The sequence below is a fragment of the Stenotrophomonas maltophilia genome (assembly GCF_001676385.1).
In the GTDB taxonomy this organism is placed as follows: domain Bacteria; phylum Pseudomonadota; class Gammaproteobacteria; order Xanthomonadales; family Xanthomonadaceae; genus Stenotrophomonas; species Stenotrophomonas maltophilia_J.
Map to the genome: position 1 here is coordinate 1 of NZ_LYVJ01000006.1, position 57,671 is coordinate 57,671.

48 protein-coding genes and 1 tRNA gene (1 of these 49 running past the window's edge) are annotated in these 57,671 nt (G+C 67.3%); 15 read left to right on the forward strand and 34 right to left on the reverse strand.

Annotated features, from left to right (window positions below; all coding sequences use genetic code 11):
- Positions 1 to 70 precede the first annotated feature (70 nt).
- The 3 genes from A9K58_RS08815 (at position 71) to mtnC (ending at position 2,061) form a co-directional block, all read left to right on the forward strand.
- On the forward strand, positions 71 to 712 hold the full coding sequence (locus A9K58_RS08815) for a methylthioribulose 1-phosphate dehydratase (RefSeq protein WP_065199028.1): 642 nt from the start codon (positions 71 to 73) through the stop codon (positions 710 to 712).
- Between the two features lie 92 nt (positions 713 to 804).
- Positions 805 to 1,362 carry a 1,2-dihydroxy-3-keto-5-methylthiopentene dioxygenase gene (locus A9K58_RS08820; protein WP_065199029.1) on the forward strand — a complete coding sequence of 186 codons (558 nt, stop codon included), beginning with the start codon at positions 805 to 807 and terminating at the stop codon, positions 1,360 to 1,362.
- A 3-nt stretch (positions 1,363 to 1,365) separates the two neighbouring features.
- Positions 1,366 to 2,061, forward strand: a complete 696-nt coding sequence (mtnC, locus tag A9K58_RS08825) for an acireductone synthase (RefSeq protein WP_065199030.1) — start codon at positions 1,366 to 1,368, stop codon at positions 2,059 to 2,061.
- 81 nt (positions 2,062 to 2,142) lie between these two features.
- On the opposite strand, the gene A9K58_RS08830 is transcribed toward mtnC, so the two are convergent.
- The 6 genes from A9K58_RS08830 to A9K58_RS08855 form a co-directional block, all read right to left on the reverse strand.
- Positions 2,143 to 4,761: a beta-mannosidase gene (locus A9K58_RS08830; RefSeq protein WP_065199031.1), complete on the reverse strand. Its 2,619-nt coding sequence runs from the start codon at positions 4,759 to 4,761 to the stop codon at positions 2,143 to 2,145.
- A gap of 91 nt (positions 4,762 to 4,852) precedes the next feature.
- Positions 4,853 to 6,079 (reverse strand): AGE family epimerase/isomerase, encoded by a 1,227-nt coding sequence (locus tag A9K58_RS08835; protein WP_065199032.1) that lies wholly within the window; start codon positions 6,077 to 6,079, stop codon positions 4,853 to 4,855.
- On the reverse strand, positions 6,076 to 7,071 hold the full coding sequence (locus A9K58_RS08840; protein ID WP_065199033.1) for a carbohydrate kinase family protein: 996 nt from the start codon (positions 7,069 to 7,071) through the stop codon (positions 6,076 to 6,078). The genes A9K58_RS08835 and A9K58_RS08840 overlap by 4 nt, the downstream gene beginning before the upstream one ends.
- A 7-nt stretch (positions 7,072 to 7,078) precedes the next feature.
- The gene (gene fucP / locus A9K58_RS08845) at positions 7,079 to 8,392 is read right to left on the reverse strand and encodes an L-fucose:H+ symporter permease (RefSeq protein ID WP_065199034.1); all 1,314 of its coding nucleotides are present in this window, start codon (positions 8,390 to 8,392) and stop codon (positions 7,079 to 7,081) included.
- A gap of 60 nt (positions 8,393 to 8,452) precedes the next feature.
- Positions 8,453 to 9,502 carry a LacI family DNA-binding transcriptional regulator gene (locus A9K58_RS08850; RefSeq protein ID WP_065199035.1) on the reverse strand — a complete coding sequence of 350 codons (1,050 nt, stop codon included), beginning with the start codon at positions 9,500 to 9,502 and terminating at the stop codon, positions 8,453 to 8,455.
- Positions 9,503 to 9,598: 96 nt separating this feature from the next.
- Complete coding sequence (locus A9K58_RS08855) at positions 9,599 to 12,061, reverse strand: GH92 family glycosyl hydrolase (protein WP_065199036.1); 2,463 nt, start codon at positions 12,059 to 12,061, stop codon at positions 9,599 to 9,601.
- Positions 12,062 to 13,096: 1,035 nt separating this feature from the next.
- Here A9K58_RS08855 and A9K58_RS08860 point away from each other — a divergent pair.
- Positions 13,097 to 16,171: a TonB-dependent receptor gene (locus A9K58_RS08860; RefSeq protein ID WP_065199037.1), complete on the forward strand. Its 3,075-nt coding sequence runs from the start codon at positions 13,097 to 13,099 to the stop codon at positions 16,169 to 16,171.
- 202 nt (positions 16,172 to 16,373) lie between these two features.
- Positions 16,374 to 16,568, forward strand: coding sequence for a heavy-metal-associated domain-containing protein (locus tag A9K58_RS08865; RefSeq protein WP_065199038.1), 195 nt, complete (start codon positions 16,374 to 16,376; stop codon positions 16,566 to 16,568).
- Between the two features lie 80 nt (positions 16,569 to 16,648).
- Here the strand turns inward: A9K58_RS08865 and cueR are convergent, their stop codons facing one another.
- From cueR to hisS, 18 genes are all read right to left on the reverse strand, one after another.
- Positions 16,649 to 17,104, reverse strand: a complete 456-nt coding sequence (gene cueR / locus A9K58_RS08870; RefSeq protein ID WP_065199039.1) for a Cu(I)-responsive transcriptional regulator — start codon at positions 17,102 to 17,104, stop codon at positions 16,649 to 16,651.
- An 11-nt stretch (positions 17,105 to 17,115) separates the two neighbouring features.
- Entirely contained in the window at positions 17,116 to 19,617 is a 2,502-nt protein-coding gene (locus A9K58_RS08875) for a heavy metal translocating P-type ATPase (protein ID WP_065199040.1), read from the reverse strand.
- A gap of 168 nt (positions 19,618 to 19,785) precedes the next feature.
- Complete coding sequence (locus tag A9K58_RS08880; protein ID WP_065199041.1) at positions 19,786 to 22,743, reverse strand: TonB-dependent receptor plug domain-containing protein; 2,958 nt, start codon at positions 22,741 to 22,743, stop codon at positions 19,786 to 19,788.
- A gap of 406 nt (positions 22,744 to 23,149) precedes the next feature.
- Positions 23,150 to 23,887 (reverse strand): copper homeostasis protein CutC, encoded by a 738-nt coding sequence (locus A9K58_RS08885; RefSeq protein WP_065199042.1) that lies wholly within the window; start codon positions 23,885 to 23,887, stop codon positions 23,150 to 23,152.
- Positions 23,884 to 24,882, reverse strand: a complete 999-nt coding sequence (locus A9K58_RS08890; RefSeq protein ID WP_065199043.1) for a glycosylasparaginase — start codon at positions 24,880 to 24,882, stop codon at positions 23,884 to 23,886. Before A9K58_RS08890 ends, A9K58_RS08885 begins: the two co-directional genes overlap by 4 nt.
- Before the next feature lie 51 nt (positions 24,883 to 24,933).
- On the reverse strand, positions 24,934 to 25,956 hold the full coding sequence (locus A9K58_RS08895) for a glucokinase (protein ID WP_065199044.1): 1,023 nt from the start codon (positions 25,954 to 25,956) through the stop codon (positions 24,934 to 24,936).
- 84 nt (positions 25,957 to 26,040) lie between these two features.
- Positions 26,041 to 26,325, reverse strand: a complete 285-nt coding sequence (locus tag A9K58_RS08900) for a hypothetical protein (protein WP_065199045.1) — start codon at positions 26,323 to 26,325, stop codon at positions 26,041 to 26,043.
- 36 nt (positions 26,326 to 26,361) lie between these two features.
- The gene (locus A9K58_RS08905; RefSeq protein ID WP_065199046.1) at positions 26,362 to 27,951 is read right to left on the reverse strand and encodes a calcineurin-like phosphoesterase C-terminal domain-containing protein; all 1,590 of its coding nucleotides are present in this window, start codon (positions 27,949 to 27,951) and stop codon (positions 26,362 to 26,364) included.
- 126 nt (positions 27,952 to 28,077) lie between these two features.
- On the reverse strand, positions 28,078 to 28,698 hold the full coding sequence (hisIE, locus tag A9K58_RS08910) for a bifunctional phosphoribosyl-AMP cyclohydrolase/phosphoribosyl-ATP diphosphatase HisIE (RefSeq protein ID WP_065199047.1): 621 nt from the start codon (positions 28,696 to 28,698) through the stop codon (positions 28,078 to 28,080).
- A complete protein-coding gene (gene hisF / locus A9K58_RS08915; protein WP_065199048.1) occupies positions 28,688 to 29,464 on the reverse strand; it encodes an imidazole glycerol phosphate synthase subunit HisF in 777 nt (258 codons plus the stop codon). The genes hisIE and hisF overlap by 11 nt, the downstream gene beginning before the upstream one ends.
- A complete protein-coding gene (gene hisA / locus A9K58_RS08920; protein ID WP_065199049.1) occupies positions 29,458 to 30,192 on the reverse strand; it encodes a 1-(5-phosphoribosyl)-5-[(5-phosphoribosylamino)methylideneamino]imidazole-4-carboxamide isomerase in 735 nt (244 codons plus the stop codon). The genes hisF and hisA overlap by 7 nt, the downstream gene beginning before the upstream one ends.
- A complete protein-coding gene (gene hisH / locus A9K58_RS08925; protein WP_065199050.1) occupies positions 30,189 to 30,791 on the reverse strand; it encodes an imidazole glycerol phosphate synthase subunit HisH in 603 nt (200 codons plus the stop codon). The genes hisA and hisH overlap by 4 nt, the downstream gene beginning before the upstream one ends.
- Positions 30,788 to 31,861, reverse strand: coding sequence for a bifunctional histidinol-phosphatase/imidazoleglycerol-phosphate dehydratase HisB (hisB, locus tag A9K58_RS08930; RefSeq protein ID WP_065199051.1), 1,074 nt, complete (start codon positions 31,859 to 31,861; stop codon positions 30,788 to 30,790). Before hisB ends, hisH begins: the two co-directional genes overlap by 4 nt.
- The gene (hisC, locus tag A9K58_RS08935; protein ID WP_065199052.1) at positions 31,858 to 32,949 is read right to left on the reverse strand and encodes a histidinol-phosphate transaminase; all 1,092 of its coding nucleotides are present in this window, start codon (positions 32,947 to 32,949) and stop codon (positions 31,858 to 31,860) included. The genes hisB and hisC overlap by 4 nt, the downstream gene beginning before the upstream one ends.
- Entirely contained in the window at positions 32,946 to 34,241 is a 1,296-nt protein-coding gene (gene hisD, locus A9K58_RS08940) for a histidinol dehydrogenase (protein ID WP_065199053.1), read from the reverse strand. Before hisD ends, hisC begins: the two co-directional genes overlap by 4 nt.
- Positions 34,238 to 35,149 (reverse strand): ATP phosphoribosyltransferase, encoded by a 912-nt coding sequence (gene hisG / locus A9K58_RS08945; protein ID WP_065199054.1) that lies wholly within the window; start codon positions 35,147 to 35,149, stop codon positions 34,238 to 34,240. The genes hisD and hisG overlap by 4 nt, the downstream gene beginning before the upstream one ends.
- Before the next feature lie 34 nt (positions 35,150 to 35,183).
- The gene (locus tag A9K58_RS08950) at positions 35,184 to 35,507 is read right to left on the reverse strand and encodes a YerC/YecD family TrpR-related protein (protein WP_065199055.1); all 324 of its coding nucleotides are present in this window, start codon (positions 35,505 to 35,507) and stop codon (positions 35,184 to 35,186) included.
- Between the two features lie 244 nt (positions 35,508 to 35,751).
- On the reverse strand, positions 35,752 to 37,146 hold the full coding sequence (hisS, locus tag A9K58_RS08955) for a histidine--tRNA ligase (RefSeq protein ID WP_065199056.1): 1,395 nt from the start codon (positions 37,144 to 37,146) through the stop codon (positions 35,752 to 35,754).
- 127 nt (positions 37,147 to 37,273) lie between these two features.
- On the opposite strand from hisS, the gene A9K58_RS08960 reads away from it, so the two are divergent.
- Positions 37,274 to 38,026 (forward strand): Crp/Fnr family transcriptional regulator, encoded by a 753-nt coding sequence (locus A9K58_RS08960; protein WP_065199057.1) that lies wholly within the window; start codon positions 37,274 to 37,276, stop codon positions 38,024 to 38,026.
- A gap of 178 nt (positions 38,027 to 38,204) precedes the next feature.
- Here A9K58_RS08960 and thrC read toward each other — a convergent pair whose 3' ends face one another.
- The 6 genes from thrC to A9K58_RS08985 form a co-directional block, all read right to left on the reverse strand.
- Positions 38,205 to 39,491 carry a threonine synthase gene (gene thrC, locus A9K58_RS08965; protein ID WP_065199058.1) on the reverse strand — a complete coding sequence of 429 codons (1,287 nt, stop codon included), beginning with the start codon at positions 39,489 to 39,491 and terminating at the stop codon, positions 38,205 to 38,207.
- 29 nt (positions 39,492 to 39,520) lie between these two features.
- Positions 39,521 to 40,435 (reverse strand): homoserine kinase, encoded by a 915-nt coding sequence (locus A9K58_RS08970; RefSeq protein WP_065199059.1) that lies wholly within the window; start codon positions 40,433 to 40,435, stop codon positions 39,521 to 39,523.
- Positions 40,432 to 42,936 (reverse strand): bifunctional aspartate kinase/homoserine dehydrogenase I, encoded by a 2,505-nt coding sequence (thrA, locus tag A9K58_RS08975; protein ID WP_065199060.1) that lies wholly within the window; start codon positions 42,934 to 42,936, stop codon positions 40,432 to 40,434. The genes A9K58_RS08970 and thrA overlap by 4 nt, the downstream gene beginning before the upstream one ends.
- 84 nt (positions 42,937 to 43,020) lie before the next feature.
- Positions 43,021 to 43,155 carry a hypothetical protein gene (locus tag A9K58_RS20055; RefSeq protein WP_269194765.1) on the reverse strand — a complete coding sequence of 45 codons (135 nt, stop codon included), beginning with the start codon at positions 43,153 to 43,155 and terminating at the stop codon, positions 43,021 to 43,023.
- A gap of 139 nt (positions 43,156 to 43,294) precedes the next feature.
- On the reverse strand, positions 43,295 to 44,245 hold the full coding sequence (locus A9K58_RS08980; RefSeq protein WP_065199061.1) for a DMT family transporter: 951 nt from the start codon (positions 44,243 to 44,245) through the stop codon (positions 43,295 to 43,297).
- A 167-nt stretch (positions 44,246 to 44,412) separates the two neighbouring features.
- Positions 44,413 to 45,108, reverse strand: coding sequence for a helix-turn-helix transcriptional regulator (locus A9K58_RS08985; protein ID WP_065199062.1), 696 nt, complete (start codon positions 45,106 to 45,108; stop codon positions 44,413 to 44,415).
- Positions 45,109 to 45,188: 80 nt separating this feature from the next.
- Here A9K58_RS08985 and A9K58_RS08990 point away from each other — a divergent pair, with 80 nt between their 5' ends.
- Positions 45,189 to 45,968 (forward strand): DUF6491 family protein, encoded by a 780-nt coding sequence (locus A9K58_RS08990; protein WP_065199063.1) that lies wholly within the window; start codon positions 45,189 to 45,191, stop codon positions 45,966 to 45,968.
- Here the strand turns inward: A9K58_RS08990 and A9K58_RS08995 are convergent.
- Together A9K58_RS08995 and A9K58_RS09000 are read right to left on the reverse strand one after the other, a co-directional pair.
- Positions 45,965 to 47,017 carry a linear amide C-N hydrolase gene (locus A9K58_RS08995; protein WP_065199064.1) on the reverse strand — a complete coding sequence of 351 codons (1,053 nt, stop codon included), beginning with the start codon at positions 47,015 to 47,017 and terminating at the stop codon, positions 45,965 to 45,967. The genes A9K58_RS08990 and A9K58_RS08995 overlap by 4 nt on opposite strands.
- Positions 47,018 to 47,100: 83 nt before the next feature.
- Entirely contained in the window at positions 47,101 to 47,529 is a 429-nt protein-coding gene (locus tag A9K58_RS09000; protein WP_065199065.1) for a BLUF domain-containing protein, read from the reverse strand.
- Between the two features lie 147 nt (positions 47,530 to 47,676).
- Between A9K58_RS09000 and A9K58_RS19475 the strand changes: the two genes are divergently transcribed.
- Positions 47,677 to 48,177: a hypothetical protein gene (locus tag A9K58_RS19475; protein WP_155760463.1), complete on the forward strand. Its 501-nt coding sequence runs from the start codon at positions 47,677 to 47,679 to the stop codon at positions 48,175 to 48,177.
- A gap of 772 nt (positions 48,178 to 48,949) precedes the next feature.
- On the opposite strand, the gene A9K58_RS09010 is transcribed toward A9K58_RS19475, so the two are convergent.
- Both A9K58_RS09010 and A9K58_RS09025 read right to left on the reverse strand, forming a co-directional pair.
- Positions 48,950 to 49,399, reverse strand: coding sequence for a BLUF domain-containing protein (locus A9K58_RS09010; RefSeq protein ID WP_065199067.1), 450 nt, complete (start codon positions 49,397 to 49,399; stop codon positions 48,950 to 48,952).
- A gap of 1,725 nt (positions 49,400 to 51,124) precedes the next feature.
- A tRNA-Arg gene (locus A9K58_RS09025) sits at positions 51,125 to 51,201 on the reverse strand.
- 181 nt (positions 51,202 to 51,382) lie between these two features.
- Here A9K58_RS09025 and amaB point away from each other — a divergent pair.
- From amaB to A9K58_RS09060, 7 genes are all read left to right on the forward strand, one after another.
- On the forward strand, positions 51,383 to 52,915 hold the full coding sequence (amaB, locus tag A9K58_RS09030) for an L-piperidine-6-carboxylate dehydrogenase (RefSeq protein WP_065199069.1): 1,533 nt from the start codon (positions 51,383 to 51,385) through the stop codon (positions 52,913 to 52,915).
- Positions 52,915 to 53,754, forward strand: a complete 840-nt coding sequence (locus tag A9K58_RS09035) for an SDR family NAD(P)-dependent oxidoreductase (protein WP_065199070.1) — start codon at positions 52,915 to 52,917, stop codon at positions 53,752 to 53,754. Before amaB ends, A9K58_RS09035 begins: the two co-directional genes overlap by 1 nt.
- 135 nt (positions 53,755 to 53,889) lie before the next feature.
- Entirely contained in the window at positions 53,890 to 54,174 is a 285-nt protein-coding gene (locus tag A9K58_RS09040) for a DUF4190 domain-containing protein (protein WP_065199071.1), read from the forward strand.
- 4 nt (positions 54,175 to 54,178) lie between these two features.
- Positions 54,179 to 54,949, forward strand: coding sequence for a class I SAM-dependent methyltransferase (locus A9K58_RS09045; protein WP_065199072.1), 771 nt, complete (start codon positions 54,179 to 54,181; stop codon positions 54,947 to 54,949).
- Positions 54,950 to 54,957: 8 nt separating this feature from the next.
- A complete protein-coding gene (locus A9K58_RS09050; protein WP_065199073.1) occupies positions 54,958 to 56,013 on the forward strand; it encodes a quinone-dependent dihydroorotate dehydrogenase in 1,056 nt (351 codons plus the stop codon).
- 8 nt (positions 56,014 to 56,021) lie between these two features.
- Positions 56,022 to 57,083, forward strand: coding sequence for a UDP-N-acetylmuramate dehydrogenase (gene murB / locus A9K58_RS09055; RefSeq protein ID WP_065199242.1), 1,062 nt, complete (start codon positions 56,022 to 56,024; stop codon positions 57,081 to 57,083).
- A gap of 32 nt (positions 57,084 to 57,115) precedes the next feature.
- Positions 57,116 to 57,671, forward strand: partial view of a DMT family transporter gene (locus A9K58_RS09060; protein WP_065199074.1) — the 5' portion only. 332 nt of this gene lie beyond the right edge of the window; the window shows 556 of its 888 coding nt (coding positions 1-556); it begins with the start codon at positions 57,116 to 57,118; its stop codon lies off the right edge, out of view.

Here is a 57,671-nt window from a genome sequence, read left to right on the forward strand (position 1 = left end):
CCCATGAACCGCTCTACACGACCCGCCACGAGGGGCTCAGCCGTTGGCCGAATCCAGTAAAATCGCCGACATGAACGCCCCCACCTTCCCGTACGACACCGCGCGCCTGAGCGAACTGGCCCAGCTGCTGATCGACAACGTCCGCGAACTGGCCCACGCCGGCTGGACCCCGGCCACCAGCAGCAACTTCTCCCACCGCCTGGACGATCGCCACGCCGCGATCACCGTTTCCGGCAAGGACAAGGGCCGCCTGATCGAGGACGACATCATGGTGGTGGACTTCGACGGCAAGGCCGTCGGCCGCCCGCTGCGCCCCTCCGCCGAGACCCTGCTGCACACCCAGCTGTACCGCCGCTTCCCGGAGATCGGCTGCGTGCTGCACACCCACTCGCCGGTGCAGACCGTCGCCTCGCGCCTGTACGCGCCGCAGGGCCACATCCGCCTGGAAGGCTACGAGCTGCTGAAGGCGTTCGCCGGCAACAGCACCCACGAGATGGCCATCGACGTACCGGTGTTCGCCAACACCCAGGACATGAACGTGCTTTCGGCGCAGGTCGATGACCTGCTCGACCGGCAGAACCTGTGGGGCTACCTGATCGACGGCCACGGCCTGTACGCCTGGGGCCACGACATGGCCGAGGCACGCCGCCACCTGGAAGCGTTCGAGTTCCTGTTCCACTGCGAACTGGAGCTGCGCAAGCTGCGCGGCTGAACCGGCGCGCAGATGCAGATGCCGATCCGGAATCTGCGCCCTGCACCCACCCTGCTACCCTGTCTTCCCCCCGAGACGTTCAAGCTGCCGCCATGAGCCGACTGCGCATCTACGACGACACCCGCCCCGATTCGCCGCTGCTGGACACCCAGGACGGCGCGGTCATCGCTGCCGAGCTGCAGAAGATCGGCGTCACCTTCGAGCGCTGGCAGGCCACCGCGCCGGTCGCGCCGGGCGCCAGCCAGGAGGAAGTATTCGCCGCCTACCGCGCCGACATCGACCGGCTGGTCGCCGAGCGCGGCTTCAAGAGCGTGGACGTGGCCTCGATTGCCCCGGACAACCCGAACCGCGCCGAGCTGCGCAAGAAGTTCCTCGACGAGCACTTCCACAAGGAGGACGAGGTGCGCTTCTTTGTTGCTGGCTCGGGCCTGTTCACCCTGCACGTGGGTGACAAGGTCTATGAAATCGAATGCGTGAAGGATGACCTGATCGCCGTGCCAGATGGCACCACCCACTGGTTCGACATGGGCGAGGAGCCCAGCTTCGTCGCCATCCGCTTCTTCACCGAGCCGGATGGCTGGGTCGGCCATTTCACCGGCACCGACATCGCGCAGAAGTTCCCCCGTTACGTACCCACCCAGGCGTCCTGATCCATGCAGCCCCGCGTCATCCTGACCGATATCGAAGGCACCACCAGCAGCATCTCGTTCGTCAAGAACGTGCTGTTTCCCTATGCCCGCAAGGCGCTGCCCGCGTTCGTGGCCGAGCACGGCCAGCAGCCGGACGTCCGCCGCTGGCTGGATGCCGTGGCCACCGAGATCGGTGGCGCCTGCCAGGACAGCCTGGTGGCCGAGACGCTGCAGGGCTGGATCGACCAGGATCGCAAGCACACCGCACTGAAGGCGCTGCAGGGCCTGATCTGGGACGAAGGCTACCGCCGCGGCGACTATACCGCCCATTTCTATCCGGAAGTGGCGCCGGTGCTGAAGGGCTGGCACGCCTCCGGGCTGCCGCTGTACGTGTACTCCTCCGGCTCGGTGCCGGCGCAGAAGCTGTTCTTCGGCTTCAGCGATGCCGGGGATCTCAGCCCGCTGGTGTCGGGCTGGTTCGACACCGAGGTCGGGGGCAAGCGCGAAGCCGACAGCTACCGCCGCATCGTGCAGGCGATCGGCGTGCCGGCCGGCGAGATCCTGTTCCTGTCCGACGTGGTCGAGGAACTCGATGCTGCCCGCGACGCCGGCCTGCAGACCCGCCTGATCGACCGCCTGGAAGACTACCCGTTGCCGCGCACCGGCCAGGCCACCAATGGTCACGAGCGGGTCGAGAATTTCCAGCAGATCCAGCTGTAAGCAAAATGGTAGATGCCAACCTTGGTTGGCATGCTCCTGGTGTGCCAACCAAGGTTGGCACCTACCAAAGCGGGATACCCCTCAACGATCGTTGAGGGTCTTCACCTTCAGCGCTTCGCGCAGTGTTGCCAGATCCACCGGGCTACGCACGGCGATATCGCGCCTTTCGCCGGGCAGCAGGTCCAGCAGGTTGTCTTCAACCTGCACGTCCAGTGCGCCGAAATCGATCCACGCCCCACGCACGTAGGCCGCGCTCTCCAGGCGCAGGCGGTAATGGTCGCCTTCAAGCGACAACGCGGCCTTCAGCTTCTGCCGTGGCAGCCGCTGATCCTTGGCCTCGACGAAACCGACCACCTGGCGGGCACTCACCGCCCCGTTCTGCAGCAACTCGAACACCGCCACCGTCTGCCTTGGATCGGCACCGGCCAGCAGCTCGGCGTCGCGGAAATCACCGATCGGGGTGACTCCCTCCGCAGCAAGCTTCACCGCCTCCTCGCGACGGCCCAGCACCTTGCCGTCCATGTCGATCACCCGCAGCCGCCAACGTGCGTCCAGCGCAGTTCCATCATTGAGCAGACGGACCCGCGTGCTGCCCTCATCACGCAGCGCGGCTATCGTCACCGGCGCGAAGAAGCGCCGCGCGGCGAAGTGCAGCGCCTTCCAGCGGCCGAAATAGTCCACGCTGGACCACGAGGCGCCGGGCCAGACATCGTTGAGCTGCCAGTACAGCGAGCCCATGGTGTACGGTCGCGAGGCGCGATGATGCAGCGCCGCCAGTGCGATGCCATCGGCCTGCATCACCTGGCTGAGGTAGACGAAGTCCTCGAAGTCCTTCGGCGTGCCGTAGCCCAGCTCGATGTAGTGCAGCAGCCGGCTGTTGCCCTCGCCGGCCATGAACTTCTGGTGCGCGCGGATCACCGGGCTGTCGACGCGCTGCTCCGAGCGGGTGGCGATCTGGTCCACCGTCGCCACGGACGGCCACGCCTGCAGCCCGTACTCGGACATGAAGCGCGGGGTCTCACGCAGGTAGGCCTGCACCGGCAGCGCCGGATTTCCCCAGACCTGCCAATAGTGCTTGTCGCCGCGGGTCGAGTCGTTGGCCTTCTCGTCCAGATCGTTGCTGGGCGAGCTGGACCAGTACGGTACGCCCAGCCCTTCCTCGCCGACCACCTGGCGCAGATCGTTGCCGAACAGGTCGACATAGCCCTGCCACACCTTCGCTGCGAACGCCGGGTGGGCCGCCTTCAGGTCGCGGCCGTGGCCCCAGTCCTTCCACGCGGTTTCTTCCTCGTTGTTGCCGCACCACAGCACGATGCTGGGGTGGTGGCGCAGGCGGCGCACGTTGTCGCGCGCCTCAGCCACCACGCTGGCGCGGAACGCTGGATCATAGCCCGGCTGCATGCCACCGCCGAACATGAAGTCCTGCCAGACCAGCAGGCCAAGCTCGTCGGCGATGTCGAAAAACGCATCGTCCTCGTAGTAGCCGCCGCCCCAGTTGCGCAGCATGTTCATGTTGGCGTCGCGCGCGGCGGTCAGCACTTGGCGCAGGCGCGCGGCATCGACGCGTGCGGGGAAGGCGTCGAACGGAATCACGTTGGCGCCCTTGGCGAAGATCGGCACGCCGTTGATGACGAAGGCAAAGCCCTGCCCGCCCTTGCCATCTTCCTCGCGGCGCAGTTCGACCGTGCGCAGGCCAATGCGCTGATCGCGTGACAGCGTCGCATCGGCGCCATCATCCAGCCGCGCCTGCACGGTATAGCGGTCCTGCGCGCCATGGCCGACCGGCCACCAGCGTTGCGGCCTGGTCAGTTCGACCGGCAGTTCGACGGAGTTCTGGCCCGGCTTCAGCAGCACCGTGCGCTGCAGCCGGGCCACGCTGCGGTCCTGCGGATCGCGCACATCGACGTGCACCACCGCAGAACCGGCGGCGCTGCCCTGCTCCACCTGCAGCAGCACCGCCAGCTTTGCCTGCTGGGCATCCAGTGCATCGGTGCGCACGGCCAGATCGGTCAGTCGGTGCGCGTCCCAGGCCTGCAGGTCCACCCCGCGCCAGACGCCGGCGGTGACATAGCGCGGGCCCCAGTCCCAGCCGAAGTGGTAGGCCGGCTTGCGCGCGAAGTTGCCGACCATCGCATCCTTCGGCTCATCACCGTAGGGCGAAGGATAGTTGCCGGCGATCTTGTGCGGCATCGCCTGCACGCCCGGCAGCAGTGTGCGGATCGGCGAACGGAACACGATCTGGAGCTCGTTGCCCTTGGCGCGCAGACGCCCTTCCACGCGCGCCCGCCAGGTACGGTGCGCGTTGTCCGCGCGCAGCAGCGGCCTGCCGTTGAGGCTGACCTCGGCATAAGTGTCCAGCCCATCGAAACGCAGCTCGGCATTGGGCTTGGCCAGTGTCACCGCATCCACGTCGAAGCGGGCGCGGTACTCCCAGGCAGCCAGGCCGATCCATTGCAGTTCGGCCTCCGGCGCACCCACGTACGGGTCGCGGATCAACGCGTGCGCCAGCAGATCGGTATGCACACTGCCCGGCACCTTCGCCGCGCGCCACTGCTGCAGTCCGGGGTGGGCAGCCCCCTGCGCATCGCCGGGCAGCATGCGGAACTCCCACTGTGCCTGCAAAGGCACTGCAGTTGCCGGGAAGGCGGACGCTGCGATCAGCAGCAGGAGCAGACGGACAACGAGGGAAGGACGATGCACGTGGGGCTCCTGTTCTCCCGCCGGGCGTGGCCCGGCGCTACCGATGTCGGATTGCCAGGCATGGCCTGGCACTGCTGCATTCGAACGATCTTCAGCGCACGACGTTCAACACTTCGTAGCACGCGCCCATGGTGTGGTAATCCACCTTGCCGGCCGGGCTCTTCTCGTCGCTGTACTTGCGGTTGTCGGCATCCAGGATGCGGAACCAGGCGCCGTACTGATGGTCGACGAAGTGCTCCCACGCGTACGTCCAGATGCGCTCGTACCACTGCCAGTAGCGGTCATCACCGGTGCGCTTGGCCATCAGTGCGGCGGTGGCCAGCGTTTCGGCCTGCACCCAGAAGTACTTGTCGTCGTCGCAGACGAAGCTGTCGCCACCGATCGGCGCGCCATCCATGCCCGGCTGCCGGCGCGATTCCGGCGCAAAGCCGTAATACAGGCCACCCCGCGCGTCGTCCCAGCTGCGTGCCACGGCCACGTCGAACAGGTGCTGCGCAGTCGGCACCAGCCAGTCGGCCTGCACATGGCGGTCCAGGATCAGCAGCAGCTTGGCCCATTCGGTCTGGTGGCCCGGCTGGAAGCCCCACGGGCGGAACAGGTGCTTGGGGTCGTCCAGGTTGTAGTTCCAGTCGATCTCCCAGTTGGAATCGTAGTGCTCCCAGACCAGGCCACCGGCCTTGGCGGCCTGGCGACGGGTCATGTTGTCGGCCAGCTGCAGCGCGCGCTCGACATAGCGCTGCTCACCGCTGGCCTCGAACGCCGCCAGCATCGCCTCGCACATGTGCATGTTGGCGTTCTGGCCACGGTACCCGGTGAAGTTCCACTGGCCGTCCGCTTCATCCTTGTAGAGCCCGTGCTGCGGCTCCCAGAAGCGCGCTTCCAGCAGCTGCCATGTCTCGTCCATCCATGCGCGGGCCTGCTCGATGCCTGCCTTCAGCGCGCAGCTGTAGGCCAGCAGCACGAAGGCTACGCCGTAGCAGTGGTTCATGTCGTCCTCGACCTTGCCATCACGCAGGGTCCAGGCATAGCCGCCGGTGGCGGGGTTGCGGTGCACCTGGCGCAGGTAGCGCACGCCGTGCTCGACCGCGTCGCGGTACTCGGCATTGCCGAACTCGCGGTAGGCCATCGCGTAGTTGAAGACGAAACGGGTGCTGCTCACCAGGTGGCGGTGGCTGGCATCGTAGATACTGCCGTCGTCGCGGAAGTAGTGGAAGAAACCGCCGTTGGGGTCGATGCAGCGCGGATGGTAGAACGCCATCGTATCGGCGATATGCGCACGCAGGAACGCGGGCGAACGGAAATCGGGCGAGTTGCTCATGCGGTAGTGTCCTGGGCCTGCAGCAGCTGCTGCACTTCATCGAGCGAGGGCATCGCGGCGAACGCGCCCTTGCGGGTAACAGCCAGCGCACCCACTGCGGCACCGAAGCGCAGCGTGGCGGTGATCGCCTCCGGGTCCTGGCAGAAGGCAGCGAAGCCGGCGCCGGCTCCGCCGCGCTCCAGCAAGCCGACCAGCACGCCACCGACGAAGGCATCACCGGCCGCGGTGGTATCGACGGTGGCCACGCGGAAACTGGTGACCGTGCCATGGTTGTCGCGGGTGTACCAATGCAGCGTGGCCGCACCGTCGGTGACGATCACCCAGCGCGCCTGCGCGGCCAGCAGTCGCCGCAGCACCGCCGCTTCGCCGTCGGCGCCCAGCGGCGCGGCCAGGTAGTCCAGCTCTTCGCGCGACAGCTTGACCAGATCGGCGCGCTCCAGCGCCTGCCACAGGCGCGGCGTCGGGTCTTCGTTGGCCGGCCACAGCGCGGGACGCAGGTTGAGATCGAGGCTGACCGTCGCACCGGCGGCGCGAGCACGGGCCATGCCGGCGAAGGTGGCCTCGGCGATGGCCGGCTCGGTCAGGCTGTTGGAGCAGACGTGGAAGCACTGCGCCCTGTCGAAGCACGCGGCCTGGAAGTCGCTGTCGCGGAACAGAAGGTCGGCCGCCGGCGGCCGGTAGAAGCTGAAGCTGCGCTCGCCACTGGCGTCGAGAGCGACAAAGGCCAGCGCGGTCTTGGCCGCATCGGTACGCACGATGTAATCGGTGCCCACGCCGTGCTCGGCCAGGCTGTCGGCGAGGAAGTCACCGAACATGTCACGGCCGAGCATGCCGACGAACTGGGTCTTCGCGCCCAGCCGCGCAGCGGCCACGGCAACGTTGGCCGGCGCACCACCGGCGTACTGCAGGAACGCGCGCGGGGTGTCGGCCGAGGCCGGCGGCTGCGCTAGTAGATCGATCAAAATTTCGCCGAAGCAGACAATGGCACCCATTCCGGACTCAGCCTCCCTGCGTTGCGGAAGCCGGCGTACGCGCGCCGACCAGTCCGTAGAAAATGATGTAGCCGTAGCACAGCAGCGGCAGGATGAAGCTGGCCTGCACACCGATGTGGTCGGCCAGCACGCCCTGCAGGTATGGCACCACGGCACCGCCGACGATGGCCATGATCAGCAGGCTGGAGCCCTTGTTGGTCAGCGGGCCGAGGCGCTCGATGCTCAGCGCGAAGATGGTCGGGAACATGATCGAGTTGAACAGGCCGATCGCCACCACCGAGTGCAGCGCGATGTTGCCGGAGCTCAGCATGGTCGTGACCAGCAGGGCGACGTTGACCAGCGCGAAGATCGCCAGCAGGCGGCTGGGCGAGAAGCGCGCGAGCAGTGCCGAGCCCGCGAAGCGGCCGATCATCGCCATCGTCCAGTAGGCCGACACGTAGTGCGTGGCTTGCTGCTCGCTGAAGCCACCGATGTTGGGCATCGACAGGTAGTTGACCAGGAAGCTGCCGATCGACACTTCGGCGCCCACGTAGAAGAAGATGCCCAGCACGCCCAGCAGCAGGTGGCGCTTGCGCAATGCGTCCAGGTAGCTGTGGTGGTGACCCTGGTCGGCCTGCTCGGTGGCGTCGCTCAACGCCGGGAGGCGGAACAGGAACACGAACAGCGCCAGCAGCACCAGTGCCACGGCCAGGCCCACGTACGGGCCCTGCACGGCCTGCGCCTCGGCGGTACGGTAGGCCAGCTGCTCGGCGGCCGGCAGCGCCGCGATGTCGTCAGCGCTCTTGACGGTGTTGGACAGGATCAGCATGCCGCCGAAGATCGGCGCAATGGCCGTACCCAGCGAGTTCAGCGCCTGCGCCAGGGTCAGGCGGCTGGAGCTGGTCTGTTCCGGGCCCAGCAGCGCGACGTAGGGGTTGGCGGCAACCTGCAGCACGGTAATGCCGGTGGCCAGCACGAACAGTGCGCCGAGGAAGGCGCCATACACGCGCAGTTCGGCCGCAGGCCAGAAGCCCAGCGCACCGATACCCGCAATCACCAGGCCGGCCACGATGCCCTTCTTGTAACCCAGCGCCGCTACCAGCCGACCGGCCGGCAGAGACATCAGGAAATAGGTGCCGAAGAAGGTGAACTGCACCAGCATCGCCTTGGCGTAGTTCAGCTCGAACACTGCCTTCAGGTGCGGGATCAGGATGTCATTGAGGCAGGTCAGGAAGCCCCACATGAAGAAGATCGTGGTGACGACGGCCAGCGCCTTGCCGTTGGTGACGGCGGGTGCGTTGCCCGAAGAACCCGATGGACGGGGCGTTACGGAGATCGGCATGCGATACGCGCCTCGATGCGCGGAAGGTCGTTGTTGCGTGGAAGGGGTATGTGGAAGGAATCAGTTCGGACGTGCAGCACTGCTTTCGCGGATCCGCAGCTGCACCGGTGCGACCGTGCGCCGTGGCGGCGCCTCCGGTTCGTCCAGTCGTTGCAGCAGCAGCGCGGCAGCTTGCCGGCCGCGCTCGCGCGGGTCGGCGGTCAGCGTGGTCAACGGCGGCACCGCTACCGCCGCCTCGGAGATGTCGTCGAAGCCGGTGACCGCGAAGTCACCGCCCGGGCGGATGCCGCGCGAATTCAGGCCCAGCATCAGGCCCAGCGCGACGGTGTCGTTGTAGCAGACGGCCGCACTCGGGCGATGGCCATCGGCAAACAGCTCATCGGTGCGCGCCGCGGCCTCCAGGCGGTTCGGTGCCGATTCGATCATCCAGCCCGGCGGCAGCGACAGCCCGGCCTCGGCCAGCGCCTGCTGGAAACCGGCGCGGCGCTGATGACAGGAGCTGGATGCCGCGTGGCCGCCGAAGAAGGCGATCTGGCGATGGCCACGTTCGATCAGGTGGCGCGTGGCCAGATAGGCACCGTGCTGGTTGTCCAGGGTCAGGAAGTCCCAGTCTGCGCCTTCCAGTTCACGGTTGAACAGCAGCACGTTGGCATTGGCGCCCAGCGCCTGCCGCAACTGCGCACTGTCACTGCCTTCGGCCGGCGACAGGATCAGGCCGGCGGGGGTGTGCTCCATCAACGTGGACAGCACCGCCTGCTGGCGCTCCGGCGATTCACCGGTACTGCCCAACAACGTCACGTAACCACGCCCGCCCAGCGCCTCGTCCACGCCCGAGGCGAATTCGGCGAAGAACGGGTTGGACAGGTCGTTGATCACCAGCGCGATGCTCGACGAGGTGCGGCGGCGCAGGTTGGCCGCAGCACGGTTGTAGACATAGCGCTGGCGGCGCAGCTCGGCCTCGACCTTGGCCCGGGTATCGACGTTGACCAGCGGGCTGCCGCGCAGCACCAGCGACACGGTTGCCCGTGACACGCCGATCGCGCGCGCAATGTCGGTCACCGTCACCGCCTTGCCGGCACGCTTGCTGGGACTGCTGCCGTTGTCGTTCATCGTCTTCCCGGACTCCGCTGGAGGCACAAGCCTAATGGATCACGGCCATCCCGTGCCGTGCCGTTCGCTGGGTTACCGCGAACGGCACAGCCCGGCTCAGCGCAGCTGGCTGCCAGGCGCCGCGCACCAGGACACCGGCAGGTCCTTCACCGCCGTGCCCCAGCCCTGCTCCGGCGCCTTCGCGTCGAGCGCGAAGTGCAGGCGCGGGCCCTGCTGCAGGCGGTCCCAGTCCAGCCATACCGGCGCATGCGCCTGGCCATCGACCTGCACGCCCTGCACGTACTGCAAGCGGCGACCATCGGCCCCCGGTGCATCGATGCGCAGCGTACGGCCATTGCCCATGTCCACCTCCACCTTGCTGAAGCGCGGGGTGTGCAGCAGGAACTGGCCGCTGCCGGGCACCGCCGGATACACGCCGATCGCGCTGAACAGGTACCAGGCCGACATCGTGCCCAGGTCATCGTTGCCGGTCACGCCATTCGGGGCATTGGTGAACAACTGCTGCGCGGCGCGCACCACAGCGGCGGTCTTCCACGGCTGGCCGATCAGCGTGTACAGCCACGGCGAGTGCAGGTCCGGCTCGTTGTTCGGGTTGTAGCGGAACTGGTTGTAGTAGCTGTACGGCCCGACCACCCACTCGCGGCGGGCGGCGTTGAGGGGGTCGGCCTGCAGCGCGTCCATCGCGAAGAAGGCATCGAGGCGGCGGCCGGCCTGTTCGCGGCCATCCATCGCTTCGACCAGGCCCGGCACATCCTGCTGCGCCAGCCACTGGTACTGCCACGCCGTGCCCTCATGGAAACCATGGTGCGAACGCGGGCTGTAGTGGCCATCGGCCGGGGTGTACCACTGGCCATCCTCGGTACGCGGGCGCGGGAAGCCGGTGAAGCCGGTCCCGGCGTCGCGCACCTGCGGGTCCCATACCTTGCGCCAGTTGCGGCCGCGCTCACGCAGCGTCGCCGCATCCTGCGCATGGCCCAGGCCATCGGCCATCTGCGAGAGCGCACAGTCGGCCAGCGCATATTCCAGCGTGGCCGAACCACCGTGGTGCGGATCAACGTCCATGCCCTTGGACGGGAATGCGCGGTCATAGACCACGTAGCCCTTGTCCAGGTAGGTCGGGTTGCCGGAACGCCCCGCGGCGCGCGAGTTCAGCGGCGGCGTGCCGAAGGCGTTGCGGCGCAGGGCGTCCCAGGCCTGCGATTCACGGCCCTTGAGGGCACCGAAGCGCCACAGGTCGACCATGAACGGGGTGACCGGATCGCCGGTCATGATGTTGGTCTCGAAGTTGGCGTAGCCCCAACGCGGCAGCCACCCCCCCTGCTCGTCGATCGCCAGCAGTGTGCGGCCGATGTCGCGCGCCACGTCCGGGCGGGTCAGCGCCAACCACTGGTTCTGCGCGCGGTAGGTATCCCACAGCGAGAAGTACTCGTAGTAGGTCCAGCCGTCGGCCCGGTGGATGCCATCGTCATAGCCGCGGTAGCGGCCGTCGGCATCGCTGCCGGTCAGCGGCTGCAGCAGCGCGTGGTAGACCGCGCTGTAGAACACGGTGCGGTCATCGGCGTTGCCGCCCTGCACGCGTACCCGGCCCAGCTGCTCGCGCCACGATTGCTGCGCCAGCGCACGCATGCGGTCGAAACCGAGCAGCGCGCCGCCCTGCATGCCGTCGGCGCGCAGGTTGGTGCGGGCGCCTTCGGCGTCGACGTGCGAGATCGCGCTGACCGCCGTCACCGACTGGCCCTTGGCCAGGTCGAAGCTCAGCCAGGCACCATTCGGCTTCTGCTCGCCTTCCATGCTGTGGCGCGCGCCCGGCAGGCCGCCGCCCTCGCCCCAGGTGCCGTGCGCCTTGAACGGACGGTCGAACTCGATGCGGAACCAGGTGGTGTACTGGTGGCCGCCACAGAAGCTCTTGGTCACCAGCTTGCCTTCCACCACCCGATCGCCGACCACGTCGACCACGCTGCCGATCACCGAATGGCGCTCGTTGGCCTGGCCGACGTTGACCAGCACGTGGCCCTCGCCCTGGCGCTGGCTGAAGGTGTAGCGCTCTGCGGCGGCACGGGTACGCGCGGTGGCCTCGGCGTCGATGCCGCCGTAGCTGGTCAGCCGTACCTTGTAGTAGCCCGCCTGTCCGATCTCGCCGTCATGCGTATACGACGCGGCATAGGCCTTGTGGTTGAAGCGCTTGGCGTCAGCGGTATCGAAATCGCCACCCGGCCCGATCGAACCGGTGACCGGCAGCACCGATACCTGGCCGCCCTGTTCCCAGCAACCAGCACCGGACAGGAACGAGTGGCCGAAACCGCGGATCTTCTCGTCGTCATAGCGCCAGCCCGAGTAGTGGCTGCCGATCGGGCTGACCTGGATCAGGCCGAACGGCGCCGACGCGCCCGGGAACGTGTTGCCGTCGTCCTTGCTGCCGATGAAGGTGTTGACCTCGCGCTCCAACGCGGCCGGCGCGGCCTGCAGCAGCATCGGTGATACCGAAAGCGCGAGCAGGCAGGCCAGGCGCGCCAGCGGGCGCGAGGATGGGACGGCGGGAGCGGACGGCACTGGAGGCATGTCGGGTTCCTGTAGTCGATGACGCGAGGCAGGCGGCCGGAGCCGTCCGGCACCGTTCCGCCGAGCCCTGCCTTGACCGGCAGACAGCTCCCCCTGGAATGACGCCCGACCCACCTGACCGTGGATTTAGATCGATTCAAGTAGAGCATGCAGGTTCAGCCGAATGCATTCTGCGGCGCAGCATGAGAGAGGTGTTCGGCAGGGCTGCGCCCTGCACCTGCCGAAGCCGAAGCAACAACAAAAGCCGGCGATCCGTGGAATGGCGGGGTGGGTCCGGTTGCGGGGGACGCCGTAAACCCATTCCTGGGGGCTTGGCCGCGGCATCCATGCCGCGGACACCCCCGCAACCGGACCCACCCCGCCTTCGACAGATTTCCGCGATCTGTGGATGGATCCACGCCATGCGTGGATGAATCTCTGTCGGATATCGAAATCAATCGGGGGTCAGATCCGTTTTCCAACGGAAAACGGATCTGACCCCATGACCCCATGTCGCTCCAGGATCAATCCAACCGTCACCGGGAAACTGTCGAAGGTGGGGCGGTGTGGGCTGGCAGGACCGTTGGCGCCATGGATGGCGCCATCGAGCCCCCAGGGATGGGTTAACGGCGTGTCCTGCCAGCCCACACCGCCCCGCCCAACCAGCAGAAAACCAGAGCCGCTTTGGCTTTGGCTTTGGCTTTGGCCTGGGCTTCCAGCAGGTGCAGGGCGCAGCCCTGCCGGCCCCCTTCCCCTGCGCACGAAAACGATTTCACTGATTTCTGCAAAACGTCATCCCTTCGCCACGCCAGTACCATATTGCGCAGCAGCATGCGCCCACGGGCGACCCATGCTAAAAATCGCCCGCCCATCGCTTAGATCGATCCAAGCCGACGTTGCGATGGCCGGGAGTTGGGGGAGCAGCAACAGGACGTACCAGGCCACGCGCGCGGCGCCACTGCCAGTTGCATGGCGACAGCGACAAAGTCACTTCAAATTAGATCGATTCAAGTTGTCCGTGCCACGCCACCGGATCAATCCATGAGAGAGGGAGAGATGGGAATGAAGCATTCAACACGTACGCATGGCCAGGATGCATTGTCGCTGGCCATCGCGCTGGCCCTGGCTGCCGCCGTCATTCCGGCAGGCGCCGCCGCGCAGCAGGCCGGGTCCACCGGCTCGCAGGACGCCACCACCCTGGACAGCGTCCAGGTCACCGGCTACCGCTATGCCATCGAAAAGAGCCTGGAACAGAAGCGCGACGCCAACGCCGTGGTCGAAGTGATCACCGCCGAGGACGTCGGCAAATTCCCTGACAAGAACGTTGCCGACGCACTGCAGCGCGTGCCCGGCGTGGTCATCACCCGCAGCGGTGGCGAAGGCAAGAGCGTCAGCGTGCGCGGCCTTGCGCCGGACCTGACCCTGACCCAGTTGAACGGCAACTTCGTCGCCTCGTCGGAGACCAACAACGAAGCGACCCGTTCCTTCAACTACACCCTGCTGCCGTCGAACATGCTGTCCAGCGCCGAACTGTTCAAGTCGCCGGAAGCACGCATCGACGAAGGCGGCATCGGCGGCACGGTCATCCTGCATACCCGCCGCCCGCTGGACATGGAATCCAACTCCGGCTACGTCAACCTGGAAGGCACCACGTCCGACACCAGCCATGACGTCGATCCGCAGGTATCGGCGCTGTATTCCTGGCACAGCAAGGACGAGCGCTTCGGCGTGCTGGTTGGCGTTACCCAGCAGAAGCGCACTACCCGCACCATGGAAGCCAGCACCGAGGACTACCAGTGGTACGGCAACGGCACCACCGCCCGCGACGCCCACGGCAACCTGCTCGAACAGGACGGCATCCATTACTGGTGGGGCGAGTCCGGATTCAACAACCAGACTGGCACGAACTACAGCGAGTTCTTCATGCCGACCTCGGTGAACTTCGCGGTGAAGGAAGAAAATCGCGAGCGCAAGGGCGGGCAGCTGACCTTCCAGTTCAAGCCGGTCGACAACGTCACGATGACGGCCAACTACTTCCGCTTCGAGCTTCAGGGTGACTACACCCAGAACATGCTGAAGGTGCCGGAGTGGAACCTGGCCCGCTACAACCAGGACGGCAACTGGGACGGCGGTCGCCTGCTCAATGGGCTCACCTTCGATCCCAGCGGCAGCATCGTCACCGGCGCGCAGTACGAAAAGCTGGCAGGCAAGACCTACTACTGCAGCGAAGAAGAAGCCGCTGCTGCTGGCCTCAAGCCTGGCGGCTGGGGCCCGGACGACTGCACCATCCCGACCCCGCAGTTGACCGGCGGCTACAGCAGGGAAAAAGCACTCTCGCAGACCGCCGACCTGACCATCGACTGGGATATCAGCCCGTTGTGGAAGGCCAGCTTCACCGGTGGCCGCACCTGGTCCGAGGGCGGTCCGTCGATGAACTTCCGCATGTCGGCCAAGCCGCGCCGCAAGGTGGGCAACCAGTGGCAGTCCGGCAACCAGTACACCGCCTGGGACCTCACCGGCACGCCCTCGGTACAGTTCTCGCCCGACCTGCAGCAGCAGTTGATGGCAGGCGTGGCCGAAGTCGATACCGGTTCCACCGATTCGTCCTGGATGCAGACCGAGGTCAAGCAGAACTACTTCCAGGCCGACGTCACCAAGCTGTTCGAGGCTGGCTGGCTGGATTCGATCCAGTTCGGCGCCAAGTACCGCGACGGCAAGGTGCATCGCAACACTGGCAATACCTACTGGGTGTGCCCGGGACTGGATCCGGCCGACTATGACAACAACCGTTACCAGGCCGGTTGCGATCCGACTGCAGGCGATGCACAGCCCGGCTTCTTCCTGTCCAACCCGATCAGCAACATCACCGGCGCGTTCAATGCGAACGTGTTCCCGGGCATCAACTACCCGGCCTACATCGACTACCTGAACAAGACCTACGGCGGTTCGCACAACCGCACCGAGGAAGACTTCGTCTACGACGTCAACGAGAAGATCTACTCCGGCTACTTCCAGGCCAACTTCCGCACCGAGCGCGTGCGCGGCAACGTCGGCGTGCGCGTGGTGCGGACCAAGCAGTTCGCGCAGTCCAGCGACTCGGTCGAGCGCTTCAATGACTACTTCGTCGACAACGCCAGCGGCGCACCGATGAGCTGCGATGATCCGGCTGCGGATCCGAGCCTGCGCTGCCAGGGTGGCTTCGTCCGCCTGCCTGATCCGCAGGTCCGCGACAAGGTGTTCGCGTTGTCTTCGCTGGAGAAGACCTATACCGATTTCCTGCCCAGCTTCAACATCGCCTGGGACATCACGGATACGCTGGTGCTGCGTGGCGCGGTATCCAAGGTGGTCGCGCGCCCGAGCTACACCAGCATCGCCTACCCCGGCGGCCTTCGCTACATCAGCGAAGAGTACGCGAATGATCGCCGCGTCACCGGCGGTACTGACACGCCCGGGTGGTACGGTTCGGGCAGCAACAAGGCGCTGGAGCCGTTCAAGGCGGTGCAGGCAGACCTCGGCCTGGAGTGGTACTTCAAGCCGGGCTCGGTGGCGGGCATCTCGTTGTTCCGCAAGAACGTGGACAACTTCACGGTGCCAGTGGTGCGCGACCAGCAGATGACCGTCGGCGGCGAAACGGTGGTCGTGCAGAAGTACGAAACCGAGGCCAATGGCCGCGACGGCGTGTCGCAGGGCGTGGAGCTGTACGGCCAGTACACGTTCGACTTTGGCCTGGGCGTGCAGGCCAACTACACCTACAACGACACCAACCTGGCCTCGATCGTGCTGGATGGCGAGCAAATCGGCTCCTCGCCGCTGGTCGGCAGCGCCAAGAACCAGGCCAACGTCACCGTGTTCTACGAGAACGACAAGTTCCTGGCGCGCGCCTCGTACAACCGTCGTGGCGAAGTGGTCGGCGGCCTGAACAATGGCATGACCACCTACACCAAGCCGTACAGCCAGCTTGACCTGAACGTGGCCTACAACCTCACCCCGGACTGGACGGTGACGGCTGCCGTGCTCAACGCCACCAAGTCCGAGCTGCGAAGCTACATCGGCAACGACAGCCAGGCCCGCCTGCTGTCCAACCTGTATGCCGGCCGCCAGCTGTACTTCGGCGTGAACTGGAAGTTCTGAGGCGGCGCCGGGCCCGCCCCGGCGCAACCGCCCCGCCACGGCGGGGATGTTCCTCCACGGCAGCCACGCTGGTGCAGGTGGCTGCCGTTTTCATTGATGCCTGTTCACGGGCGCCCTGGCCGCCATTCAGCCCGGCGCTTGACCCTGCCATCGTTGGAAGGTGCACACTGGCCCTGTCCCAAGTGCACTGAAGGAGCTACAGATGGAATTCCATGTCGAGGGCATGACCTGCGGCGGCTGCGCACGCAGCGTGACCCGCGCGATCCAGCAGGTCGATCCGAACGCCAGCGTGGTGGCCGACCCGTCGACCGGCCTGGTCAAGGTCCAGACCACCGCGTCGCAGGAGCAGATCTTGGCGGCGGTCAACGATGCGGGTTTTCCGCCGCGCACTGCCTGACCCCCTGCCCTGTCCCACAACGAAGCCCGCCCCGTGCACCGGCACCGGGCGGGCTCTTCTTTTGCACGCGACTTGGAAACTCAGAGCTTGTGCGCACGCCTCCGCACCGCGCCGGTCTTCGCCGCATCGACCGGCAGCGGGGTCTCATCGTCTTCGCCCAGCCGCTCCAGGATCGGGCACTCCGGGCGCTCGTCGCCGGAGCAACAACTGATCAGCGCTTTCAGCGTGTCGGCCATCTGCCGCATGTGCTCGATGCGCTGCTCCAGGCCGGCAATGTGCTGCTCGGCCAAGCGCTTGACATCGGCACTGTGGCGCGTGGTGTCGTTCCAGAGGCCGAGTAGATCGGAGATCTCGGCGACCTGGAAACCCAGGTCGCGCGCGCGGCGGATGAAGCGCAGGCGGTGGATGTCGGCCTGCGAATAGGACCGATAGCCGGACTCGGTGCGATCCACAGCCGGGACCAGGCCGATCTGCTCGTAGTAGCGGATCATCTTCGCCGACACGCCGGAGGCCCTGGCGGCTTCGCCGATGTTCATGCGGATCTCCTTCAATGGTTCGCGGCGGGAGCACCCGCCATCGGTGGCTGGAAGCGGCGCAGTCGCAGCGCGTTGCCCAGCACGAACACGCTGGACAGCGCCATCGCGCCCGCCGCGAACACCGGGGACAGCAGCACGCCCCAGACCGGGTACAGCACGCCCGCGGCTACCGGAATCAATGCGGCGTTGTAGGCAAAGGCCCAGAACAGGTTCTGCCGGATGTTGCCCAATGTCGCCTTGGACAGCGCGATGGCATTGGGTACACCCAGCAGATTGCCCGACATCAGCACAACATCGGCCGACTCCATGGCGATGTCGGTACCGGTGCCGATCGCCAGGCCAACGTCGGCCTCGGCCAGCGCCGGTGCATCGTTGATGCCGTCGCCGACGAACGCCACGTGGCCATGCGTGGCCTTCAACCGGCGAACCACGTCGACCTTGCCTGCCGGCAGCACCTCGGCCACCACTTCATCGATGCCCAGCTGGCGCGCGATCGCCCGAGCAGTACCGGCGTTGTCACCGGTGATCATCGCCACTTTCAGGCCCAGCTGGTGCAGCGCTGCGATCGCGGCCGGCGTGCTCGGCTTGACCGGATCGGACACCGCGATGATGGCGGCCAGCCTGCCGTCGAGCGCCGCATACAGCGGCGACTTGCCCTGCGTGCCAAGCTCCGCCGCCCGCGCAGCGAACGCGGTGACGTCCACGCCAAGATCCCGCATGAAACGATCGGCACCCACTTCGACGCGCGCTCCATCGACACGGGCACGCACGCCCATGCCGGTGACCGACTCGAAATCGACCATGGCCGGCAGCACGATGCCCTGCCCGGTCGCCGCATCGACGATGGCGCGGGCAATCGGGTGTTCCGAGCGTGATTCCACTGCGGCCACCGCAGCCAGCACCACCGCAGGGTCGAGTCCAGGGGCAATTTCCAGATCGGTCAGGCGCGGGCGACCCTCGGTCAGCGTGCCGGTCTTGTCCACCGCCACCACCTGTGCATCCTTCAGCGACTGCAGCGCTTCGCCCTTGCGGAACAGCACGCCCATCTCGGCACCGCGGCCGGTACCGACCATGATCGAGGTCGGCGTCGCCAGCCCCATCGCGCACGGACAGGCAATGATCAGCACCGCCACCGCATTGACCAACGCGAAGTTCAGTGCCGGCGACGGGCCGACGATCAGCCAGACCACGAAGGTCGCCAGCGCGGCCAGCATCACCGCCGGCACGAACCACAGTGTCACCTTGTCGACTATCGCCTGGATCGGCAGCTTCGAGCCCTGCGCCTGTTCGACCATGCGGATGATCTGTGCCAGCATGGTCTGCGCGCCGACCGCCGTGGCGCGCAGGGTCAGTGCCCCGTTCTGGTTGATGGTGCCGCCGACCACGCTGCTTCCCGGCTGCTTTTCGACCGGAACCGGTTCCCCGCTGATCATCGATTCATCGACATAGCTGCGGCCCTCAACCACCTCGCCGTCGACCGGCACGCGTTCGCCCGGGCGCACTTCCAGCACATCACCGGTGACGACTTCATCGACCGGGATATCGATGGCATCGCCACCGCGGATCACATGGGCGACCTTGGCCTGCAGTTTCATCAGGCGCGTGATCGCCTCGGAGGTACGGCCCTTGGCGCGCGCTTCGAGGAAGCGGCCCAGCAGGATCAGCGCGACGATCACCGCTGCTGCCTCGTAGTACACGTGCACCGTGCCCTGCGGCATCAGCTGCGGCAGGAAGGTTGCCACCACCGAGTAGCCGAATGCTGCGCCGGTGCCGACCGCCACCAGCGAGTTCATGTCCGGTGCAAGCCGCAACAATGCGGGAATCCCTTTCAGGTAGAAACGGCGACCGGGAATAGCCAGTACCAGCGCCGTCAACACGAATTGCAGGTACCAGCTGATCTTCATGCCGATCGCGGACATCACCCATTCGTGCATGGCGGGGATGAGGTGCGAGCCCATTTCCAGGGCGAACACCGGCAGCGCCAGCACGCTGGCCATGATCAGGTCACGCTTCAACCCGGCCCGCTCGGCGTCCTTCCTGCCCGCGGCATCATCGTCGGATTGAATCCCCGCTCCGATCGGGCGGGCGGCATAGCCGGCCTTGTCGACGGCGGCCACCAGCGCGTCCAGGTTGGCGACACCGCGCACCGTAGCGCGTTCCGTGGCCAGGTTCACGCTGGCCTGGCTGACACCCGGTACCGCCAGCAGCGCGCGCTCGACGCGGCCAACGCAGGAGGCGCAGGTCATGCCCTCCACGGCGAGCTCGGTGGTGGCGGCCGGTACGTCATAGCCCACTCGTTCCACTGCCTGGATCAGCGCGGCGCGATCGACCGGACCGGACGGATGGATCTCCGCGCGCTCAGTGGCCAGGTTTACCGAGACGCTGCCGACGCCTTCGACCTTGGACAGCGCCGCCTCGACCCGACCGACACAGCTGGCGCAGGTCATGCCCTCGATGGGCAGGCTGATGGTGTCAGGGCTGGCGTGGGCAACAGTGGCGCGGGGCGTGCTCATGGTCGGATTCCCGGTTTGCGTCTGGATCGGAGCAGGCTAAACCTTTCCATCGTGGGAAGGTCAAATCTATCCATCCGGGAATCCTGAACGAGCCCCGCATCCACACGGAGGCATGACCCCACTGCTTCGGTGGCGCCGCGACGTGCCCCGGCGCCACCGCTGTCGCGCTCAGAAGGTGAATACATACTCCAGCGCGAACTCGCGACCAACCGCACTCAGCAGGCGGGTCGGCGCGAAGTCGTAGTCCAGCTTGTACGGGTCCTTGTGGTTCCAGCTGGCCGAGTTGAACACGTTGTTGACATAGACATTGACCTTGGCGCGTTCAGTCAGCTGGTAGCCCAGGTTGAAGTTCCAGGTGATGAACGGCCCGACCCGCCCGTAGTAGCGCGCCGTCTGCTGGCCGGCATTCGGATTCGGATTGGGTGAGCCGTCCGGACGCGTCGCCGGCTCCAGGCAGTTCAACGACGGGCTGTCGCTGGGCACGTAGCCGTCGGCGAACGGCAGGCAGCCGCCGGGGTTGTCCAGGCGGTCGGTACCCCAGTGGTAACGGACGCCCGGCACTGAACCGATGCGGTCGGCATAGACGTTGGCGTTCCAGTTGCCGCGTTGCCAGGCCAGGCTTGCACGCAGCTTGCTGCGCAGGTCGCGGTCGCGGCGCTCCGGGTTCGGGTCCGCGGCGTAGCGCTGTTCCTTGGTGGATATCTGGTTGGTGTAGTTCAGGCCCAGCTGGAAGCTGCCCCACTGCGCCGTCTCCAGGCGGTAGCGCGCAGTCAGGTCGATGCCGCGCACCTCGCGGCTGGCCAGGTTGAACGGGCCGCGCTCGATCGACACCAGCCGGCCATTGCTGTCACGATTCACGCGGGCCAGGATGCCAGCGCAGTATTCGCCACCCGCCGGATTGGCCCACGGCGTGCCGTCCATGTTCTTGCCGGTCAGGCAGCCCGCTTCGCTGGCGAGCACCTCGTCGGCGCCAACGTCGACGATCATGTCCTCCAGCTTGATCGCCCAGTAATCCGCACTCACCGAAAGGTTCGGCATCACGTCCCAGACGATGCCCACGGTCCACGAATCACCGGTCTCCGAACGCAGCAGCGGCGTGCCGCGCCGGTTCACGTCGAAGGCATACCAGACGTCGGTGTTGCCCACGCCACAGTTGTTGACCAGGTAGGCACCGCTCTGGATGCAGCGCAGGCGGTCATGGGTCAGCACTTCGGAACTGCTCGGCTGGCCCAGCAGGTAATGCATGTCCGGCGCATGGAAACTGGTGGCATACGAGCCCCGCACCAGCAGTGATTCGACCGGGCGCCATTCCAGGCCAACGTTCCAGGTGGTTTCCTTCTGGCTGCCGATATCGAGCGCCTCGCTGCTGTCGTCGGCCTTGTAGTTGCCATAGCGGTCATAACGCGCTGCCGCCGTGGCGGTCACGCTCTCCAGCAGCGGAATCTTGAACTCGACACCTGCCGAATAGCGGGTGCGCTCGCCACCGCCGCGATCGACGTTCTGCAGGTCGAAGTCGATGCCGGCGCGCGGATCGGGACTGAGGTGGTAGCCCTGCTGCGCGACTTCGGCCACCGCAGCGAACGAGATCGGGCCGGCCCAGCCCTGGAACAGCTCGCCGGTGATGTCCGCCGAGGCCTGGTTGACCCACGACGACGCGCGGTTCCTGGCCACCGTGCCCATCTGCCAGTACTGGTCCGGGCTGATCGGATTCCACCAGCGCGATTCGTTCAGTGCGTAGATCGCCTCGCCATCGGCGGTAGTGCCCAGCCGCGGGCCGAGGAAGAAGTCGTACGATTTCTGCTCGTCCACCACGTTCTGCCGCTCTTCCACCCGATAGTAGGAACGCCCCACCGTCGCGCTCCAGTCGAATCGGTCGGCGAGGCGGCCGCGCAGGCCGGCACTCCAGTCCCAGGAGAGTTCACGATTGGTGTTGCGCAGGGTATCCAGGCCGCCGACCTCGTTCGGGGTGAACTGGCGCACGCCCAGCACCGGGCGGTTGCGGTTGGCATCCCAGTAGTAGCCGTTGTCATCGTCGATCAGCGAGACGCTGGGCGGATTGGTGCCCCAGATCGCTTCGGAGCGGTACACCGCCAGGTTGGTCCAGGCCTGCAGGTCGCTGCTGAAATCGAAGGTGGCATACAGGTTGCCGGAAACATTCTCGGCGCCGCCGGTGAGCAGCCAGTTGGCGTAGTCGGCACTCATGCCACACAGGCGGCCGGTGTTGGTGATGGTGTTGGCGGCGTAGTTGTAGACCAGCCGATCGGCAGTGTAGTACTCGCCGTCGAACTTCTCGCAGGTGCCGGCAGGCGGTGCCAGGCGCTGGCCGTTGGTCGGGTCGATCAATGCCAGGCCCGAGGTGGGACGGAAGCCAACCTTGCGCTGCTCCATGTTCCAGGAGGGGTACGGTGCATCGTCGGCGTCGTCCATCTGCGGCCGGTCGCGGCCGAACAGCGGATCGCGCTTGGTGTACTGCAGCGCGTAGGTCACGCTCCAGTTGTCACCGGTCCTGCCGCCGGCCCAGGACAGATCCCAGGTATCGCGGCCACCTTCGTTGGAGGTGCCACCGCGCACGCGCACTTCGTCGCCGTCGTAGTTCGTTTTCAGGATCACGTTGACCACGCCGGCGATCGCATCCGAGCCATAGATAGCCGACGCGCCACCGGTCAGCACTTCGATGCGCTCCACCGCCGCGGCCGGGATGTTGCCGTAGTTGGAGAAGTTGGTTTCACCGCCATAAGGCAATGGGTAGTCCGCTACGCGCCGACCGTTGACCAGCAGCAGCGAGCGGTTCGGCCCCATCCCGCGCAGGTTCAGCCCGCTGGCATTGGGCGTGTGCGAGCCCCACTGCGAGGCGGCTTCGACGGTACCGGTCGCTTCAGTGAGCGTCTTCAGCGCGTCATACACGCTGACGAAGCCCTCCTTCTGGATCTGCTGTGCCGTGATCACGTTGACCGGCGCCGGGCCTTCGACACTGGCGCGCTTGATCCGCGAACCGGTGACGGTGACCGCATCGAGATCCTTCGTGGACGAACTGGCGGCTTCCTGCGCGCCGGCGGCCAGGGGCAACAGGGCCAGGACCAGGGCCTGGGACAGCAGGTGACGACGCTTGCGGATGGGCTGAGCCATGGGTGGTTGCTCTTCGGAAGGGTGGACGCACGGACGGGTGGTGGCGCGGCACTACGACGGATCCAGGCACCGGGATCGGTCCTGGACCGATCCGGCACCTCCCCTGTGGATCGATCCAAACTAAAGCACGGCTGAACCGCTCCGGGCATGCGGCGACGCAACAACGGGCCGCGGCATGCCGCTATCGGCTGCCGGTATCGATGAGAATCAAAGGGTTGCGAAACATCGCTGAGGGGACAGCGCACGAATCGATGACACCATCGCGACAATCGCGCGCGGAACGGTTTTGTCCGCGTCGTCGCGTGCGGCCGGCAGCGGGTCGTTGTAGAGCCGAGCCTGCGCTCGGCTGCTGTGGTTGGTCGCGAAGAGCAGCCGAGCGTGCGCTCGGCTCTACAGCAGAAGCGGGTTACCCTGCGCCGTCCAACGCCTGCCGCAGTGCGGCCACGGTCGCGCTGCTGGTCTGGCTCCAGTCCGGGTCCAGCCCGCGCAGGGCCGGGTTCTGGAACTGCATGGCCGAGCGCCGCAGGCCCTTGGCGGACGCGTGCAGTTCGGTGCAGCCGCTCCGGCGCGCAACGGCGGCGATGTTGGCCGGGGCCAATCCGGCGCCGGCCATCACCGTGATACGTCCGGACGCCTGGGTGACCAGGCCCGCCAGCACATCGGCACCGGCCTCGGCGCTGACCTGGCCGCCCGAGGTCAGCACGCGCTGGCAACCCAGTCCGATCACCTGCTCCAGCGCTGCCGGCAGGTCGCGGGCAGCGTCGAAGGCGCGATGGAAGGTCACCTGCAACGGCCCGGCGGCCTGCACCAGCTCGCGGCACAGCGCCAGATCGATGCCGCCCTGCACATCCAGCGCGCCGATCACCACGCCATCGCAGCCCAGCGCTCGGCACTGCGCGATGTCACGCAACATCAGCTCGGTTTCCAGCGCGTCGTAGTGGAAGTCGCCCGGGCGTGGCCGCACCAGCACAAACAGCGAGATCGACAGGCGCTCGCGGGCGACCGCGATGCTGGCGAACGACGGCGTGGTTCCGCCCTCGGCCAGGTTGTCGAACAGCTCGATACGGTCGGCGCCGCCGGCCTGCGCGGCCAGCGCCGACGCCAGCGAGTTGCTGGCGATTTCCAGAGTGAACCGCGTGCTCACGCCTGGGTGCTCGTGTAGATCGACGGCGAATCGCGCAGGTCGTCCTGGCGCTGCGCATCGCACACCGCGTAGACGAAGCCGCGATGCAACGCGCAGGCGCCCACCTCGCCCTGCTTGTTCATGGCCAGGAAGCACACCTGCAATGTTTTGCTCGCTTCGGGGCGCTTGCGCACCACGCGGTCGATTGCTTCGCGGCAGGCCTGTGCCGGCGAGCGCCCCTGGCGCATCAGCTCGACCACCAGGAACGAGGCGGCGTTGCGGATCATCTCCTCACCCACGCCCGAGGCGGTGGCCGCACCCACTTCGTTGTCGACATACAGGCCGGCACCGATGATCGGGCTGTCGCCCACGCGTCCGTGCAGTTTCCAGGCCATGCCACTGGTGGTGCAGGCACCGGCCAGATGGCCCTTGGCATCCAGCGCCAGCATGCCGATGGTGTCGTGGTTGTCGCTGTTGCCGGGAATGCCACGGCGCTCGGCATTGATCTGCGGCTGGTACTTCTCGGTCTTCAGCCACTCGCGCCAGGCCGCTTCGGCCTGCGGTGTCAGCAGGTGCCTGCGCTCGAAGCCCTGCTGCACCGCGAACTGCTGCGCGCCCTCGCCCACCAGCAGCACGTGCGGGCTGTTCTCCATCACTTTCCGGGCCACTGAGACCGGGTGCAGGATGTCGACCAGCGCAGCCACCGCACCACAACGGCCATCGCCATCCATGATGCTCGCATCCAGGCTCAGCACGCCGTCGCGATCCGGATTACCGCAATGGCCGACGGTAGGGTTGCACAGCTCGCTCTCGGCCCAGCGTGCACCGGCTTCGACTGCATCCAGTGCGGTGCCACCCTGCGCCAGCACCTTCCATGCGGCCTGGTTGGCCGGCACGCCGAAGTCCCAGGTGGAAACCACCCTCGCCCCACCCTGCGTGCGCGCCTGCACGACCGGCAAGGCCGCCATGCCTGCGGCCAGCGCACCGGCCTGCAGGAACTGCCTGCGATCCACCATCTTCCCCTCCCAGTCTGCAATGCGCGGCCGGCCCGATGCCGGTCGCAGCGATCAGTCGTGCAGCGGCTGCCGCGCGGCATGCCAGACGGCCGCGCCGATCACGCCCAGATGGCCATGCTCCACCCGCCATACCGGTATCTGGCGCAGCACCTCGGCCAGCACCCCTTTGTTGAGGAAGCGCTCGCGGAAGCGGCCGTCGGCCAGGAAGTCCTGCACATGCGCGGAAATGCCACCGGCCAGGTATACCGAACGCGCGCCGACGGTGATGGCCGCATCGCCGGCCAGGCTGCCCAGCCAGGCGCAGAACACCTGCAGTGTTTCAACCGCCAGCGGGTCCTCGCCGCTGCGCGCGGCACCGATCAGGGCCTCGGTGCTGCTCCATACCGGCGTGACGCCACGCAGCTCGCACAGGCACGGATACAGGTTCATCAGGCCGCTGCCCGACAGCACACGCTCGTTATCCACGTGCGGCCAGCGCTGCAGCAGCTGGCCCAGCACCTGCAGCTCCAGCGCATTGCCAGCGCCAAGCGCGGCATGGCCGATTTCGCTGGCCAGCACCGGTCGCTCGCCATCGGCGAAACGCAACGCCGCGCCAAGGCCGGTGCCGGCACCCAGTACCAGCGCCGGAAACGCCTGTGCCGGATCGGCGTCGCCGTTCAACGGCACCAGCGTGTCGGCCTGCAGGTAAGGAATGGCCAGTGCCACCGCTTCGAAATCATTGATCAGCTGCAGATCGTGCAGCCCGGACTGGGCGCGGGTGGCCGACAGTGAAACCGTCCACGGCAGGTTGGAATTGATCAGCACATCGCGATCGAGCACGCCGGCGATGGCGACGACCGCAGCCTGCACCGGCTGGCCAAGGCCGGCGATGAAGTCGGCCAGGATCGCAGCCAGGCTGGGGTGCTCGGCGCAGGCATAGGTGCGATGGCTGCCCAGCAGCGGCGCCTGCCCCGGCTGGGTTTCGGCGAGCGCCAGGCGTGCGAAGGTGCCGCCGACATCGGCGACGACGAGACTGCGCGGAAGACCGCCGCGGGCGGAGTCGGGGGAAACCGGAGACGCTGCTGCGATGGTCACGCTGGCCTGCTTGGATCGATTGAATCGGCCCGATTCTCAGGCATCGGGGCGGCTTTGCCTAGCGCGGCGGTGGTTCAGGTTGGCTTACATGCCTTCCTGTTCGGCCACCTGCACGCCGTCCACCAGCACGCGCAGCCGCTGCGGGCGAAAGCCGGCGAACAGCAGCGGCCGGGTGCGCTCGACCAGGACTTCGTGCCCGGCGATGTGGCGCAGCCACGACTGTACCAGCGAGAACGAGAAGTGGGTGCCCGGATGCAGCGGATGCTGCACCCAGACCTTTTCGCTGGCGCTCTGCAGCAGCATTGCGCCGGTAAACCAGTGGCGACTGAGGGTCACCGGCGTGGTGCCGGCCATGAAGCGGATATCCATGCGGGGTTCCTTTCGCGGGTGCGGCAATGCCGCGGATCAGGGCTGGGCGGTCTGCAGGCTGTAGCTGGTGGCAGCAGTGAAGACAGCACCATCAGGCTGGCTCGAACGCACCTCAACCTTGTGGCTGCCCACCGCCAGGTCGGTCGGCAGCGCGCCACGCCACAGGTGCGGCGAAGCGGTGGCCTCCGGTGAACGGTCATAGCCGCGCAGCGTGCCGGCCAGGTCATCGGCCACGTTCTCCACCATCAGGCGCGGATCGGGCTGGCGGACCTGCTTCATCGGCTGCCACGCGCCACCATCGACACGGTACTCGACCACGCTGGCGTCCTCGCCCATGTAGACGTTGGCGTAGATGCCCCACGCCGGATAGGCCCCCTGGCGCAGCACCTTCGGTGCGTGCAGGCCGATCTGTTCGCTGGCCGGCTTGCCCGCCACGCGGTACTGCAGGCGGTAGCTGCCATTGCCGGCCACGTCGAGCAGTGCATAGCCCTTGGGCGTGCCATCGCTCATCATGCTGTCCGGCACGCCGCCGGCGTCCTTCACGCCCGACCAGAACGCGCCGCAGTTGGCGCCGACGTTGTATTCGTGCAGCGGCCGGTCGCCATGCCATCCCTCTGCCACGCCATGGTAGACGTGCTGCTGGGTGTGGCTGTGGCCACTGAGCACCAGCACGTTGCGGAAGTCCTTCAGCAGGTCGAACAGGCGCTGGCGGTCGGCGTGGCGGAAGGTCTCGCGCCCCGGCGCCGCGTCGAACAGCGGGATGTGCATGCCCAGCACCAGCAGGCGGTCCCTGCGCAGGCCCTTGAGGTAGCCGGCGAGGAAGGCGAACTGGTCTTCACGCAGGCCGCCGACATACTTCGGCTTGGCCTTCGGGTCGTACACCACGTCATCCAGGAACACGAAACTGGCGCCACCCTCCTCCACCGCATAGGTGTCCGGCCCGTAGATATTGCGCCAGCTGTCCAGCGAGTGTTCATCGCTGGCCGCATCGAAATCAAGGTCGTGGTTGCCCGGCACATGGAACCATGGCACGCCGATCCCGGTGGTGACCTTGTTGATCGCCGGGTACAGCGTCAGATCGTCGTTGACGATGTCGCCCAGCGTGGTGCCCAGCCGCGCCTTGGTCTGCCCGACCAGTGGCGCCACAATCGACTGCTGGTAGTAGCCGACATCCTTCAGGCTGGCGGTCTGCGAATCGGTGAAGACCAGCATCTGGAAGCCGCGACGGCTGTCATGGCGGTCCGGTTGCAGGGCGAAGTCCCAGTTGCGGGTGGCCTCGCTGGTGGCGGCGATGCCACCGTACTTCAGCGCCGGCGAGCCATTGGGGCGGTAATGGCGCCAGAACGACGGCAGGCCGTCAACCGCCTTCGGGAACGAATACGCATCGGGCTTGATCACGAACACGGTCTGGCCATCGCGCACCGGCAGGCTGTAGCTGCCGTCGGCGGCGGTCTTGACGAGCACTTCGCCGTTGGAGACCTGCACTCCGGCCAGGCCCGGATCGGTCGCGCCGCGGCCCGGCTTGCCGTCACGCTCCAGATAGACCTTGCCACTGACCACGGTGTCCGCGGCCCAGGCCGGCGAAGTCAGCAACAGGCAGCACAGCCAGGCGGCAGGCAATTTCATGGGCGGGATCCGGAGAAAGGGACCCGGTATTGTAGAGCCGAGCCATGCTCGGCTGCATTCAAGAAAAACAGCCGAGCGTGGCTCGGCTCTACAGGTGGATGCGGAGCGCTGCTCCGCACGCCTTCCTCAACGATGGCGTTTTTCCAGTACCGCACGCACATCATCCAGCGACAGCCCGCGCGCGCGCAGCAGCACCAGCAAGTGATAGAGCAGGTCCGAGGCCTCGCCCAGCAGCGCCTCGTCGTCCTGCGCCACCGCCGCCAGGGCGGTTTCCACGCCCTCCTCGCCCACCTTCTGCGCGATGCGGCGGATGCCGCCTTCGAACAGGCTGGTGGTGTAGCTGCCGGGCGGGCGCTGCGCCTCACGCATGGCCACCAGCTGGCCCAGCCCACCCAGGAAATCCTTCGGCGCCTGGTCGAAACAGCTCTCGGCACCGGTGTGGCAGGTCGGCCCGGCCGGGCGCGCCATCACCAGCAGCGTATCGGCGTCGCAGTCGACACGGATCGACTGCACCACCAGCACGTTGCCGGACTGCTCGCCCTTGGTCCACAACCGCTGCTTGCTGCGGCTGAAAAAGGTCATGTGGCCGATGGCCAGCGTGGCCGCCAGCGATTCGGCGCTGACATAGCCCAGCATCAGCACCTGCAGGGTATCGGCGTCCTGCACCACTGCCGGCAGCAGGCCGTCGCCCTTGCCCCAGTCCAGCGCCTGCAACGCGCCCAGAGACGGCCTCACTTCAATAGACATCCCGCACCTCGATCTGCTGCCCGCGCAGGTAGCGCTTCAACTCCGGAATGGCAATGGCACCGCTGTGGAACACGCTGGCGGCCAGCGCGCCGTCGACGTCGGCCTGGTCGAAGGCCTGCGCGAAGTGCTCCATCGCTCCAGCGCCACCGGAAGCGATCAGGGGCACCTGGCAGAGCGCCCGCGCCTGCTGCAGCTGCGCGATATCGTAGCCGCGGCGCACGCCATCGCTGTCCATGCAGTTCAGCACGATCTCACCGGCGCCCCGCCGTTGCGCCTCGACGATCCAGTCCAGGGTGCGCAAAGGTACCGCCTGGGTCCTGTCCGGGTCGCCGCTGAAGCGGCGCACCCGCCACTGGCCATCGGCTTCGCGAACCGAATCGACACCCACCACCACGCACTGCACACCGAACTCGTCGGCCAGCTCGCTGATCAGCTCCGGCCGACCCAGCGCCGGCGAATTGATCGACACCTTGTCGGCGCCCGCGAACAACACGCGACGCGCGGTTTCAACGCTGTCGATGCCACCGGCCACGCAGAACGGGATGTCGATCAGCCGCGCGATGCGCTCGATCCAGGCAACGTCGACCGAACGCGCCTCGGGGCTGGCACCGATGTCATAGAACACCAGTTCGTCGGCGCCCTGGTCGCGGTAGCGCTGTGCCAGCTCGGCGATGTCGCCCATGTCGACGTGGTCGCGGAAGCGCACGCCCTTGACCACGCGGCCATCGCGCACATCCAGGCAGGGAATGATGCGGCGGCTCAACATGCCAGCGCCTCCGCCAGGTCCATGCGCTGCTCCAGCAGCGCCTTGCCGAGGATCGCGCCGCCGCAGCCGGCGCCGCGCGCCTCGGCCACATCGGCCACGTCGCGGATACCACCGGACGCCTGCACCGCCACCCCCGGCAACAAGCCCGACAGGTGCCGGTAGAGGCCGATGTTGGGCCCGGCCAGCATGCCGTCGCGGGCAATGTCGGTGCATAGCAGATGGCGCATGCCGGCGCGCGCGTAGCGCTGGGCAAGATCATCCAGGGTCACCCCGGCGTTCTCGGTCCAGCCGTTCACCGGCAGCTGCCACTGCCCCTGCGCATCCTGGCGCGCGTCGAGCGCGATCGTGATGCGCTCGGCACCGAACTCCTGCAGCCAGCCAACCACTTCGTCGGGGCGACGCACCGCCAATGAACCGACCACCACGCGGCCGGCGCCAGCGTCGAGAATGCGCGCCACATCGTCGCGTCCGCGCACGCCACCGCCGGTCTGCACCTGCAGCGGCGTGTGTGAACGGATCGCCGCCAGCAGCGGCGCCAGGGTGTAGCCACCGGCACGGGCGGCGTCCAGGTCGACCAGGTGCATCCACTGTGCGCCCTGCGCGGCGAAGGCCTGCGCACGCGGCAACGGATCGTCGCCATACGAGGTTTCCTGCGCATAGTCGCCCTGGCGCAGCCGCACCACGCGGCCATCGCGGATATCCAGCGCGGGGTAGACGACGAAACTCATGCAGCAGTGCCCTCAAGGAAGTTGCGCAGCATCAACGAACCGGTCTCACCGGAGCGCTCGGGATGGAACTGTGCACCGTAGTAGCGGCCCTGCTCCACCACGGCGGTGAACAGGCCGCCATGGTCGCAAGCGGCGACCGTATGGGTATTGAGCGGCGCCGCATAGCTGTGCACGAAGTAGGCGCTGGCGCGCTCCGGCAAGCCGCGCAGCAGCAGCGATTCGCGCAGCGGCAGCAGGCGGTTCCAGCCCATGTGCGGCACGCGGATGCCACAGGCCGGCACCAGCTTGCGTACCACGCCGGGAATCAACCCCAGTGTCTCCACGCCCGCTTCCTCGGAACGCTCGAACAGCAGTTGCATGCCCAGGCAGATGCCCATCAGCGGCACCTCCAGACGCTGCAACGGTTCCACCAGGCCTTGCGCGTGCAGGCGCTGCATGCCGGGACCGGCGGCGCCGACGCCCGGCAGGATCACCCGCTGCGCACCGATCAGACCGTCCGCATCGCGGACCAGCCGGACCGTCGCGCCCAGGCGCTCCAGGGCGTAGCGCACCGAGCCCAGGTTGGCACCGCCGGCATCGATCAGCGCAACATCGCTCACAGCGCCCCCTTGGTGCTCGGCAGTGCCGTGCCCTGGCGGGCCAGCGCCGGACGCAGCGCGCGCGCCAGCGCCTTGAAGCACGCCTCGACCTTGTGGTGGTCGTTGTCGCCACGCACCTGCAGGTTGAGGTTCAGGCCGCTGGCATCGCACAGCGAGCGGAAGAAATGCGGCACCAGCTCGGTGGGCATGTCACCCACCCGCTCGCGCTTGAACTCGCCTTCGAACACGAAATACGGGCGGCCGCTGAAGTCCAGCGCGGCGCTGGCCAGCGTCTCGTCCATCGGCAGGGTGAAGCCGTAGCGGCCGATGCCGCGCTTGTCACCCAGCGCTTCGCGCAGTGCCTGGCCCAGGGCAAGGCCGGTGTCCTCGATCGTGTGGTGCTCATCGATGTGCAGGTCACCCTCGGCCCGGATATCCAGGGCGAAGCCGCCGTGCTTGCCGATCTGTTCCAGCATGTGGTCGAAGAACGGCAGTCCAGTGGAAATGCGTGCATCACCCGCACGATCCAGGTCCAGTTCGACGCGGATCCGGGTCTCTTTGGTGTTGCGCTGGACCACCGCGGTGCGCGGCGCGTCGGCCAGCGCGTGGGCGATGCCCGGCCAGTCCCACTCACCACCGAACTGCTCGGTGCGCAGCTGGAAGCCACGGATGTTGAGGTTGTCGGCGAACTGCAGGTCGGTGATGCGGTCGCCGACCATGGCGGAGCGGGCCCAGTCGATGCTGCGGTCCTGCAGGTAGGCGGTCATCAAGCCGATGCCCGGCTTGCGCGTGGGCGCATTGTCCTGCGGCCAGCTGCAGTCGATCAGCAGGTCACGGAAGGTGATGCCCTGGCTTTCGAAGACCTGCAGCATCAAGTCGTTGGGGCCGTCGAAGCTGGCGCGTGGATAGCTGTCGCTGCCCAGGCCATCCTGGTTGGTGACGATCACGAACTGGTAGCCGGCATCACGCAGCTTCAGCAGCGCCGGGATCACCTGCGGCACGAAGCGCAGCTTCTCGTAGGCGTCGATCTGGAAATCGGACGGCTCCTCGATGAGGGTCCCGTCGCGGTCGATGAACAGGATCGGGGTCATGCTGCGGCCCTCCGTGCCGACAGGGCCGCAAGCACGCGGTCGTTCTCTTCCGGGCTGCCGATGCTGATGCGCAGCGCGTCGCCGAGCTGGGTGGCGGCGCGCTGGTCACGAACCACCACGCCTACGGCCAGCAGCGTATCGAACGCGGCCTGGGCATCAGCGAAGCGCACCAGCAGGTAGTTGCCGGAGGAGCGGTATACGCGACGCACGCCGGGCAGGTCGGCCAGTGCTGCGCACAGGCGTTCGCGCTCGGCAACCACCGTGGTCACGCGTTCGGCGGTACGGGCCAGCGCGGCGGGCTGCAACGCCTGTACCGCCAGCTCCGCGCACGGTGTCGGCACCGGGTACGGTGCCTGGCAGCGGCGCAGCACGGCGATCAGCTCCGGAGCGGCAATCAGGGTGCCGATACGGGCAGCAGCCAGTGCGTGCGCCTTGGACAAGGTACGCAGTACCGCAAGGTTGGCATGTGCGGCCAGCAACGTGGTGGCCGACGCGCGCCCCGCGTACTCCACATAGGCCTCGTCCACTACCACCAGCGCCTGGCCACGCAGGGCGACGGCCACGCGCTCGATCTCCTCCAGAGCGATGTCACTGCCGGCCGGGTTCGACGGTGCGCATAGGAACACCAGCTTGGCACCCTGCGCCTTCGCCACACGGATGACCGCATCGAGATCGGCGCGCAGGCCCTCCCCGGTATCAACCAGCGGCACGTCGATCAACGGCGCCCCCTGCAGGCGCGCACAGACCGCATACATTCCGAACACCGGCGAGGTGACGAGCACGCCGTCGCGCCCCGGTACGCACAGTGCGCGGACCAGCAGGTCAATGGCCTCGTCGCTGCCGCGGCCGACCAGCAGTTGCTGCGGCTGTACACCATACAGCGCGGCAAGGCCTTCGCGCAGTGCCAACGGCTGTGGTTCCGGATAGCGCCGGCTGCTGCCGGTGGTATCGGCCGGATTGGCCCACGCTGATTCGTTGGCATTCAGCCAGACTTCGCCCTGCACCGCGGCACTGCGTGCCGAGCTGTAGCCGGCGAACGCCTGCAGATCCGGACGCACCAGTGCCAGCACGTCGTCAATCGCGCTCATGCTGCCGCCTCCATGCGCAGGGCCACGGCACGCTCGTGCGCATCCAGGCCTTCGGCGCTGGCGATGATGCGCGCGCAGCCGCCGATTGCCGCCAGTCCCGCGGCGCTGGCGCTCTGCACGCTGATCAGGTTCTGGAAGCTGGCCACGCTGACCCCGCTGTAGGCACGCGCGGCACCCGCGGTGGGCAGCACGTGGTTGGTGCCGCTGCAGTAGTCACCCAGTGCCTCGGGGGTGTAATCGCCCAGGAACACCGACCCGGCCGCCTGCACCTGGTCCAGCCACGCGCGCGGATCCCGCAGGGCCAGGATCAGGTGCTCGGGCGCATAACGGTTGCTGATCGCGAAGGCCTCGTCCAACGAATCCACCTGGATCAGCCGCGACGCCGACAAGGCCTGGCGCGCGATCTGCTCGCGCGGCAGCAAGGACACCTGGCGCTCCACTTCGGCTTCGACCGCGGCCAGCATCGCGGCAGCGTCGGTCAACAGCAGCACCTGCGAATCCGGCCCATGCTCGGCCTGCGACAGCAGGTCGGCAGCCACGAACGCCGGATTGGCGCCGGCGTCGGCAATCACCAGCACCTCCGAAGGGCCCGCCGGCATGTCGATGGCGGCGGCGCCATCCTGTGCGACCTGCTGCTTGGCTTCGGTCACGAAGCTGTTGCCCGGCCCGAACAGCTTGTCGCAGGCAGGAATGCTGGCGGTGCCATAGGCCATCGCGGCGATCGCCTGGGCGCCGCCCAGCTTGAACACACGCTGCACACCGGTCAGGCGCGCCGCCACCAGTACCGCCGGATCGGCGCTGCCATCCGCACGCGGCGGCGTGCACAGCACCACCTGCGGGCAGCCGGCCAGCTGCGCCGGGACGCCCAGCATCAACGCGGTGGACGGCAGCGGTGCACTGCCGGCCGGCACGTACAGGCCCACCCGTCCGATCGGACGCAGCATGCGTTCGCAGACCACCCCCGGCGCGGTTTCCACGGCGTAGCCGGTACCCATGCCGGCGGCGTGGAAGCGGGCGATGCGCTCGGCCGCTTCGACCATCGCCTGGCGCAGTTCCGCAGGCACGGTGGCTTCGGCCGCCGCGAACTCGGCCTCGGACACTTCAAAGGAAAGCAGCTCGACACCATCGAAACGTGCGGTGATCGCACGCAGCGCATCGTCGCCCTGCGCACGCACCTGCGCGATCAGCGTAGCCACCGCGTCGCGGGTCTGCTGCGCCACGGTCTGCACCGGGCGGGTCAGCGCCGCGCTGCGCGCGGCCTCATCAAGTCGGGACCAGATCAGGCGGTTCATGCCAGCGACCGCTCCACGCTCAGTACCATCAGGCCCTGCGCGCCGGCGCGCTCGAGTTCTTCCATGCGCTGCCAGCTCAGCGGACCGGGGCACATGGTCTGCAGCCGCAACGCACCACCATCGGCCGGCAGCCGCACCAGCGGCTCGGCATCAGCCAGCAATTGCGACAGCGCGGCGACGCGGTCCTCGCTGGCACGGAACATCAGCAGCTTGCGATCCTGGCGCTGTACCACGCCATCGAGGCGGCGCAGCAGCATTGCGCGCAGTGACGCGCGCGCATCATCCGGCACGCGCACCGCACCGGCCAGCACCGCCTCGCTGTCGAGCAGGTTGTGGACCGGGGTCAACTGATTGGCGCGCAGCGTGGCACCGCTGGAGACCAGATCGCAGATCAGGTCGGCGGTGCCCAGGCGCGGGGCGATTTCCACCGAACCGGACAGTTCGACCACCTGCGCGTCCACGCCCTGCTCGGCCAGCCACTGCGTGAGGATGGCCGGATAGCTGGTGGCGATGCGGGTGCCGGCCAGCTGTGCCGGACCCTGCCACTGCCATTCCTCGGGCACCGCCAGCATCAGCCGGCACTGGCCGAAGCCCAGCCCGCGCAGTGCCTGGTAGGCATCGGGCAGCCCGATCTGGCGGCGAGCCGCCGCCTGCTCATCCAGTTCGTTGCGACCGACGATGCCAAGGTCGCAGACGCCGTCGGCGATCAGGCCGGGGATGTCGTCGTCGCGCACCAGCAACAGGTCCACCGGCAGTGATTCGCCGTAGCAGAACAGCTTGTCGCGGCTTTCGCGCCAGCTCAGGCCGCAGGCGCTGAGCAGGTTGCGGGCGGGCTCGGCCAGCCGGCCACTCTTCTGGATGGCGATACGCAGCCGGTCGCGTGCCGGCGCTGCCTGGGTTGCACTCATGGGGGAGGTCTCTGAGTTCGGAACGGGGCGCGGATCAGCGCGAAGCAAGGCGGTCGATGGCAGCGGCATAGCCTCGATGGCCATGTTCGAGCGTTCGCGCCACCCGTCCGGTGGTGGTGACGCTGACGCCGGTGCGCTCGTGGATTTCACGGTACGGCACGCCCTGCTGCAGCAGCGGCACCACCTTCCAGCGGTCGGCCATGGCTTCCAGCTCGGCCGGGGTACACAGGTCGCGCAGGAAGGCCAGCACCTGGGCCGGCTCACGCAAGGCGGCAAAGGCCTGGGCCAGGGCTTCCAGGTCGGCCTGCGGGTCTTTGGCGGTGATATCGGGACGGGCTTTCACGGGGGGCGTCTTCATGCATCAATGTAATAGCGCGTTAGTACATTAGCGCATTCTTGCGCAGCGCGTCAAATGGGGGGTTGAGGGGGCGGCAGGGCTGCTGCCCTGCACCCGCAGAGGCCGGAGCAGCGGCAAAGCGGGGTTCCGGACCCACCCCGCCTTCGACAGCTGGCCGCGAGCTGTCGGGACGGCAGGGGTCGGAAACGAAAACGCCCACCGGGTGGTGGGCGTTTCGTGGATCCGGTCTACGACCAACGGACCATTACATTACCTTCGACTGTTCCAGCTCGACCTGCAGGGTGCTGGCCAGCTCGTCGCGGGAGACTTCGAACTGCTGCTCGCGCAGCAGGTCCTTTACCGCCACCACGCCACGCGCCAGCTCATCCTCACCCGCCAGCACCACGAAGCGGATGCCGGCCTTGGCGGCATACTGGAACTGCTTGCCGATCTTCTTCGGCTCCATCTGCACTTCGGTATTGATGCCACCGGCGCGCAGGCGGCGGGCGATGTCCAGAGACTGCGCCATGCCCTGCTCGTCCATCAACGCCACCAGTGCCTGCACGCTGCTGGCCTCGATACCGTCGATCAGCCCGGCTTCGCGCAGCTGCCAGAACAGGCGCGACAGGCCAATGGAAATACCCACACCCGGCAACTTCGACTTGCTGTAATGGCTGGCCAGGTCTTCGTAACGGCCGCCCGAGCAGATCGAGCCGATCTGCGGGTGGTCGGTCAGGAGGGTCTCGTAGACGGTGCCCGTGTAGTAATCCAGGCCACGGGCGATGGAGAAGTTCAGGCAATACGCGCTTTCCGGTACGCCCAGCGCCTGCACCAGCTGCAGCACTTCGCGCAGCTCGGCCACGCCGGTGCGCAATGTCTCCGACGCCGCCGCGCCCGTCTCAAGTGCGGCCAGCTGCGCGAGCGCATCAGCGTGGCCCTGTGACCGCACGGCGACGAATGCCAGGATCTTCTCGACCTGTTCGGCCGGGATGTTGAAGCCCTCGCCCACCAGCGTCTCGCGCACGTAATCGGCGCCGCGCTTGTCCAGCTTGTCCACTTCGCGCAGCACCGCCAGCTGACGCTCGCCCTCGGCCACGCCCAGGCTTTCGAAGAAGCCGCGCATCAGCTTGCGGTTGTTCAGCTGGATGCTGAAGTCACCAATACGCAGTTCCGAAAACACCGCATGGATGACCGCCAGCACTTCGGCGTCGTAACGCACGCTCAGGCTGTCCTTGCCGATCACGTCGATGTCGCACTGGTAGAACTCCCGGAAGCGCCCACGCTGGGCACGCTCGCCGCGGTACACGCGCTGCATCTGGTAGCGCCGGAACGGGAAGGTCAGCTCGTGTTCGTGCTCGGCCACATAGCGTGCCAGCGGCACGGTCAGGTCGAAGCGCAGCGCCATTTCCGGCAGCGATCGGTCGCCCGATTCGGCGGCATTGGCCAGCGCGCCGGTGGACTGCACGAAGTACACCTGGCGCTCGGTCTCGCCACCGGACTTGGTCAGCAGCACGTCGGACAGCTCGAACACCGGCGTCTCCACAGGCAGGAACCCGAAGCGCTCGTAATTGCGGCGGATCACGTCCAGCATGCGCTGGAACGCAATCTGCTCGCGCGGCAGCAGTTCAAGGGTGCCGGGCGGGGTACGGGGCTTGATCACGGACGGGACTCCTGCAGGAACGGGACGTGGGAGGGGGCGACATTCTAGCGCTCCCGCCCTGGGCAGGGTCGAACGGCCGCTTGAAGTATCATAAGGCCCTCCCCGCCCGCGATACGCCCCCCGCAACATGTCCCGGCCTTCCGGCGCTCCGCCCGCCCCCAACGATTCCGCCTCGCCGTCCTGCACCACGCTGGACTGCCTGCACTGCTCGGTTCGCCACCTTGCGGTGTGCTCGGCGTTGTCGCCCGACGAAGTGCAGGCGCTGGAGCAGGTCACCGTATCGCAGCAGGTTGCGATGGGCAGCACGCTGGCGCGCACCGGTGAAGAGCGCGAGCATGTCTATACATTGACTGCCGGCGCATTGCGCCTGGTCCGCACCCTGGCGGACGGCCGCCGCCAGATCAGCGGCTTCGTGCTGCCCGGTGATTACCTGGGCCTCAGTGGCAGCGACCACCACCGCCATGACATCGAGGCCATTGCCGATAGCCGCGTATGCCGGGTCGCGCTGCCGCAGATGAAGGCGCTGCGCGGGCGCTTCCCCCACCTGGAGCGCAAGCTGCTGCAGCGCGCCTGCCAGGAGCTGGACGCCGCGCAGGACGCCGCGCTGGCATTGGCACGCCTGCAGCCGGCCGAGAAACTGGCCGATTTCCTGCTGCGCCTGGCCGCACGCGAAGCCCGCCTCGGCGGTGAGGGCCTGCGCGTGTCACTGCCGATGGGCCGTGGTGACATCGCCGATCACCTGGGCCTGACCATGGAAACGGTCAGCCGCACCTTCACCAAGCTGCGCCAGCAGGGGCTGATCGCCCTGCCCCACCTGAACGTGGTGGAGATCCTCGACGAGGATGGACTGCGGACACTGGCCGGTGAAGGATTGATCTGAGCAACGCCGCCGGGCATGGCCCGGCGCTACTGTTTGCCGCATCCTTCAGCTCCACGCCATGCGCGAGTGCCTTCTGTAGCGTCGAGCCATGCTCGACTCATCGCGCCGTTCGCATACAGCAGCCGAGCATGGCTCGGCTCTACACCAGAACCAACGGGCCACGCCCGACCGTCCTCCATCAGCGCAGCAATACCTCACGCAACGCTGCATAGTCGGCCTTCAACGGCTCGGCATGCGCCGGTCGTTGCAGCAATGCGTCCAACGCTGGCGGCACCGCGACCGGTCCACCGATCAACGGCTCGACCACCGCCTCGAACTTGGCTGGGTGCGCAGTGGCCACCACCGCCCAGTCGCCCTTGGCGCCGCGCGCACGCAGGTCCTGCAGCACCTTCACTGCCGTCGCCGTGTGCGGGCAGAACACCTCACCGCTGCTGGCATGCGCGGCGGCAATGGTGGCCCGGATGGTCACGTCATCCACCGCAAACGCCCGGAAGGCAGCACGCAGTTCGGCATCGTCGCCCTGGTAGAGCCAGCGCAGGCGCTCGAAGTTGCTGGGCGCGCCCACATCCATGGCATTGGCCACGGTCGCCACGCTGGCCTGCGGGTGGTACTCGCCACCGTTGAAGTACGCCGGCAATACGGCGTTGGCATTGGTGGCAAGCACGATCTGCCCGATCGGCACGCCCAGCGCGCGCGCCAGCACTGCGGCCATTGCGTTGCCCAGGTTGCCGGTCGGCACCACCAGGTTGAGCCGGCGACGCGTTCCAGCCTGATGGGTCAACGCCGCATGTGCGTAGTAACTCATCTGCGGCAGCAGGCGGCCCAGGCTGATGCTGTTGGCCGAGCTCAGCGGCACCTCCGCCTGGAGATCTCGGTCGGCCAGCGCCTGCTTGACCATCGCCTGGCAATCGTCGAACGCACCAGCCACGCGCAGCGCCTGGATGTTGTCGCCGAAGCAGCCAAGCTGGTGGGCCTGGCGCGGCGACACGCGGCCATCCGGATACAGCACCACCACGCGCACGCCGGGCTGGCGATGGAACGCTGCCGCCACGGCGGCGCCGGTATCGCCGGAGGTGGCGACAACGATCGTCAGATCGCGATCCTTGCTGGCCTGCAACCGCGACAGCGTTCCGGCCAGGAAGCGCGCACCAATGTCCTTGAACGCCGCGGTGGGCCCGTGGAACAGCTCCAGCACATGGTCACCATCACCGAGCGGACGCAGCGGCACCGGGAAGTCGAAGGCCTCGCGGCAGATTGACGGCAGCGCCGCCTCCAGTGCATCACCGGCGAAGAACGGTGCGAGCAGATCGACGGCGGTATCGGCCAGGGTCGCACCAGGCAGCAGTTCACGCGCTGCCGGCAGCACCTGGGGCACGTACAGGCCGCCATCCGGTGCCAATCCGGCGGCGATCGCCGCACTGAGGCCGACGGCCGGACCCTGGCCACGGGTGGAAACGAATTGCATGGGTTCGGTATCCAAAGAAGGGGAAGGGTTCAGCACAGCCTGGCTCCCGGTGCATCCAGCGGTGACACCCAGGCATCACTGCCGAAGCCGGCGGCCGCGAACGCCGCCTGCACTGGCCCGGCGGCGGCATGGGCCTGGTCGGCGTCTTCGAACCAGGCGAACACGCTCGGACCGGCACCGGAGATGCCCGCCCCCATCGCGTTGGCCGACAACGCCGCGTTACGGGCCGCGGCAAAGCCAGCAATGAGGCCGGCCCGTCGCGGTTCGACCAGTACGTCACGCAGGCCAGCCCGTACCAGCCCGGCGTCACTGCGGTGGCAACCGCTGAGTACCAGCGCAAGATTCGCGCTCTGAGCAACGAACTCACCCAACGCATAGCTGCCCTGCAGCGCCTGGCGTGCGCGGCGCGTTTCCAGCACCGCGTGTGGATGCACCACAAGGCTGTGCCAATTGGCCGGCACCGGCACCGGCAGCAGGCGGTCAGCCGTGCACAGCGCCAGCCCGCCCAGCAGCAGCGGTCCCACGTTGTCACCGTGGCGGCCGCCACTGGCCACCGCCTCGCCATCCAGCGCATGCGGATAAAGCGCTTCGCGCGATAGCGGCGCATCCAGCAGCGCATTGGCGGCAACCAGCGCGGCGACGCACGACGCCGCCGAACCTCCCATGCCGGAGCCGAACGGGATGCCCTTGTCGATCTCCACGGCGAAGCCGAACGCCAGGCCCAGGCCTTCGCGCAGCGAGATCAACGCGGCGCCCGCCGTGTTGCCCGCCGCGTCCAGCGGCAGCTCGACCGCGATGCCCCGGATCGCCTCGATGCGCACGACGGGTTCGTCCAGGCGGCGTACGCTGACCGTATCGCCGATGCCTGCAATGGCATGGCCAAGAATGTCGAAACCCACTGCGACGTTGGCCACTGAAGCGGGCGCGAATGCACGTGCGATCACAGGCGCGCTCCCTCGCCCGCAGCGACGCGCAGCAGATCGGCGAACACACCGGCCGCAGTGACTTCAGGACCGGCGCCCGGCCCCTGCACCACCAGCGGGTTGTCACAGTAACGGCGGGTGCGGAACTGCACCACGTTGTCGGTCAGCCGCAGGTTGGCGAAGGCATGGTCGCCCGGCAGTTCCTGCAGGCCCACCGAGGCGCCACCGGCGCCCAGCCGCGCCACATAGCGCAGCACGGCGCCACGCGCCCGCGCGCCTTGCAGGCGCTGCAGCAGGCCGGCATCGGACTCACCCAGCCGCGCCATGAAGTCGTCCACGCTGCCTTCGCGCAGCAGCGCCGGCACCAGGCTTTCCACCTCAACCTGCTCCAGGCTGAGCGCATGCCCAGCCTCGCGTGCCAGGATCACCAGCTTGCGCGCCACGTCCACACCGGAAAGATCATCGCGCGGGTCCGGCTCGGTGTAGCCCATCGACCGCGCCTGCGCAACCAGCGCCGAGAACGGCTGGCTGCCGTCGAAGCGGTTGAACAGCCAGGCCAGCGTGCCGGAGAAGATGCCTTCGATGGCCAGCACCTCGTCACCGGTATCCACCAGGTCACGCAGCGTGGTGATCACCGGCAGCCCCGCGCCGACCGTGGCCTCGTAGCGGAAGCGTGCGCCGCTGGCCGCCGCGGCGGCGCGGATGCGCTGGTAGCGCGGCAGCGGTCCGGCACCGGCCTGCTTGTTCGGGGTGACCACATGGATGCCGGCAGCCAACCAGCCCTCGTAGCGCTCGGCGACCTCAGCGCTGCCGCTGCAGTCGATCACCACTGCATGCGGCAGGTGCGCGGCCAGCAGGTGTTCGGTGAAGCGGTCCAGATCGCTGGGCTCGCCCGCCTGCTGCAGTGCTTCCCGCCAGTCCGCATGCAGCCCGTCGGCGTCCAGCCGCATGCGCGTGCGCGAGGCCAGTGCGCGAAGGCGCAGATCCACATTGGCCTTGGCCAGCAGATGCGGGCGCGCCGCAAGCAACTGGTCCAGCAGCGCCGCACCCACGTTGCCCGGCCCGATCACACCCACCGCGAAGGTCTGCGGCGACAGCCAGAAACCGGCATGCGCGGCGCGCAGGGCGCGGGTGGCATCGGCACTGTCCACCGCCACCGAAATGTTGCGTTCGGAAGAGCCCTGCGCGATCGCCAGGATGTTCACCTGCGCACGGCCCAGGGCCTCGAACAGGCGTGCCGCTACGCCGGGCTGGCCCGCCATGCCATCGCCCACCGCGGCCAGCACGCTGACGCCCTCGCTGACCTGCACGCGCTGCACCTGGCCCACCGACAGCTCGTGCGCGAACGCATGCAGCAGGGCCTCACGGCCACGGGTGGCTTCGGCGGCGCGCACCACGCAGCAGATCGAATGCTCCGACGAGCCCTGCGAGATCATCACCACCGACACCTGCGCCTGGCGCAGCGCGGCGAACACACGCTCTGCCGTACCCGGCACACCGATCAGGCCGGTACCTTCCAGGTTCAGCAGGGCCAATCCGGGGCTCAGGGTCAGACCCTTCACCGGTCCCCGCGGCGAGCGCTCGGCACTGATGCGCGTACCCGGATGCGCGGGCTGGAAGGTGTTGCGGATGAAGATCGGCAGGCCGAGGCGGATCGCTGGCGACATCGTCTGCGGGTGCACCACCTTGGCACCGAAATAGGCCAGCTCGCAGGCTTCGTCATAGCTCAGCGACTCCAGCTGCACCGCCTCGGGCACCAGTCGCGGGTCGGCCGACAGCACGCCGTCGACATCGGTCCAGATGTGCAGTTCATCGGCATTGAACAGCGCGGCGAAGATCGCACCGGAATAGTCGCTGCCGTTGCGGCCGAGGGTGGTGACGCGGTCATGACGATCACGCGCGACGAAACCCGTGGCCACCACGCGCGGCTGGGGATGCTGCAGGCGCCACTTGGCCAGGCGCTCGGCGCTGGCTTCCCAGTCGACATCGACGCCCAGCTCGCCATGCCCGACCACCAGCACGTCGCGCGCGTCGAGCACCGCACAATCCTCGCCCAACGCGCGCAGGTGGGTGCCAAGCAGCTGCGCGGAGAACACCTCGCCCAGGCCCTGCACGCGGTCGAGCACCTCGCGCGGCAGTTCGCCGATCACCGCCAGCGCCGCCAGCACTTCGGCCAGCTGGTCGAAACGCGCGTCGATCCATTCGACAGTGTCGCCCACCTGCTCGCCCAGCAGCGCCACGGCGGCGCCGCGATGACGCGCGCGCAGGGCATGCCAGGCCTCGCGCCAGCCTTCATCACCCGTGGCCGCCAGCTGGGCCAACTCGATCAGCGCGTCGGTCACGCCCTTCATCGCGGAGACGACGGTGACCTGCAGTGACTCGGGGCGGGCCAGCAGCAGGCCGGCAACGTGGCGATAGCGTTCGGCATCGGCCACCGAAGTGCCACCGAACTTGTGCACGACGGTGGAGGGTGCGGCCAGATCGGCCGGAGCAACGGGATGGGCGGGGGCTTGGGAAGGCATGCAGACCTCGGCAGGAGGCCCCGTCGCATGCAGGTGTCGAGTTTCCCCGCCACCTGGATGGTGCGGGGCCGTGGTTTTCGGGAGTTACACGAAGACGACGGGCCGCACCAGGGCAGTGGTGACGGTGGTGGTGGTAATGGTGGTGATCGCGACCGGCGCAGTCGAACGGCCCGCGGAGGCGGGGGCGATCAGGCTGTCGTAGGTGGCGTCAAAGACCATGCCGCACAGAAAACACCGTGCAGCTGGGCGCTGTCAAGTGCTGCACTGCAAAAAATCTGCTGCGACGATCATCGGCCAACGTGCCGGCATTTGGTTGCAACTGAGACAAAGCGTCCATCAGCGTGCTTGACGACGCCATTCAACCGGCATGTTCGGCGATCGCCCGGGGCGCGCGGTGGGCGTGCGCGCACAACATCACGCCAGCCACCAGGCACACGATTGCCAGCGCTTCTGCCAGGGTCGGCCAGCGCCGCTGCCAGGCGAACGCATACAACAGCGCAAACAAGGTCTCGAACACGATCATCTGCCCGGTCAGGGTCAGCGGCAGCAGGCGGCTGGCGCGGTTCCAGAACGCGTTGCCGAGGATCGAGGCCACCACTGCCACGCCAGCACTGATCGCCCAGAAACCGCTCCATTGCGCGGCCGTGTGGTTGCCGGCACGGCCGATGAAGGCCATGGGCACCAGCAGCAGGGCCAGCCCACCGGTGGTGACGCCGGTCAGCAACGACCAGTCGTGGCTGGACAGATCCGGCCGGCGCGCCAGCCAGCGGCTGTTGCCGATCGAGTACAGCGCCCACGAGAACAGCGCACCGAACGCGCACAGCAGGCCGATCAGGCGTTGCCGCCACGGCGTTGCAAGGTGCTCGGACATCAGGGCTTCCCAGCCGACCAGCGCCACGCCAAGCACGCACAGGCCGAGCGCGGGCAGCAGCCGCTTCAGCGGCACCGCGCCCCGCTCGCGCACGCCGGCCAAAGTCACTACCACCGGGATCAGGCCGACGATCAGCGACGCCGCCGCACCACCGGCCCACTGCACCGCCGTGGCCAGCAGCAGGAAGTACACCAGGTTGCCGGCCAGGCTCAGCCACAGCAGGCCGAACCATTCGGCGCGGCCCAGCCGCGGTGCCAGCCGCTTCCAGCGCGGCAAGAGCAAGGCTACGGCAATAAGGCCGTAGACCAGGTAGCGGCCGGCGGACAGTTGCAGGGCGTTGAACGACTGCAGCACGGCGGGGGCGAGAAAGACCACGCCCCACAGCGCACCGGCGGCAACGCCATTGGCGATGCCCAGGGCCATCGGGTTGTTGCGCATTCGGGTTCTTCGGGGGAAGAGAACGGGCTGCGCAGTGTAAGCGCTGGCCAGCGGGCGCTCTTGACCGAGGCTATTGCCTTGTCATCTCTGTAGAGCCGAGCCAATGCTCGGCTGCGATTGGCCGCTGTGCAGATAAGGGCAGCCGAGCATCGGCTCGGCGCTACAGGTCAGGCGGCCCCGCGGCGCCATGCGGCGGGGGTCTGACCACATTCGCGGCGCAGCGCGCGGGTCAGTGCGCTCTGCTCGGAGTAGCCTGCGGCCAGTGCAATGTCACTGATGGGCGCGGAGCTGGTACGCAACCGGTGCTTGGCCCAGCGCAGCCGGCAGGCACTGAGCCAGGCCTGCGGGCTGAGCCCGAACTCCCGCCGGAACAACGCGTGCAACCGGCTCTCACTGACCCCCACAAAGGCGGCCATGCGCGCCACCGGCCACGCCTGGCCCGGATCGGCCTGCACCTCCGCACACAGTCCCTGCATGCGCGCGCCGCTGCCGGCAGGGGCGAATACCTGCAGCAACTGCGGCAGCAGCGGTGGCACCGCTTGCCCTGCGCTCATCCCGGAAAGGCGTCGGCGCAGCGCCAGCGGCAGGTGCAGCCAGCGCTGCCTGCGCAGGTGCTCCTGGGTGTTGTCGTCAAGCACGCCGGGAAAACAATCGACGATCACGAAACCGTTCGCGCCCTCGGCCATCTGGTCATGTGCCTCGCCGGCCGCCACGAAGGCGCCCTGCAGCAGGTCCAGGCGCCCGCCCCGGCCTTCCATCTCGAACTGCAGTTCGCCCAGCACCGGCAGCACCCACTGTGCATAGTCGTGGCGGTCAAGGCCAGTGGCCTGTCCGTAATGCCGCAGGTGGAAGATGGCGCCCATTGCGGAAGTGTGCGCGTGCCGCTCCGGCCGTGCAAACCGCTGCTATAGTCGACCCGTCAACCACGCAGGGAGTGCAGGTTATGACATACCAACACGTGTTCGCGGTGCTGGCCGCCGGGCTGGGCCTGGCACTTGCCGCAACAGCCTCGGCGCAGGAACCCATGCCGCCGGCACCGCACTGCATGGCGGCGGCCGGTGTGCAGGAAGTGGAACAGGCATCGCCGCGTGCGATCGCACTGCGCGCCGCCTCCGGGCAGGCCTATCGGATCGACTTCAGTGAAGACTGCCCCGGCGTTCGCGATGCCACCACACTGAAACTGGAGGTGCCGGGCGGCTGGGCCTGCGGGCGTCCCAGCGAGCGCGTCGTGGTCGATGGCCGCCGCTGCACGGTCAGCGCGGTCACGCCGATGGAAGACCGCGACTACGCCAGCGTGGCCCGTGACAGCGATCGCCTGCGCACCGCCACCCTGCCTTCCCTCACCATCCGCGAACGCAGGGACATCCGTCGCAGCTTCGGCGGCTCACCGTCGTACTGCTTCGCCACCCGCAACGTGCGCGCGTGGTCGTCCGATCCGCAGGGCATGCTGGTGGAGACCCATCCGCGCCGCAATGGCGGCCATCGCTATTACCGCGTCGAACTGGGCAGCCACTGCCGCCAGCTCGACCGTGCGCCGGAGTTGAGCTTCCACTCTGGCCTGCAGAACGGCCTGATCTGCGGCAACCCGGGCGACCGCGTGATCACTGCCGGGTTCGACGAGCGTGACCTGCGCAATGACGCCCTGGCCCCGCTGCCGCAGTACACCCGCGGCAGCTGCCGGATCCAGGCGGTCTACCCCGCCTCGCGCCAGGCATCGAACTAGCTGTCAACGCCGAGGAAGGCGAACGGCGCGCCGGGCACGAAGTGGCCCAGTGCATCGCCGGCGAAGGTATTGCGCTGGTCCGGCCCGAGGTCGAGCTTGAGCACCTTGCCACCGAAATCGACCTTGTTCAGATCGACCCAGAAGGTATTGGGGGTCAGCGCCGATTCGAAGAAATACAACCGTCGCTTGTGGTCGGCCACCGTGCGCCAGCGCGTGGACGAAATATTCGGCTCACCCGGCGTGGTGATGCCGTAGGGCACCGAGGCGTTGCGGATCACGCTGAACACGCTGGCCAGCGCCACCACCGGGTCTTCGGCCTTGGGAATGGCGTTGATGTAGAACGAGGCCCGCGCAAAACGGTCGGCAGAGCGGTTGGTGCCCGGCAGCATCACCGTGCCACCGATCTGCTGCCAATAGCTGTTGAGTGCCAGCTGCTGCTCGAAGATCGGCGAATTGGTCATCACCTGATAACGGCGATCATGGTGGATTACCTGGCGGCCACCGATGTACTCGACGATGGCGCTGTCGCCGGTCGCGTCCGACAGCGACAGATGCAACGTTGCCTGGCGGTCCTCGCCAGGCACCTTGTCGGTGACGATCGAATACGGTTCGCGCTGCAGCGCGGCGACCGCCTCCTCCACCGTAGCGAAGTTGTCGAGCACATACTGTGCCCACAATGAAATCGCCAGCCCCGGCTTGTTGCCCCGCTGCCGTGGGTACTCCGACTCCACCAGCCACAACAGGTTGGCGACCAGGCCCTTTTCGTTCATTCCATCGGTGGTCGACACATCGTAGCCGGTCGCCACCACGCTGCCGTAGCGCGCGGTCCATGCCAACGATTTCGGTCCTGCCTGGCCGGTACGTGCGATGCCACGCGGCAACACGTAGAGGTTGGTCGCCACATCGACCTTCCAGTCCATCGAACGCGCCGTGATCACATCGCCGTTGTCGCCCAGGTACACCGCCCGCGTGCAGGCCAGCGCCGGCGCGGTCACGGCCGCCAGTGCCACCGCCAGCGTGGCTCGTGCCGTCCACCTCAATGCTGCCATGTCGTTACGCTCCTTTCCCCGTGATCCGTGGATGAGAGCGCATCCCGGGTGACACAGCAGTGAAGCCTTGCCCGCGCCCGGGCTCAGCCCTCGTGCAGCGCCGGCTGCACCACCCTGTCGAGCAGGTCCACCGGCGTGGCGGGGGAACGATCACCCTGCAGCGCGCGGGTGAACCCCGACCAGTCGCTGGCAGACAGCTGGCGCAGCAAGGCCGCCTCCACAGGCAGCATGCGCATGGCCCAGTACGGGAACTGGCGCTGGCCCAGGCGGCCGCGCGCCAGTTCAACGATGTCGACATGGCTGCCGGCCTGGAGGATTCGCTCGTACACCGAGTCGATGCCATCCGGCGGGCCTTCGATGTACTGCAGGAAGCGCTCGCCGTCATGCAGGAGCATGCCGGTCACCCCGGCCAGCTTGTTGAAGCGCGCGGCGTCCTCGACCAGTGTGTGCAGGCGCTGGGCGGAAAGATCCGGTTGCGCCCGGCTGACGTAGGCGATGGCACGCAGGGGCATGAGGCATCCTTGACAGAGAAGGTAGCCACGGTAGCAGCTGCGGACGGTTCCGTCCCCGTGTCAGGCCCGGTTTGCTGAAGAATTCAGCGACCGGCCGGTTGGGAGGGGGGGCGACGGCGGCATCAGCTGGCCCCAGAGGCTACACCCGTGAGCGGTATGGATCTGCTTGGATTGCTGCTTTTGCTCGGCCAGGACGCCACTCCGCCGGCCACCTCCGGAATTACCCAAGAAGGGATTGCCGTCGTCGCTGCCGAAGCGGCTGAATCAGCCAATATCTTCGCTAACTGTGCTGGTTGGTGGGACTTCATGGCCACCCACGAGCGAGCAGCGGGTCGACCGGCTTCTGCCGAGCAGTTCAAAAACCTCGGAAACGGCGCACAGACTGCAGCATTGTGGCTGCATGGTCAGGCATATGCTTTGACCGCGACCAAACCTGCTCGCTACGGGACCTGGTTACCAATGGTCGCGCCCCTACGGGAGGGGGCCGCTATCAGAGCCGCTGCTATGGCGGAGCATGGAAAAATCGACTTGGTGCGATCTGAATTGCAGCGCTGCGAAGCCTTGCTGGAGAGCCAGCAGCAGGCCATCGACAGTATCAGGAAGGACAGTGTTCAACGAGAGCTGGATGCCTCGACCTCGGGTCACTAGTTCCGGGCGACGACGACATAGATCGATGTGAGCAAAGTTGATTGTCTGGCGGCCTAGAAGTCTGCCTGACTCTGCATGCGAAACAAGGACGTGCTTTGAATCGATTCCTGGAGTTGGGCTTCCGTGCCCCTTGCGGCGCAAGGGGCAGCCTCCGAGTTCTGGCCCCATGAGCCCTACGCGTGACAGCGTCGCTGCCGCGAAAGTACTTGCTCGGCAGCGTGGAGCCCCCCTCATCGCGCCTCCGGCCCGAGGCGTGGCCTCCGCTGCTGGCCGTCGCAGCCCCAACGCTTCCCTGAGCCACCCTGGCAGCGGCCGAGGCCTCAGACAGCCGTCGGACCTGTTGCTGCTGCTCGCGGGTCGGCGGCAGGCCAGGCGGCTCGGGTGGCAGGGGGATCGACGTGCTGCCAGTGAGGCGAGCCACTGCCGCGCGCAGCGACAGCTCAGGGCACAGCCTGGCCGCGCACCAGCGTTCGGCGTAGCGCTTGCCCTGTGCGATGCTGGCCGCCCGGACTTCCTTGGTCTGCCACATCTTCCGCGCGTCCAGGTGCACGTGCACGCTGCGGTCCTTGGCCGGCGAAACCTGGGCGATCCGCCAGCCGTTCCACCAAAGCACCCAGCCGTACTCCATCTGGACCCACCCGGCGGGACCGTGGCGGTGCGGAAGCCTTGGTAGCCGTGCGACGGAAGCATGGCCGGCAGGATACGGCCGGCGGTCGCAGATCCTGCGAACGAGCCGGCCACTTGTCTGAGTCGTTCGAACTACCGCCGCCCGTTAGGCAGCAATGGCATACGGTTCCACAAGGCCGGTCAGGAGATCCATGGCGGTCTGGTTGGCGTCCTCAGCATCGCCGAGTTGATTGAACCGGGTCCAGTCGGCGTGGGCCAAACGTTTCAGTTCAGCCGGCTCGACGGGAAGCCACTTCATCGGCCAGAACGGAAGGCGGCGTTGCCCCACTCTGCCGCTCTGCAACTCGATAAGGCCGTTGTGGCTGCTGGCGCCCAGCACACGGGAATACGCGACTGACAATCCATCCCTCGGTCCTTCAAGATACTGAAGGAAGCGTTGGCCATCGAAGAGAAGTACTCCCGTAACCCCAGCATCGCGGTTGAACCGGGCCGCATCGTCCACAATCTGATCCAGCTTTCCGGTGGACAGGCCGAGCTTGTCGCCGGCGATCTCCTCGCTGGCGCTGCTTACATATACAACCGCTCTGATGGGCATCTCACACTCCTTGGTGAGGCACGACCCTATCAGGCACAGCGGAATCTGTGCGTGAGATTGCGACTGTCTACGCAACAATTCAGAAAAGCGTGAAGCTGAATCGGACGTTCATCACATGACGCTGTCAGCGATCAGGGCAGGATTCGCCAAAAAATCGGTACACAGCAATGCCCGATACAGGACTTTTCTACGTTCTAGAGCTTGATGCAACACATGATCGCGATGGCAACCTCGACCGCGTGAACTCCATCAGCGTCCGCTGCAACCACTGCAAGCACGTCACTCATTCAAAGGTGCCGGAACTGGAGACTATGCCCGGCGGCACCCTACTCGCATGCGCCGGATGCGGAGAACGTCAAGCGGTGAGCAACGCCAGGCTTGTGGAGTGTGGCCATATCCTAAGCACTGGACGTCCATCCCCACAGGCTGCCTGATCTGTCACGCTGCCAGCCGGTACTCGTACAACGGTTGCCGCTTGTCATCGAAGATCCGGTACAGGGCGGCCAGGCCTGCCGGACGCGCCGCGGGTGCAAGGGCGGGGCTGCACCGGCGTCGGCCCCACCCGCCGCCTCAATTCACCCGACTCGAAAGCCAGTTCTTGAAGCCCCGCCAGCCAAAAGGCGCGCCAAGAACTGCTACAGCACCAGAGACCAGGAGAGCGTCCAGCATCCATGGCTTCATCTGTGGCGGTCCATCTGAAATGTGAGGAAGCACCGTGCCAAACAGAACCACCCCGAGCACTGAAGTTACAAAGACGATAGTGGATCCGAGTCCAGGTGTAACGCGCATCTCACTGCCTCATTAGTCGTTGCATCACAGTAACTTCAGTCACATGGATCGTGCTAGTGCAGGTGATGGTGCGCGTGCCGGAACCGGTAACCGGAATGCCGATGTTGATGAGCGCATTTACGAAGCTCGCCATATCGGTCGCGTCGCCTCCAAGGAACTCGAAGCGGTTAGTGACCCCTCCGCGTCCCTCGCTCAGCTGGGTCACACTGAGAGGACCGGTGTTACCAAACCGGTCCTTATGTAAAAGTGCGTTGGGCTCCCAGCGACGATCCGGAGCTATGCGTAACCGCCTGCACCGTGAAGCTGGTTATCACGGCGCGGTAGGTCATCGTTTCCGAGCTAGGGCTGGTGTCATTGACCGTGAACGAGCCGCCCCACGAGGAGATTACTTGGTCCGGCCCGTCAATCTCGTCCATGATGTCCACCGAGCCGCTCACGTTGAGCACCTGCCACAGCGATTCCCCCTGCTCCCCACCCGCCGATAGATTTCCACACGGGCCGTGTTCTGTCCTCCTCCGGCCGTGAAACCGTCGGGGCCTTAGTTCGTGTTGATGCGGACGTGGCGCCGCGTGAAGCTCACGGTGACGCTACGCACGCGCCATGGCCCACACGGGGCTGCATCGCGGTGAGCTGGTTGGGTAGGGCAAGGATTCGGTAGCCAGGCGCAGGCTCAGGGTCGAGAGCGATCCGGACGAAGATGGCGAGAGCCGCACGAAGTCCGGCAAGTGGCGCGAGGTGCCGCTGAACCGGTATGCGCGCTGGGCACTGCGCCACCTGCCCGATCCGCTGGGAGTATTACGCGCATCTGACGCCTGAAGGTGACGATGGCACTGTGGCAAAGCTCAGGTACCAAGCGGGACCACTGGGACCAAACCCTGTGGATATGCGGGAAACAGTGGGAAATGCCGCCAGCTGCGCCCGCCCAAGTCATGATTATGGTGACCCCGGCCCGATTCGAACGGGCGACCTTCCCCTTAGGAGGGGGACGCTCTATCCAGCTGAGCTACGGGGCCATGCAGCAGGCAAGTCTACAGGCTACGCCCCTTCCCTCCAAGCATTCACCTTTCCAGGCCGCACGCTGGCGCGTTGCACCATGGCCGGATGGGCCGCTCTGCTACCATCGCCGATTCCGTTCATCGCTCCCCCACCTGCCTGCGATGGCGCCAAACAACGTAACGAAACACAGGAGTCTGCATGTCTTCCGAGCTGCTCAAGTCCCTTGGCCTGGACGCGATCAACGCTGGCACGTACCTGGGCAACGGGGAGTGGTCGAGCACGACCAGCGGTGAGCTGATCACCCCGCTCAACCCGACCACCGGCGAGCCGATCGCGCAGGTCCGCGCGACCACCGAGGCCGAGTACGAGACCGTCGTCGCCCGCGCCCAGGAAGCGTTCAAGGTCTGGCGCACCACGCCGGCCCCGCGCCGCGGTGAAGCCGTGCGCCTGTGCGGCGAAGCACTGCGCAGGCACAAGGACGCACTGGGTTCGCTGGTTGCGCTGGAAATGGGCAAGAGCAAGCCGGAAGGCGATGGCGAAGTGCAGGAGATGATCGACATCGCCGATTTCGCCGTGGGCCAGAGCCGCATGCTGTACGGCTACACCATGCATTCCGAGCGCCCGGGCCACCGCATGTACGAGCAGTACCACCCGCTCGGCCTGGTCGGCATCATCTCGGCCTTCAACTTCCCGGTGGCGGTGTGGAGCTGGAATTCGTTCCTGGCCGCCATCTGCGGCGACGTGTGCATCTGGAAGCCGTCCAACAAGACGCCGCTGACCGCCATCGCCTCGCTGAAGATCTGCAACGACGCCCTGCGCGAAGCCGGCTTCCCGGACATCTTCTTCCTGATCAACGATGCCGGTACCGCATTGTCGGAAAAGATGGTCGATGACCGCCGCGTGCCGCTGATCAGCTTCACCGGCTCGACCCAGGTCGGCCGCACCGTCAACGAGAAGGTCGCGCGCCGCCTCGGCCGCTGCCTGCTGGAACTCGGCGGCAACAACGCCATCATCCTGGACGAAACCGCCGACCTGAAGCTGGCCGTGCCGGGCATCGTGTTTGGTGCGGTCGGCACCGCCGGCCAGCGCTGCACCACCACCCGCCGCCTGATCGTGCACCGCTCGATCTACGCCGATGTGCTGGCCACCCTGGTCAAGGCCTACAAGCAGGTGGAAGGCAAGATCGGCGACCCGACCGATGCGGCCAACCTGATGGGCCCGCTGAACAGCGAAGGCGCCGTGCAGCAGTTCCTCGATGCCATCGCCCAGGCCAAGGCCGCCGGCGGCACCATCGAGACCGGCGGCACCCGTATCGACCGCGCCGGCAACTTCGTGCTGCCGGCGATCGTCTCCGGCCTGAAGAACAGCGACGCGGTGGTCCAGCACGAAACCTTCGCGCCGATCCTGTACGTGATGCCGTACGACAGCATCGATGAAGCCATCGACATGCAGAACGGCGTGCCGCAAGGCCTGTCGTCTTCGATCTTCACCCAGAACCTGAAGACCGCCGAGAAGTTCCTGTCGGCGGCCGGCAGCGACTGCGGCATCGCCAACGTCAACATCGGCACTTCCGGTGCGGAGATCGGTGGCGCCTTCGGTGGCGAGAAGGACACCGGCGGTGGCCGCGAATCCGGCTCGGATGCGTGGAAGGTCTACATGCGCCGCCAGACCAACACCATCAACTATTCCGACTCGCTGCCGCTGGCCCAGGGCATCAAGTTCGACCTGTGATGGCAAACGACGCGGACACGTCAGTGGGTCAGAGCCCCTCCGGGGATCTGACCCCAGCGAAGGGTCGGATCCCCAACGGGGCTCCGATCCTCGATTTCACCGGCCGCCGCGTGCTCATTGCAGGCGGCAGCAAGGGCATTGGTCGTGAAATGGCCCTGGCCTTTGCCGGTGCCGGTGCGCAGGTCTCGGTCTGCGCCCGCGGCCAGGCCGGCCTGGATGCCCTGCGTGCCGATGCGCAGGCGCAGGGCACCCCGCTGCACACGTACCCTGCCGATCTGGCCGGCATCGGCCAGACCCAGGCCTGGCTGCAGGCCGCCGCCGATACGCTGGGCGGCATCGACGTGCTGGTCAACAACGCCACCGGCTACGGCATGGCCGATGACGAGGATGGCTGGGCCGCCAGCCTGCAGATCGACCTGATGGCGGCCGTGCGCGCCTCGCGCATGGCCCTGCCCTGGCTGCGCGCGTCCAGCGACGCCTGCATCCTCAATCTGTCTTCCATCGCCGCGCAGCAGCCCCGCCCCGGTGGCGCGCCCTACGCTGCCGCCAAGGCCGCGCTTTCGCACTACACCACCTCGCAGGCACTGGCGCTGGCCAAGGACCGGATCCGGGTCAATGCCATCGCCCCCGGCTCGATCGAGTTCGATGACGGCCTGTGGGACCGCCGCCGCACCCAGGATCCTGCCCTTTACCACGGCACCCTGGCGAAGATCCCGTTCGGCCGCTTCGGCCAGCCCCGCGAAATTGCCGATGCCGCCCTGTTCCTGTGCTCTCCGCTGGCGCGCTGGATCACCGGCCATGTGCTCAACGTGGATGGTGGCCAGGTGTTGATGGGCTGATACCGGCCCGCCGGTCGTCGACCAAGGTCGACGGCTACCGTAGCGGCCAACCTTGGTTGGCGCGTCCGCAACCGCTGGGCATGGGATTGCCCGGGCGGACGGACTATCATGTGCACACTGCCCAGGAGGACCCCGATGAGCGTGGCACCCCGACAGACAAGCGCCCTGGCCGTGGTCAGCCTGGTCATGGGCATCGCCAGCTGGACCGTCCTGCCTTTCGTAGCCAGCATCGTTGCCATCATCACCGGGCACATGGCCCGCGCCGAGATCCGCCGTCGCCCGCAGGAACTGGAAGGCGACGGCCTGGCCGTCACCGGGCTGGTGCTGGGCTGGCTGATGGTCGGCGCCACACTTGCTGCTGTCCTGGTCTTCGTCCTGTTCTTCGGCGGCCTGGCCTGGCTGGCGGCGGTGTCGAACTGACGCCATGACCGCCTCCGACAGCACCGAACGCTTCAGCAGCCGCGTCGCCGACTATGTCCGCTACCGGCCCGGTTACCCGCCCGCCCTGCTGGAGTGGCTGCACGGCCCGATGGGCGTCAGCCACGAGGCGATGGTCGCCGACATCGGCGCCGGCACCGGCATTTCCAGCCAGCTGTTCCTGGCCACCGGCCATCCGGTCGTCGCCGTTGAACCCAATGCCGCCATGCGCAGCGCCGCCGAACAGTGGCTGGCACCGCAGCACCCGCAGTTCCGTGCGGTCGACGGCCGCGCCGAGGCCACCGGCCTGGAAGACGCCAGCATCGATCTGGTCAGCGTCGCGCAGGCCTTCCACTGGTTCGACACCGTGGCGGTACGCGCCGAGTGGCAGCGCATCCTGCGCCCCGCTGGCCTGGCACTGATCTACTGGAACTCGCGACTGCTCGATGCCAGCCCGTTCCTGATCGGCTACGAACAGCTGCTGCTGGACTACGGCACCGACTATACCGCCGTGGCCGAGCGCTACCAGGACGACGCCACCATGCAGGCCTGGTTCGGCCATGGCCTGCGCGGCATGGTGCAGCTGCCGAACGTGCAGCACCTGGACTTCGATGCCCTGCGCGGGCGGCTGCTGTCCTCCTCCTACGCCCCCCAACCCGGTCATCCACGCCATGTGCCGATGATCGACGCCTTGCAGGACCTGTTCCACGCCCACGCGGTCGATGGCCAGGTCGCTTTTGAATATCGAACCCGAGCCTTCCTCGGCACGCTGGACTGAACCGACGCATGTATTCGCTTGCCCGCCCCTTCCTGTTCTCGCTCGACGCCGAGCGCGCCCACGGCCTCGGCCTGTCCGCACTGGACCTGGCCTATCGCACCGGTACCACGCCGCTGCTGGCCGCCCGCATCGCGCCGATGCCGAGCACCGTGTTCGGGCTGACGTTCCCCAACCCGGTTGGCCTGGCTGCCGGCCTGGACAAGAACGGCGAGCACATCGACGCACTGTTCGCACTGGGCTTCGGCTTCGTCGAGATCGGCACCATCACGCCGCGCCCGCAGACCGGCAACCCGAAGCCGCGCCTGTTCCGCCTGCCGCAGTACAACGCGATCATCAACCGCATGGGCTTCAACAATGCGGGAGTGGACGCACTGGTGCGCAATGTCGAGCGCGCACGCAACCGTCGCGGCCTGCTTGGCATCAACATCGGCAAGAACAAGGACACCCCCAACGAACAGGCCGTGGACGATTACATCGCCTGCCTGGACAAGGTGTATCCGCTGGCCGACTACATCACCGTCAACATCTCCTCGCCCAACACCGCCGGCCTGCGTGAGCTGCAGGAGGAGACCGCGTTGCGCCAGCTGGTCGGCCAGCTGCGCGAACGCCAGGAGGGCCTCGCCGCCCGGCACGGCCGCCGCGTGCCGATGCTGGTGAAGGTGGCGCCGGACCTCAGCGAACGCGACATCGATGCCGCCGCGCGCGTGCTGGGCGAGCTGCAGGTGGACGGGGTAATCGCCACCAACACCACCATCGACCACAGCAAGGTGGCCGGCGACCCGCTGGCCAACGAGGCCGGCGGCCTGTCCGGCGCCCCGGTGCTGGAGCAGTCCACCCTGGTGCTGCGCCGCCTGCGCGCGCGCCTGCCCGAATCGGTGCCGCTGGTCGGCGTCGGCGGCATCCTGTCCGGCGCCGATGCGGTGGCCAAGATGGCGGCCGGTGCCGCGCTGGTGCAGTGCTACAGCGGCCTGATCTTCCGTGGCCCGGCGCTGGTTTCCGAATGCGTGGAAGCCATCCGTCGCCGCCGTGAAGCGCCGAGCCGCGGCGCGGTGGCCCCGCTGTGAGCGCGCCGATGGATACCGTCGACGGCAACGCCCCGCTGCGCTGGACGCTCACCCGCAATGCCCCGCTGCAGGCGCTCAATACCTTCCACGTACAGGCCAGCGCCGCACAGCTTCTGGAGCTGCACGACGCCGCGCTGCTGCCGGACGTGCTGGCGCTGCCCGAGGTGGCCAATGGTCCGCTGCTGGTGCTGGGCAGCGGCAGCAACGTGCTGATCGCCGAGGACCTGCCCGGCACCGTGCTGGTGTTCGGCAACCGTGACATCAGCTTCCTTGAACACCGTGCCGACCACGCCGTGATCCGCGCCGGCGCCGGCGTGCCGTGGCATGGCCTGGTGATGTGGTCGTTGCAGGAAGGCCTGTCCGGGCTGGAGAACCTGGCGCTGATTCCCGGCACTGCCGGCGCCGCGCCGATCCAGAACATCGGTGCCTATGGCGCGCAGGTCGGCGAGTTCATCCAGGCCGTGGAGGCCTGGGACTGCCAGGAACAGGCCTGGGTACGGCTGGACAACGAGCAGTGCGGCTTCGCCTACCGCGACAGCGTGTTCAAGCAGCAGCCCGATCGCTACCTGATCACCGCCATCGAACTGAAGCTGCCGCTGCTGCATGACCTGCGCATGGACTACGCCGGTATCCGCGAGGAACTGCAGGCGCAGGGCGTGGAACTGCCCAGCGCCGTGGACGTGGCCAATGCGGTGATCGCGATCCGCCGCCGCAAGCTGCCCGACCCGGATGTACTGGGCAACGCCGGTAGTTTCTTCAAGAACCCGGTGCTGCCACTGGAGCAGGTCGACGTGCTGCTGCAGCACTTCCCCGAGCTGCCGGTGTTCCCGGCCGAGCAGGATGACAAGCGCAAGGTCTCTGCGGCCTGGATGATCGAGTCCTGCGGCTGGAAGGGCTTCCGCGAGGGCGATGCCGGCGTGGCCCCCAGCCACGCGCTGGTACTGGTCAACCACGGCAACGCCAGCGGTGCTGAACTGCTGGCGCTGGCGCGCCGTATCTCGGCGTCGGTGCTGGAGAAGTTCGGCGTGCCGATCGAACCGGAGCCCCGCCTGCTCGGCGCACAGTGGTGAACAGCCCCGCCCTGTCCCCTGGCACCACCCCGATGCGGGCGGCGCTGCTGATGCTCGGCAGCACGATGGCATTCGGGCTGATGGCAGTAGCCATCCGCTATGCCACCCGGTATGTGCCGACCCAGGAGGTGGCGTTTTTCCGCAATGCCTTCGGCCTGCTCGCATTGCTGCCGATGCTGTTGCGGCCCGGCCGCGCGCCGCTGAAGACGCAGCAGCTGCCACGCTATTTCGTACGCAGCGCGATCGGCCTGGGCTCGATGCTGTGCGCGTTCTGGGCCTTGGGCCATCTGCCGCTGGCGCAGGCCGTCTCACTGTCGTACTCCACACCGCTGTTCGTCACGATTGCTGCCGTGCTGTGGCTGGGCGAGACGGTGCGCGTGCGGCGCTGGGCCGCGGTGGTGGTCGGCTTCATCGGTGTGCTGGTGATCGTGCGCCCCGGCACCGCCGGCTTCACCGCAGGAAGTCTGGTGGCCGTGGCTGCCGCCGTGCTCAGTTCGCTGGTGGCGATCCAGATCAAGCAGCTCACGCGCGTGGACAGCGCCGACACCGTGGTGCTCTACACCTATGTGTTCTGGGTACCACTGTCAC

Coding starts and splice junctions, on each gene's coding strand:
- A9K58_RS09050 (WP_065199073.1), top strand. CDS start 54,958: ATGTATTCGCTTGCCCGCCCCTTCCTGTTCTCGCTCGACGCCGAGCGC.
- A9K58_RS20055 (WP_269194765.1), bottom strand. CDS start 43,155: ATGGTCTTTGACGCCACCTACGACAGCCTGATCGCCCCCGCCTCCGCG.
- fucP (WP_065199034.1), bottom strand. CDS start 8,392: ATGCCGATCTCCGTAACGCCCCGTCCATCGGGTTCTTCGGGCAACGCA.
- A9K58_RS09000 (WP_065199065.1), bottom strand. CDS start 47,529: ATGCCCCTGCGTGCCATCGCCTACGTCAGCCGGGCGCAACCGGATCTT.
- A9K58_RS08865 (WP_065199038.1), top strand. CDS start 16,374: ATGGAATTCCATGTCGAGGGCATGACCTGCGGCGGCTGCGCACGCAGC.
- A9K58_RS08815 (WP_065199028.1), top strand. CDS start 71: ATGAACGCCCCCACCTTCCCGTACGACACCGCGCGCCTGAGCGAACTG.
- hisA (WP_065199049.1), bottom strand. CDS start 30,192: ATGAGTTTCGTCGTCTACCCCGCGCTGGATATCCGCGATGGCCGCGTG.
- mtnC (WP_065199030.1), top strand. CDS start 1,366: ATGCAGCCCCGCGTCATCCTGACCGATATCGAAGGCACCACCAGCAGC.
- A9K58_RS09010 (WP_065199067.1), bottom strand. CDS start 49,399: ATGCCCATCAGAGCGGTTGTATATGTAAGCAGCGCCAGCGAGGAGATC.
- A9K58_RS08990 (WP_065199063.1), top strand. CDS start 45,189: ATGACATACCAACACGTGTTCGCGGTGCTGGCCGCCGGGCTGGGCCTG.
- A9K58_RS08980 (WP_065199061.1), bottom strand. CDS start 44,245: ATGCGCAACAACCCGATGGCCCTGGGCATCGCCAATGGCGTTGCCGCC.
- A9K58_RS08960 (WP_065199057.1), top strand. CDS start 37,274: ATGTCCCGGCCTTCCGGCGCTCCGCCCGCCCCCAACGATTCCGCCTCG.
- thrC (WP_065199058.1), bottom strand. CDS start 39,491: ATGCAATTCGTTTCCACCCGTGGCCAGGGTCCGGCCGTCGGCCTCAGT.
- A9K58_RS08840 (WP_065199033.1), bottom strand. CDS start 7,071: ATGGGTGCCATTGTCTGCTTCGGCGAAATTTTGATCGATCTACTAGCG.
- amaB (WP_065199069.1), top strand. CDS start 51,383: ATGTCTTCCGAGCTGCTCAAGTCCCTTGGCCTGGACGCGATCAACGCT.
- A9K58_RS08820 (WP_065199029.1), top strand. CDS start 805: ATGAGCCGACTGCGCATCTACGACGACACCCGCCCCGATTCGCCGCTG.
- A9K58_RS09040 (WP_065199071.1), top strand. CDS start 53,890: ATGAGCGTGGCACCCCGACAGACAAGCGCCCTGGCCGTGGTCAGCCTG.
- thrA (WP_065199060.1), bottom strand. CDS start 42,936: ATGCCTTCCCAAGCCCCCGCCCATCCCGTTGCTCCGGCCGATCTGGCC.
- A9K58_RS08880 (WP_065199041.1), bottom strand. CDS start 22,743: ATGGCTCAGCCCATCCGCAAGCGTCGTCACCTGCTGTCCCAGGCCCTG.
- A9K58_RS08995 (WP_065199064.1), bottom strand. CDS start 47,017: ATGGCAGCATTGAGGTGGACGGCACGAGCCACGCTGGCGGTGGCACTG.
- A9K58_RS08890 (WP_065199043.1), bottom strand. CDS start 24,882: ATGGTGGATCGCAGGCAGTTCCTGCAGGCCGGTGCGCTGGCCGCAGGC.
- hisC (WP_065199052.1), bottom strand. CDS start 32,949: ATGAGCGCGATTGACGACGTGCTGGCACTGGTGCGTCCGGATCTGCAG.
- A9K58_RS09035 (WP_065199070.1), top strand. CDS start 52,915: ATGGCAAACGACGCGGACACGTCAGTGGGTCAGAGCCCCTCCGGGGAT.
- hisIE (WP_065199047.1), bottom strand. CDS start 28,698: ATGTCTATTGAAGTGAGGCCGTCTCTGGGCGCGTTGCAGGCGCTGGAC.
- hisG (WP_065199054.1), bottom strand. CDS start 35,149: ATGAGTGCAACCCAGGCAGCGCCGGCACGCGACCGGCTGCGTATCGCC.
- A9K58_RS08985 (WP_065199062.1), bottom strand. CDS start 45,108: ATGGGCGCCATCTTCCACCTGCGGCATTACGGACAGGCCACTGGCCTT.
- A9K58_RS08950 (WP_065199055.1), bottom strand. CDS start 35,507: ATGAAGACGCCCCCCGTGAAAGCCCGTCCCGATATCACCGCCAAAGAC.
- A9K58_RS08860 (WP_065199037.1), top strand. CDS start 13,097: ATGGGAATGAAGCATTCAACACGTACGCATGGCCAGGATGCATTGTCG.
- A9K58_RS08835 (WP_065199032.1), bottom strand. CDS start 6,079: ATGAGCAACTCGCCCGATTTCCGTTCGCCCGCGTTCCTGCGTGCGCAT.
- A9K58_RS09045 (WP_065199072.1), top strand. CDS start 54,179: ATGACCGCCTCCGACAGCACCGAACGCTTCAGCAGCCGCGTCGCCGAC.
- A9K58_RS08900 (WP_065199045.1), bottom strand. CDS start 26,325: ATGGATATCCGCTTCATGGCCGGCACCACGCCGGTGACCCTCAGTCGC.
- A9K58_RS08855 (WP_065199036.1), bottom strand. CDS start 12,061: ATGCCTCCAGTGCCGTCCGCTCCCGCCGTCCCATCCTCGCGCCCGCTG.
- hisF (WP_065199048.1), bottom strand. CDS start 29,464: ATGTTGAGCCGCCGCATCATTCCCTGCCTGGATGTGCGCGATGGCCGC.
- hisB (WP_065199051.1), bottom strand. CDS start 31,861: ATGACCCCGATCCTGTTCATCGACCGCGACGGGACCCTCATCGAGGAG.
- hisD (WP_065199053.1), bottom strand. CDS start 34,241: ATGAACCGCCTGATCTGGTCCCGACTTGATGAGGCCGCGCGCAGCGCG.
- murB (WP_065199242.1), top strand. CDS start 56,022: ATGGATACCGTCGACGGCAACGCCCCGCTGCGCTGGACGCTCACCCGC.
- A9K58_RS08850 (WP_065199035.1), bottom strand. CDS start 9,502: ATGAACGACAACGGCAGCAGTCCCAGCAAGCGTGCCGGCAAGGCGGTG.
- A9K58_RS08875 (WP_065199040.1), bottom strand. CDS start 19,617: ATGAGCACGCCCCGCGCCACTGTTGCCCACGCCAGCCCTGACACCATC.
- A9K58_RS08905 (WP_065199046.1), bottom strand. CDS start 27,951: ATGAAATTGCCTGCCGCCTGGCTGTGCTGCCTGTTGCTGACTTCGCCG.
- cueR (WP_065199039.1), bottom strand. CDS start 17,104: ATGAACATCGGCGAAGCCGCCAGGGCCTCCGGCGTGTCGGCGAAGATG.